Below are 48818 nucleotides of genomic sequence, written 5' to 3'. Positions count from 1 at the left end.
GAGAGAATTTGCCCCCCCCCACTCGTTTCCATCGGCCCAAAGGCGGGGGGCCGCCGGACTCCTCTGGCTTGGCCTCGCCTCCCCCGTGGGGGGTTCCCCCCCCCACTACCGCTTGTTGCTGTCCAGTTTTGTCGGTCACCGTGTCTAGGCTGTCGGTATGTGCGGTAGGTATGCGTCCAGCCGGAGCCCGTCCGATCTCGTCGAGGAGTTCGAGATCCAGGCGGGCAATGTGCGCGAGTCGGTCGAGGAGCTCGGCGAGAACTACAACGTCGCGCCGACCAACGAGGTGATCGCGGTCGTCGAGCGGAAGAACCGCGAGGTGCCCGACGAGACGGTCCGCAAGCTCACCACGGTCAAGTGGGGGCTGGTGCCGTCCTGGGCCAAGGACACCACGATCGCGTCGCGGCTGATCAACGCGCGGATGGAGACGGTCGCCGGGAAGCCGGCGTTCAAGAAGGCCTTCGCGTCCCGGCGCTGCATCCTGCCGGCCGACGGCTACTACGAGTGGTACACGGCCGAGGAGAAGAAGGACGGCAAGCCGGTCAAGCAGCCGTACTTCATCCATCCCGCCGACGGCGGCATCCTCGCGATGGCCGGCCTCTACGAGATCTGGCGCGACAAGACGGTCGCCGACGCCGAGTCCGACGAGGCCTGGCTCTGGACCTGCACCGTCCTCACCACCTCCGCCACCGACGACCTCGGCCGCATTCACGACCGGATGCCCCTCCTCGTCGAGCGCGACCGGTACGACGCCTGGCTCGACCCGTTGTCGTCCGACCCCGACGACCTTCTCGGCCTACTGGTCCCCGCGGCACCCGGCCGCCTCGAGGCCTACGCCGTCTCCACAGCCGTCGGCTCGGTCCGCAACAACGGCCCCCACCTGCTCGACCCCCTGCCGCCCGACGGCACACCCCCAGTCGGCGGCGAAGACGGTACGACGCTGTTCTAACCCAGCCCACCGTCGAACCTCACAACTGTCCCCTCCGGCCCCAGCCACAACTGATGGCCGGACGTCGCCACTGATGGCTGGACGTCGGAAGTGATGGCTGGAGACAGGTACCGGTGGCCGGAGACCTCGCACCACAGGTCCCCGGCCCGGCTTAACTGTCTCCTGCCACATGTGGTGCCCGGGGATAGCTGATCTCCGGGCACCATCCGTCGGCTGCTGCTGTGCCGATCGGCCAGGGTGTGCCGACGGACGGGTAGTAGTCGCTTGCCCGGTCGATCCGGGCGAGCAGGTCACGCCTGCGATCGGTAGTGGCCAGCCCACTACTACCCGTTGGTCGGTACGCCGATAGCGGGAGCTGGCCGACGGGGTTGCCAAGGCGCGGTGGCCCCACTCGCTGTTAGCTCAGCACCTTGAGCACCGTTCAACCGCGATCTGCCTGCGGGAATGGTTGATCCGTGCTCAAGGTGGGCTGCGTGCGCGACCTTGAGCACCGGTTGACCATGTTTCATCGGTCGGAGTGGTTGAACCGTGCTCAAGGTGCGTCCTGGGTCCGACCCGCGTCGGCGGTTGTGCTGCGTTCCTGCGTATGGATGACAGGATGGGGCGGGTGACCGACGAACGAATTGTGGGGACCCCGCACGGGGAAGCGCGGATCGTGGCGCACCGGGCTCGGCGGCCGGTGGCGACGCTGGCGCTCGGTCATGGGGCCGGTGGGGGAATCGAGGCTCCTGATCTGGCCGCGTTGGCGGCGCGACTGCCCAAGCAGGACATCAATGTCTTTCTGATCGAGCAGCCGTGGAAGCGGGCCGGCAAGAAGCTGGCGCCGGCGCCGAAGATCCTCGACGAGGCCTGGATCGCGATCGTCGGGCAGCTGCGGATCCGCACCCCGCTGGTGATCGGTGGGCGAAGTGCGGGCGCGCGGGTGGCTTGTCGGACCGCGAGCAGTCTCGGAGCATCCGGCGTACTGGCGTTAGCTTTTCCGCTGCATGCACCGGGCAAGCCGGAGAAGTCGCGAGTCGATGAGCTGCGGGGGACGGGGTTGCCGACGTTCGTCGTACAGGGGGAGCGGGACACCTTTGGGACGCCCGAGGAGTTCCCGCCGCTGACCGAGATGGCCGTCGTCCCGGATGCGGACCACTCGTTCAAGGTCCCGAAGAAGGCTGAGCTGACGCAGGACGAGTCCTACGAGCTTCTGGTCGAAGCTGTGTTCGAGTGGGTCGTCCGCGAGGTGTCCGGATAGTGGTCAGTCGCTGAGCGCCCGGTAGCGGGAATTACGCCGTACCGGGGCTTGTTGTGATGAGCATGACGGCAACGAGTCTGGCTCCGGCGCGGAACACTGGGATGGGCCCGGTATTCTCGATCACGATGCCGACACCGACGACCACCGAGACACCCGAGCAGCGGACCGCGCGCTTCGAGCGCGAGGCGCTGCCGTTCCTCGATCAGATGTACGCCGCGGCGATGCGGATGACGCGTAATCCGTCCGACGCCGAGGACCTGGTCCAGGACACCTTCGCGAAGGCGTACAGCTCCTTCCACCAGTTCACGCCCGGGACCAACCTGAAGGCGTGGCTGTACCGGATCCTGACCAACACGTTCATCAACGGCTACCGCAAGCGGCAGCGCCAGCCCACGCAGTCACCGACCGAGGAGATCGAGGACTGGCAGCTCACCGCCGCCGAGTCCCACACCCCGGGCGGACTGAAGTCGGCCGAGGCGGTCGCTCTCGAGCACCTGCCCGACTCCGACGTGAAGTCGGCACTGCAGTCGATCCCCGAAGACTTCCGGCTGGCCGTGTACCTGGCCGACGTCGAGGGCTTTGCCTACAAGGAGATCGCCGACATCATGGGTACGCCGGTCGGCACCGTGATGTCACGTCTGCACCGTGGCCGGCGCCAGCTGCGCGAGCTGCTGGCCGACTACGCCCGTGACCGCGGCCTGATCGCCGGTTCGGACGACGACGCGACCGCGAAGAAGGAGGAGTCGTGAGCTGCGGCGAGGACCACGATGTCGACTGCAACGAGATCCTCCAGCGGGTCTACGTCTTCATCGACAACGAGATCGAAGGCGCCAGCACCGAGGAGATCCGCCAGCACCTCGAGGAATGCGCCCCCTGCCTCGACGAGTACGACCTCGAGCGCTGCATCAAGAAGTTGGTCCACCGCTCCTGCGGCTCCGACCACGCCCCCGAGGCCCTGCGGCAGAAGATCCTCCTCCGCCTCACCCAGGTCCAGGTAGAGACGACGATCATCACCACGGACTGACTCTCAGCTCTGCTGGGTCTCGTCGTAGGCGTAGGTATAGGGGCTGCCGCGGCGGATCGTGCCGAGGAGATCCTGCGCAACGGCTACCAGCCGCGGTGAGGTTGTCTGCAGGATCGGCAAGGCGGAGCGTATGTGGCCGGTGGCAGCCGGGAAGTCGCCTGCGGCCGCGCTGACCTTCCCGTGCTCCAGCAGGAACGTGCCCTCGCGCAGCCGGTTGCGGTGCTTGCGGACGAGCCGCAGGCCTTCGTCGATCCCGTCGTGAGCCTCCTGGTAGTGCCCCTGGATTGCATAGACGGCCGCGAGGCACTGCCAGCCCTGCGATTCCAGCTCGTCGTTCCCCATTTGCCTGCCGACCTCGATGCTCCGCAGCAGCGGAGCAATGGCGTCGTCAGTGCGGCCGACCAGGAAGTGTGAGAAACCGGTGTTGAGGTAGCGCTTGCCGATCGACCTGAGGTCGCCGGTCTGCTCGGCGAGGTCGATACCGCGCTGGAAGGATTCGTCGGCCTGCGCGAAGCGGCCGCTGCGATCGTAGAGCCCACCGAGCGCGACGTGGGCGACGCCGACGACGGTCTTGTCGCCAATCTGCTGGCTGACGCGCAGCGACTCGTTGCCCAGTTCGAGCGCCTCGTCGATGCGATTGAGCCGGCCGAGAACGTGTGTGGCCGAGCTGGCGCAGCGCGCCTGCCCGCGAAGGTCGCCGAGTACCCGGAACATGTCGAGGGCCTTGAGGAGATGGGCCAGCCCGACATCGAAGCTCCCGTTCTCGACCTCGGGGATCGCGCTGTCATGCTGCAGCCAGGCCGCCATCAACGGCAGGCCGACCTTCTCGGCCAGCTGGACCGCGTCCCGGTGCATCTCGCGCATCTCCACCCAGCGCGACCGGGACTCCTGGTAGCCGAACAACGAAAGCACCAGTTCGGGGACGAGCGCGGACGTGGCCAGGCTCGACGCCAGCAGCTGCTGCCAGCGGTCGAGCAGGTTGAGCTGCTCCGAGTCGAGCCACTGCAGGGCCTTGAGGACATTGGTGACGGCCGGTGGCGGCACATGCGAAACGGTGGCCAGATCCAGCCGCGGGCTCGAGTGGTGGCTCTTGGCCTGGCAGGCCCAGGCGAAGCCGATGTAGAAGCGGATGACGCGCTCGAGGGCGGCATCGCTCTCGGCCGGTGACAGCGTGGCTTCGGCGATCTCGCGGGCGTAGGCGCGGATGAGGTCGTGGAAGCGGTAGCGCTCGGGGGACACCGACTCGAGCAGGTTCAGGTCGACGAGCCGCTCGAGGATCGCATCCGCCTTGCGGACGGGTACGTCGAGCAGCCTGGCGACGACGAAGGTCTGCAGATCCGGGCCGTCCGGGATGCTCAGCAATGGGAGCGCGTGGACGGCCTCGCGGTCGAGTGGGCGATCGCTGGTCTCGAGGAACTCGAAGGAGCTGGCGATGTTGGCCCGGACACCGGTCTCGTCGGAGCCGAGACTGTCCAGTCGATGGTTCTCGTCCCCGAGGAGATCGACCAGGTGCTGGATCGGCCAGCTCGGCCGGGCAGCCAGCCGGCCACCGATCAACCGGACCGCCAGTGGCAGCCGGCCGGTGAAGGACGCCAGCACCTCCGCAGCCTGCGGCTCGGCTGCCACCCGGCCGGGACCAACGACACCGGCCAGCAGCTCCACTGACTCCGATTCGGACAACGCATCCAGCCGCACCTGACGAGCACCTGGAAGGTTCGCCAGCGAGCCACGACTGGTGATGATCGCGGCCGACCCCGGGCTTCCGGGCAGCAACGGCATGACGTGCTGGATATCGGCGGCATTGTCCAGGAACAGCAGAAAGCGGCGCCCGGACAGTTGGGACCGCAGCAGTGCGGACGCTTCTTCGACGTCGTCCGGAATCAGATGCAACTCCAGACCGAGCGACCGCAACAGATGCCGCAACGCATCGGCGATCGACATCGGCTTCCCCGGGCCGTAGCCGCGAAGATTCACATAAAGATGACCGTCGGGATAACTGGCGACCAACTTGTGCGCGGCATGAACCGCCAAGGTGGTCTTGCCGATTCCGCCCATCCCGGTGACCGCAACCAGGCCGACCGTCGCACCGGCCACGCCCTCGGGCAGCCGCAGTACGTCGAGAATTGCCTCGATCTGGGCAGTTCGCCCGGTGAAGTCCGACACCGCCGGAGGCAACTGCCAAGGAACCGGCAATGTATCCGCCACCACAGGCGCAACCTCGGGCTGCTCGGCCGGCTGACTCTTGCCTCGCGCAACGGCCAGGAACTCGGCAGCCTCGTCCTTGTCGAGGCGAAGCACCTTGATCAGGGCGCGGATGGTGTCGATGCGTGGGCGACGGCGGGTTCCGCGTTCGAGGACGCTGATGGCCTGGTCGCTCAATCCGGCCTTGGCCGCAAGTGCGGCCTGGGTCAGCCCGGCCCGTCCCCGGTACTTGCGTAGCAGATCACTCAAGCTCTCGTCGGTCAGCTGACCCACCTCCCTTCTGCAATCAGCCCACTCCTGGGTGACGGCCAGGGCGGGTGGTCCGGGGCTAACAATAGGAGGCCGCACCGACGGTCCGCTGAAGTTATCCACACACGCGTCGCCGAGCGGCCTGTCCCGGGCCGGCAGGGGTGCCCGGCGTTCCGCACGATTTCGTGCAAAAGAATAGCCCAACGATCGTTTGAAGATCGCATTCGGTGTGCGAACGGAGACGCTCCGAATACGGGACCTGTGAGAAAGCTGGTCTGGCGTGCGTTGTGACCAAATTGCAAAGACCCCGGCTTTCGGCCGGGGTCCTCGCTTTGCGTAGTCGCCTGCGTTCAGGCGTTGGGGCGCTTACCGTGGTTCGCGCCCTTCTTCTTGCGCGCACGACGCTTGCGGCCGGTCTTGCCCATTTCAAAGCCTCCTAGAAACAACTGCAAAGAGTCACAGTCTCTCATACCACGCACAGTTGCTCGTGTCCGGCGGGGGGTCACAGTCTGGCTTACAGTGTTTCGGCGCGGCCGGTTCGAGCAAAATTCAGTCGAGTCAGCGATGTGCTGTCTAGCCCCCCTGTCCCCGTCGCCGACGGGTGACAAGACTGCGTCCGCTGATCGGAGGTGACTTTTTCATGCTTGGTACTCAAGGTTGGGAGTGGTGAAGGTTAGAGTTCAGCGGTGACCAGCCGTTGGCCCCTTCGCCTGACGGTGGCGATCTGTACAGCCGCCGCCACACTGGTTGTCGTTGTTGCGTTGTTCAAGACCCGTATCGATGTGCCGACTGTGACACTGGGTCTGCTCCTGCTGATGAGCGTCGTGCTGCGCTCGAGGGTCGGTCCCGTGCGGGCCGTCCTGGATCACGTGGTCTGCATTGCTCTTCTGTTGTTGTCAGGGCCTGCGGCCACCGTCATCGTGGCGGTCCTGCTGCCCTTGACCCAAGATCGTCGTTTGCCCTTGATGCGGCGGGTTTTCAATGGCGCGCAGGCTGTTCTGTGCGCCACCGCTGCCGGATTCGTGTACGTCACGACGGGGGGCGTCCGTGGTGACGCCGTGTTGGACGCACCAGGGCATGCAACGGTTTCCGGCTTCGCCGCGATCGTTTCCTGGCTGACTGTCAATGCCGCGTTGATGTGCCTGGTGCTGTGGCTCGACGGCAGCGGCCCCACGCCGCTGATGTTCCTCCGGAAGGTCGCCGGTGCGACGGCGCTGCCGATGACCGGCTACGGCCTGCTCGGCATCCTGCTGGCAGTGGTCTGGATCGGTGGCCTCGGCCCGATCGCAGTCCTGCTGGTCCTCGTACCGCTGATCGTTGCCAGGTGGGCCCTGTCGCTGTACGAGGCGGAACGCAATGCCCAGGCGGCGACGATGCGTGCATTCATCCAGGTCATCGAGACCAAAGACCTCTACACCCGCGGTCATTCGGAGCGGGTCAGTGACGGCGTCGGCATGCTCGGCCGGCAGCTCCAGCTCAATGAGGACCGGCAGCTCGCGCTCGAGCACGCCGGTCTGCTGCACGACGTCGGCAAGGTCGGCGTACCGACCAGGATCATCCAGAAGCCCGGACGTCTCGACGATTCCGAGATGGACGCGATCCGGCTGCACCCAGCCCGCGGGGTCGAGCTGATCGGGAACATCCCGTTCCTCGAAGAGGTCAAGTCCGCTGTCCTGCACCACCACGAGAAGTACGACGGCACCGGCTATCCGGCCGGACTGAGCGGAACCAACATCCCGTACTTCGCCCGCATCATCGGCATCGTCGATGCGTTCGACTGCCTCACCTCGACCCGCTCCTACCGTCCGGCGCGAAGCGTCGAGGAGACGCTGCAGATCCTCCTGCAGGATCGCTACACCCACTTCGATCCGCAGCTCGTCGACTCCTTCGTCGAGGTCATCCGCCGCGACGGCTGGAAGGCGGCCGCCGCCGATCAGCCGGCCCCCGACGAGACCGTGCGGGCCGCGATCGACCACGACGACCTCAGCCTCGGCAGCGGCGGCGGCGCCTCCGGGTCCGCGGCCGGACCGGAGGCGTAGGTGGTCACGTCGGAGCGCGTCGAGATGCGTCGCCTGGGCAGTGGCGCCGTGATTGTCGTGGCCGGTGGGGTGCTCGGCGTCACGGCGCTTGCCCTGACGGTTCGACAGGGTGTCACCGAATGGGCCTACGCGTTGACTTTCGCCGTACTGATCGCGATCGGTGAGATGGTGCAGTTCAGGGTCGACCGGAGCCGCAACCGGGCGCCGATCGCGACCAGTGCCGCCCTGGGGTATGTCCTGCTCCGCCCCCCGGAGGTATCTATTCCTCCCAGCCTCGCGCAGGTCGTGGCCGTCGCAGGCGTCGCAACTCTGGTGGGGATCCTGCCCCGGATGCTGGCGGGCCTGCGCTGGGATCTGGTGGTGTCGTCGCGGCGGATGCTGTCGGTGGCCGCAGCCGCTGCGGTCTTCATCGCAGTGACGCCGTCCGATCTGTACTGGGACGGCAGTTGGCTGGCGGCGATCGCTCTGACCGGGACGATGCTGCTGGCGGTTCTCACTGCGGCTGTGATGGACGCCCTGGTCGGTGCCGGGCAGGCCACCGAGAAGTTCAACCAGCCCTTCCCTGCGGCCCTTCGCGATGAGGTGGTAGTCGCGGCCCGGATCGGGATGGCGATGGCGATCAGCGGCATCCTGCTGGCGATCAGTACGTCGTTGCTCGGTCTCTGGGGGCCGCCGCTGGTCGTCGTACCGCTGCTGCTGACGCAGTTCGCGTTCCGGCGGTATGCATCAGCACAACGGACGTACCGGACCACCGTGCGTTCGATGTCCCGCAGCACGGAGATCGCCGGCTTCAGTAGTCCCGGGCAGAACGGGCGGACATCGCAGTTGGCCGTCGCCATGGGCTACGACCTCGGACTGACGCCGGCTCGGATGGAGGCTCTGGAGTACGCCGCTTTGTTGTCCGGGGTTGGGCAGTTGGCGTTGGCGGATCCTAGTCCGGGTGGGGCGAGTCTCCTCCGGACGCGGGAGGAGCGGCAGCGGGCGGCGGAGATCGGGGCGTCCGTGATCGAGCGGTCGGGGGTGCTGGATCATGTGGCGGAGATCGTGCGGCACTCGAATGATCCTTACCGGCATGGGCGCGCCAATAACGCCGAGATTCCGGTCGAGAGCGGGATCGTGAATGTGGCGCTCGCCTACGAGCAGTTGGTGGGGGAGAGCGGCGGGCAGTCGCCGGACAAGGCGATGGAGTCGATCGGGTTGGGGATCGGGGCTGAGTACGACCCGGTGGTGGTCGACTCACTCCGACGGGTGATTGGGCGCGGCTTCCGGTTCTGACAGTTCGTCCCAGGTGGGGGCGTCGCTGGTGGGGACACGGCCCGAGCCGCCCATGCCGACGTACAGGAGGAGCCCTGCGCCGGCGGCGATCAGGACGTCGCCGGGGCTGACGGCCTGGCCGAGGCCGGGCAGGGCGACCGGTACGACGTCGCCCAGCCAGGGCCACGTGGTGGTGGCTGTGACGAGCTCGTGGCGCTGGTCGGTCACTACACCAGTCGGGAGGCCTGCGCGGGCCAGAGCGGCGGCTGAGACGGGCATGGCGCCGTTGAGGGCGACGACGGCGGCATTGGAGAAGAAGCCGAGGGCAAGCAGGCCGACGCCGGGGCGGCGGAGGTTCTCGCGCAGGAAGACGGCGATGCAGACGGCTGAGCCGATCAGGCCGACCGGGTACGCCGTACCGCCGAAGAGGGCGCCGAGGAGCTGGCCGATGGCGGCTGCGGCGAGCCAGTGCAGGCCGGTCAGGGTGTTGTCGGCAAGGCGACCGAGGCGTCCGCCCGTGGCGAGCGCCGCGAGGGCGGCGAGCGCCATGACGAGGAGGACCAGCAACACGCTCGCGATTCTGCCGTTCCGACGGCCCGAATTCGGGCAAGCTGACTGCGCAGCGTGTCGATACGATGGCAAAACGTAACGTCAGCACAAACAAAAACGGCGGTCCCATCACCGTGGGACCGCCGTTCAAGCCAAGGAAGCTAGGACTTGGCTGTCGCCGCGCCGCCTTCGTCGAGCAGGTCGGGCAGGTCCTGTACGCCGGGATCTCCCTTGTCGGCGGTGTAGTCCGACGGGTGCGTGGAGTCCTCGCCGGACGCGATCTTGAGCGCCCGCAGGATCAGCGTCAGCACGATCACGATCACCAGGTTGATGGCGAACGCGACCAGGCCGATGTAGGCCTGCGTATCGGTGAACGGGATGTTCGTGACCGAGCCACCGAAGTGCTTCTTGGTGGCCGGGTTGACCACGTTGTAGGCCTCGATCGTGCCCCAGACCATCGCGACCGCCCAGCCCGCCAGCAGCGCCCACTTGTGGAACCAGCGGGTGAACAGGCCGACCACGATCGCCGGGAACGTCTGCAGGATCCAGATGCCGCCCAGCAACTGCAGGTTGAGCGAGATCGTCTTGTCCATCCCGAGCACGAAGATCAGTGCCCCGAACTTCACCAGCAGCGAGGCCAGCTTGGAGACCTTGGCCTCCTGGGCCGGCAGCGCGTCCTTCTTGATGAACTCCTTGTAGATGTTGCGGGTGAACAGGTTGGCCGCCGCGATCGACATGATCGCCGCGGGCACCAGCGCACCGACCGCGATCGCCGCGAACGCGATCCCGGCGAACCAGGACGGGAACTCCTGGTCGAACAGCCGCGGGATCGCCAGCTGCGGGTTCGGCAGCCCGTCGAGGCCCTTGATGTTCACGTTCGCCTTGATGGCCATGAAGCCCAGCAGGGCGAGCAGACCGAGCAGCAGCGAGTACGCCGGCAGGATCGCCGCGTTCCGCCGGACGATGTTGCGGCTCTTGGTGGACAGGACCGCGGTCACCGAGTGCGGGTACATGAACAGTGCTAGCGCCGAGCCCAGTGCCAGCGTCCAGTACGCCGAATGTCCGGCCGCGCCCGGAATGAACGTACCCACCGGCTTGCCGGTCGCCGGGTTGGGCTTGGCCAGCTTCTCCTGAGCGGCACCGAAGATCGAGTCCCAGCCACCGAGCACGTGCGGCAGGTAGAGGATTGCCACGGCGATCACCAGGTAGATCAGGCCGTCCTTGACGAACGCGATCATCGCCGGGGCCCGCAGGCCCGAGGAGTACGTGTACGCCGCGAGCACGGCGAACGCGATCAGCAGCGGCAGGTCCTTGGCCAGCAGGTTGCTGCCGCCGAGGCCCATCGTCTCGAAGACCGCCTGCATACCCACCAGCTGCAGCGCGATGTACGGCATGGTGGCCAGGATGCCGGTCAGCGCGACGGCCAGCGACAGCCAGCGGCTGCCGTAGCGGCCGCGGACGAAGTCGGCCGGCGTCACGTAGCCGTGCCGGTGCGAGACCGACCAGAGCCGCGCCATGAAGACGAAGATCACCGGGTAGACCACGATCGTGTACGGCACCGCGAAGAAGCCGGTGACGGCTCCGGTGGCATACATGGCGGCCGGTACGGCGATGAACGTGTACGCCGTGTAGAGGTCGCCACCGAGCAGGAACCAGGTGATGAAGGTGCCGAAGCCGCGGCCACCCAGACCCCACTCGTCCAGGTTGTCCATCGCGCCCGAGGAACGCCAGCGGGACGCCATGAAGCCCATCACCGTGACGGCGGCGAAGATCACGACGACGACGATCAACTGCACCCAGTCGACTGAGTGGTTCACTGCTCTGCCCCCTTCGCCGGCTTGTCCGGGTCACCGAGACCCTGGGCAGCCCGCCGCTTGCGCTCCTCGCCGATGACCAGCCTGTACGCGATACCGACCGTGAACACGGACAGCACGACCCACAGCAGCTGGTACCAGTAGAAGAACGGGAAACCCCACAACCGGGGCTCGGCCTTGGCATAGGTCGACACAATGAGTGGTGCGAGAACCGTGACCGCCAGTAGCACTCCGGCAATCCAGTACGCGGGTTTCACCGCGGACAATCGGGACACTGCGAACCTCCTCGGGACAGTGCGGGCGCAACCGAGCACGCTACCGTTTCGTCCGGACAAGCGACTAGAGCTTCGGGGTGGTCCGTGGATAACGAAAAGGCATGGCTCGTACGACGGGTCGTGCTGTCCGTGCTCTTTCTGGTGATCGTTGCCGTCCCGCTGTATCCGGAGCTCTACGGTCTCGACGAGGTCACGCCCTTCGCCCAACTGGTCGCGTTCCGGCCGCAGGGGCTCGTCCTGGTGTTCGTGGTGGCCCTGCTGATGCTGATCCGGAAGGGCTGGCGGATAGCGGCCGGACTGGTCGCCGCACTGACCCTGGTCGGTGCTGGGCTGACCCTGCCCCGGGTGACGAGTGATCCGAGGACCCCGGCTGCCGACACTCGAGTGCTGACGATCATGGTCGCCAACGTCCTGGGCGGTGGTGCGAACGCCGGTGCGGTCGCAGCGCTCATCCGGGAGCGCAAGCCGGACCTGGTGTCGTTGCCAGAGGCACAGGTCGACGTCCGCGAGGAGATCCGTGCACAGCTCGAGGACCTCAAGTACGTCGGTTATACCGAGCAGCCCACCCAAGCCGTGGAGAGCGCCACCAGTGCGCTCGTGGCGCCCACTCTGGGCGCGGTCCAGGTCAGGCAGGACCTGCCGACCAGCTTCGGCAATCTGATGATCACCGGTGGCAATCTGGGCGAGCTGCGGCTGGTCGCGTACCACGGCTACCCGCCACTTCCGGACGACGTACCGCCGTGGAAGCACGACCTGACCCAGCTCAGGCGCTGGTGTGCGCAGGATCCGCCGACCATCGTGGCCGGTGACTTCAACGCGACCCTGGACCACTCCGACTTCCGCTGGGCCCTGGCGTCGAACTGTCACAGCGTCGGGCCGTCCGTGGGTGGCGGTCTCAAGGGCACGTGGCCGTCGGACCAGCCGGCGATCGCCCGGACCCAGATCGACCACGTTCTGGCCACCCGGACGATCGAGCCGCTGCGGTTCGCGACGTACGAGATCGAGGGCACTGATCACCTCGCGGTCGTAGCGACGGTCGCCGTACCTCGCTGAGCAGTGAACTTGTGCACTAGGTAGATTTGGGGGTGCGTACCGGAACTCTGGGGTGGGAGGACGCATGGGGGCAGCCGTGGACGTATTGGTCCTCGGCCCGACCCTGCTCAGAGCAAGCGGCACCCAGTACGGCGTCGCCCGGCCGCGTGAGCGAGCTCTGCTCGTCCGACTCGCACTGGCCCGAGGCCATGGTGTGCCGGACGGAGTGCTGGCCGCGGATGTGTGGGGCGGCGGGCAGGTGCAGAAACCGGGGGACCGGCTCCGGGTGCTGGTGCACCGGCTGCGACGCACGCTCGGGGACCACGCCGGGCTCGTCCACCGCACCGAGAACGGCTACGCCCTCGACACCAGCGGACCGGCCGACCTGGCCGAGGTCGAACGGCTGCTGTCGACGGTCGAGGCTGCTCGCCGAGATCAGGACTACAGCAAGGTGAGCGCCGCAGCGGCCGAGGCGCTCGCTCAGTGGCGTGGTCCGGCGCTGGAGGATCTGCGCGACATCCCCTTCGGCGCCGTCGAGGCGGCCCGGCTGGACCGCCTCTTCGTCGACCTGCAGACGAACCGGGTCGAGGCCGGGCTGGCCCGTGGCCTGGAGATGGTCACCGAGGCCGACGAGCTAGCGCGGCAGCATCCGCTGAACGAACGCCTGATCGGGCTGGCGGTGATCGCGCTGTACCGGGCCGGCCGGCAGGCCGATGCGCTCGCCCGGATCGCGACGCTGCGGACGACTCTGGCCGACCAGCTCGGCATTGACCCGTCGCCCGAAACCATCGATCTCGAGCTGAAGTTGCTGCGCCAGGATCCCTCCCTGCTGCCGGTCGTTCAGTCGCCTCGGATCGCCATAGCGCCGCCGGTCGCCCGCGCCGGAACCGCGATGGTTGGTCGCGACGGCGACCTCACCGCCCTGCTGGATCGTCTGGCCAGACCTGCCGTCGTTACCCTGACCGGTGGCCCCGGAGTGGGAAAGACCCGGTTGGCCAGAGAGATCGACGCAGCCGTCAGCCAGCAGGGCAGGGCGGCGTACTGGCTGGACCTGACCAGCATCACCACGGCTGAGACGCTGCTGCCCAGTCTCGCCGCGGCGGTGGCCGTCGAGGTCGGTCCGGACGGGTTGCTGGCGCGCTGTGTCGAGAAGCTCGCCGGCGGCCTGCTCGTCCTCGACAATGCCGAGCACCTGGTCGAGCCTGTCCGAGAACTGCTGTCTGGAATCGAGGGGGACCAGGTCTCCGTCCTGGTGACCTCCCAGCAGCCGGTCCGCGTCGTCGGCGAGCACGTACACCCAATCGGTCCGCTCGGCCGGGAGGCCGCCGCTCGCCTGTTCCGGGACCGCAGCCGGGTGCCGGCCGACGGCCATGACCAACTGATCGACGAGATCTGTACGGCGGTCGATCGGCTCCCGCTGGCCATCGAGCTCGCGGCCGGCCTGACCCGGACCCTGACCATCGAGCAGCTGGCGCTGCGGATCGACGACCGGTTGCGGCTGCTCGTCGGCGGCATGCGCTCGGCCGGCCGTCGGCACACCAGCCTGCGCTCCGCGATCGACTGGAGCTGCTCGCTCCTCGATCCGATCGGCCGCGAAGTTCTCTACCGGATCTCCGTCTTCGTCGGCGGCTGCACCCTGGAGGCCGCCGAACAGGTTGTCTGCGGCGCTGACGTCCCGCTGGAACCCGCGGACCTGAAGGCGGTTCTGGCCGACCTCTGCGAGCGGAGTCTGCTCACGATCCAGTCCGGTGAACAGGGCGACCGCTTCGCGCTGCTGCAGAGCATCCGGGACTACGCCCTCGAGCAATTGGGTGCCAGCGGGAACGAGGTCCGCGGCCGGCACGCGACGTGGTGCGCCGCACTCGCCGCGCGGACCTTTCGGGACGGCGGACCCGATCACGAGCTGGTGGTCCCCGAGTTGAACAGCGAAGCGGGTAACCTGCGAGCGGCCGTCGAATGGGCCTTGCGGACCCCGGGCGAGGCCGGCCGCGTTCTCGAGATCGCGGCGCCCACTGGGTGGTACTGGACGGGCATTGGCCTGATCGCCGAAAGCCGTGAGTGGCTGCGCCGGGCGCTCGACGCCGACGAGGAGGCGCCGACTGAGACCCGAGCCGTCGCGCTCCGGACCGCGGCCACGCTCACCCGCAACAACGGTGACCCGGCCGGGGCGCGACTGCTCGGTGACGAGGCTCTCCGCATCTACCGCCGCCTCGACGACCCCGAAGGCCTCATCTCGGCCCTGGTCGGACTCTGCTTCACCAACATGGCCCTGGGCGACCTGGACGTCGCAGTGCAGCTGGGACAGGAAGCCATCACGCTCGCCAAGCCGACCGGGAACACCAGGCTGCTCGCCACCGCGCTCAACATCACTGGTGGAGTGTTGCACCGGCTCGGCCGGATCGCTGAGGCTGAGCAGGCGTACGTGGACTCCTGCGAACTGTGGCGCAGCGCCGACGACCTGCGTGGCCTGGCCGGCACCCTCAGCAACCTCGGACAGATCTACCTGCAGACGGGAGATCTGACTGCCTTGCGCGAGCGGTCTCTGGAGGCCTTGCGGATCTACCAGCAGCTCGACCAGCTCGATGCCATGGTCGACTGCATCGATCACCTCGCCGCCAGCGAGCTGGCACTCGGCCACCACCGGCAGGCGCTCAGGCTGGTGACAGTCTCCGAAGCCCAGCGGGCCAGGACAGGCATTCCGTTGCTGCTTCCCGACGAGATCGAGGCCAGGAACGCCGTCGAACAGACTGCGCGCACCGCCCTTGGCCCCGAGGCCGCCGCAGTCGTCGCGGCGGCCCAGGACGAGCCGATCACCGCCCTGGTCGACGAGCTGCTCAGGGCCGGGTAAACAGGTTCACCAGGTTCCCGTCCGGGTCGCGCAGCATCGCCGACCGGTTCCCCCACGGCATCGTGGTCGGCGTCTGAACGAACTCCAGGTCGGCGAGCCGGGCGAACTCGGCATCGGTGTCCGGCACCTCGAACTCCAGGATCGCCGACCGATTCGCGGCCGCCGGTACGACGTCCGCGCCGTACAGCTGGTCGGTCAGCCGGCTGCTGGTGATGGCGAGGGTGCCGGCCGCGGTGCGGATCTCGGCGAAGACCGGGACCGGCCGGGTCGCGGTGAATCCGGTCAGGCGCTCGTAGAAGGCGGTCAGCCGGTCGACGTCGTCCGTCGCGATGCGGACCGAAGCAAAAGTAGTCATACACCGACCGTAGGACTAATACCGGACAGCTTCTGCCCGGTATTCTGACCCAATGTCCACCGCACGGGTCCTGGCACTCCTGGAGCTCCTCCAAGGCGGCGGCACCCGACGGGTCGCCGACCTGGCTGACCGCCTCGGTGTCGACGAGCGCACAGTCCGCCGGTACGCCGAGCACCTGGCCGACCTGGACATCCCCGTCCGGTCGGTTCGCGGCCGGTACGGCGGCTATCACCTCGCACCGGGCTACCGGATGCCCCCGCTGATGCTGACCGATGACGAGGCCGTCGCCGTGGCGATCGGGCTGGTGGTTGGCGGCCGGGCCGGACTGGTGCCGGAGTCGACCGCATCCGACAGTGCGCTGTCCAAGCTCCGGCGGGTGCTCCCCGCCCGGTTGGCCGACCGCCTCGGCGCATTGCTCACCACCTCGTCGTTCACCGCGCCCCGGCGGTCCGCCAAGCCCACCGACACCGCAGTGCTGCTCACCATCGCCGAGGCCGCGCGGGACCAGCGGGAGGTCCGGATCACCTACACCGACCGCCACGAGCACGTCACCTGGCGGACCATCGCGCCGTACGGCGTCGTCGCGCACGCCGGCCGCTGGTACGTCGCCACCGCCGACCGCACCTTCCGGCTGGACCGGATCGCCAAGGCATCGTTGCTAGCAGCAACCACTGACCCACCCGTCGGCGATCCGGCCCGTGCGGTCCTCGAGTCCTTGGCGAAGACCCCGCGGACCTACGCGGTCTCGGTCCGCGTGCGGGGCACGGTCGACGACGTACAGCGCAGGTTGCCACTCGGCCTGGCGCAGGTCACCCAGCTCGAGGAAAACCAGGTCCGGGTCGAGCTCCACGCCGAGCGACTCGACTGGGTACCCGCACTCCTTGCCGGGCTGGACCGGCCGTTCGTGATCGAGCATCCGCCCGAGCTGCGAAGCCAGGTCCACCGGCTGGCAGAACGGCTCGCCAGTTGGGCTACGAAGGATTAGCAGCCGGCCTGTAGATGTAGGGCTGTGAGCCCTGGACTGCTTCGGTGAGCATCAGGAGGAGGTCTGCGCGGGCCTCAATGGGCCGTCCGAACAGCTCATCGTCCCCAGGGATCGGGAAGCCCTTCACACCGATCGCCAGCTGGCTCAGCAGCACATGCAGGACACCGCGGGCGTTGAACACCGGGGGAGTCGGCCACTCGGGCAGGGTCTCGTGCATGAGCGGCTGCTGGGCCGCAGTCGCCGCAATGGGCTTCAGCCAGCGCTCCAGCTCGTCGCTCGTCAACATGTTGCGGTGCAGGATTGTCATCACCGCATGGGCGACCCGGTCGTGCTCCTCATGCACCCAGCGGTACTGCGTGTCCTTGACGATCCGGTCAGCCAGTACGTCGAGCAGCGCCCGGAGCACTCCGACATCGCAGTGCCGTGAGCGGGCCAACGCACCGATCGCGTCGGCGCCGTGGGCAACGGCATGGGCCCAGCCACAGTCCGGCACGTACCCGCGCAGGTCGCGCTCGCGCAGCAGCCAGGTGGCCAGCCGGTCGCCCCAGCGCATCACCACCTCGTCGTGGACCAGGAACTCGGCGTTGTCGCGGTGGATGACCTCAGCCAGCGTCAGCGCGGTGAAGGACCGGCGGAAGACGCTGTCGGTCCCCTCCTCACCCAGTCCGTAGGACAGGCCTGCGCAGAGGCCGTCGCCGAAGCCGGGCAGCAGGTCGTCGTACACGCCCCGCTCGAGCCAGGTCGCCAAAGTGGGATAGGCCAGTGCGTCGCGCACCTGCGGGTTGGTCGACGCCAGACCGCGGACAAGCTCTTCGGTGAGGTCGTTCAGCGCACGATCGTGGGGTACCGCGTAGTCCGCGGCCATCACGTCCTGCCAGTACGTCGACTCCACCAAAAAATCCTTCCGTTCGTCTGAGATCAAACACCTGTCTACACCCAAATGTCGAGCTGCCAGACCGGGGTGGTGGGGCGGGGGAGGTATAAGCACCCCTAGGTAGCATCAGCAGCGTGCCGTCTTTGAGTGACGTGGCCAGAAACCACACAACGTTGGACCAGGCCGACCTGGATCGCCTGCAGCTGCTCGTCTCGGACTGGCAGATGCTGGCGGACCTGTCGTTCGCCGATCTGGTCCTCTGGCTGCCCGACACCGAAGGCCTCGGCTTCTGGGCCGGTGCCCAGATGCGTCCGACCACCGGACCAACGGCGTACCTGGACGACATCGTCGGCAGCTTCATCCCGCGCGGCCGCCGGCACCTGCTGGACCAGGCCTACGACGGTGGCCGCATCTGCCGCGAAGGCGACCCGGAGTGGCGCGACGACGTACCGGTGCGGGTCGAGACGATCCCGGTACGGCGTGGCTCGCGCGTGATCGCGGTGATCGCGCGCAACACCAACCTGCTCGGTGTCCGAACCCCGTCCCGGCTGGAGATCGCCTACCTGCAGAGTGCCACCGATCTGGCCCGCATGATCACCGACGGCATCTTCCCGTACGGCGGGGAGCGGCTGCTGTCCACGTCGCCCCGAGTGGGGGACGGGTGCATCAGGGTCGATCGGCACGCCATGGTGACGTTCGCCAGCCCCAACGCGCTGTCGGCGTACCGGCGAATGGGTCTCGTCACCGATCTGGTCGGCAGCCGGCTCAAAGATGTCACCGCGGAGTTGCTGCATAGCGGACGCAAGGTCGACGACGTGCTGGCGACCGTGCTGACCGGACGCGCGGCGCAGGAGATCGAGATCGAGAACTCCGACGCGACGCTGTTCCTCCGAGCGATCCCGTTGCGGGCCGACGGTCAGCACGTGGGCGCTCTGATCCTGCTCCGGGACGTGACGGAGCTGCGCAGCCGGGAACGGGAGCTGGTCACCAAGGAGGCGACCATCCGGGAGATTCATCATCGCGTCAAGAACAACTTGCAGACCGTCGCCGCGTTACTGCGCATGCAGGGCCGCCGGATCACCGTGCCGGAAGCCCAGGAGGCGTTGGCCGAAGCGGTGCGCCGGGTCGGTTCGATCGCGATCGTGCACGAGACACTCTCCGAATCGTTCGACGAGCATGTGGACTTCGACGACGTGGCCGACCGGGTGGCCGCGATGGTGGCCGACGTGTCGACGGTCGCGACCGCGGTCGAGATCCGCCGTACCGGCAGTTTCGGGGTCCTGGACTCGGATCAGGCCACGCCGTTGGCGATGGTGCTGACCGAACTCATGCAGAACTCCGTGGAACATGCCTTCGGCACCCGCGACGGCGGGGAATCCAGTGGAGTCATCGAGCTGACCGGTGACCGGACAGTCGGCCGGTTGCATGTGACCGTCGTCGACGACGGTCAGGGACTGCCGGCGAACTTCGACTCCGAACTGTCCGGAAACCTTGGCCTGTCGATCGTTCGCACGCTGGTGCTGGGCGAGCTCGACGGCACGCTGGAGTTCGGCCCTCGCCGGGACGGCAAGGCAGGAACCCAAGTGACGCTGGACTTTCCGGTCGCCCACTGACCGCACCGCTGAACAGCAAAGGCCCCGCGGATCCCGCGGGGCCTCGACGAAACGCTCAGCTCAGGCGGTGCGGATGCGCTGGCGGGCGTTACGGCGCTTCAGCGCGCGTCGCTCGTCCTCGCTCAGGCCGCCCCAGACACCGTGGTCCTGGCCGGCTTCCAGTGCCCACGCGAGGCACTGCTCGCGCACGTCGCACCGGCGGCACACCTGCTTGGCCTCCTCGATCTGCATGATCGCGGGCCCGGTGTTGCCGATGGGGAAGAACAGTTCCGGGTCCTCATCGAGGCAAATGGCCCGGTGGCGCCAATCCATGGCGAATCCCATCTCTCTCAGTAGTGGAAGTACGCTGTCGGTTAGGTCTGTGCCCGATCAGCGGGTGCTGTACTCGTCGTACTTCTCGCGACGGAGGGGACCGTCAGGCGAGGGTCTGAAATGTTCGTGGCTAGTTGTGAACGCTTTCACGAACGACTCCATGTTCCCAATCTCAGGCGTGTGAAACAAGGGTTCTGGAGTTGTCGATCAGATCACAACACTTCCTTAACACTACGAACCGGTGCGTGACGGCCCACCTCGTCCGTTAACCGGACAGAGGCGCGAACTCGCAATCACCCGTTCACTGCAAGTAACCGATGGAACAACGCTTTGGTTACGCACAACCTCGAATCCCTGTGGGGCTGGGGTTCCGCTCACCCGGCCGGGGCGCGGGTAGAGGTGGTCGTCATCCCGTGCGCCCGAGTTCCCCGGCCCAACGCGCATTAAGCTGACGGAGTGCCGACCGACTCCCCAGCTGCCGTAGTACCGAGACCATTGAAGTTAGCCGCGGCGGTGGTCGCAGCGGAAGGGCTTGTGTTCGTCGTCCTCGGAATTGTCGAAGCATTTACGATGCACAGCTCCCGCCTGGTCCTCGGGCTCACCGTCACCGCGTTCTTCATCCTGTACGGCGTGGGGCTGGGCGCGGTCGCTCGCGGCCTGTTCCGGGCGTCGACCTGGAGCCGCGGGCCGGCCGTATTCACCCAGTTGATCCAGCTGGCACTGGCCTACAGCTTCTGGGGCAGCGGCACCAGAGGTGTCGGCTTCGCCCTCGCGGTGGCAGCGATCGCCATACTGATCGGGGTCTTTCGTAAAGAATCTACGAAGGCTTTGACGGACAACCCCGAAAAAGACCACCCGGTTCTTTAATGCCCGCAGTGGAATCCTTCAGCGGTTATTCCTTGAGCAGACCGGCGCGGAGTTCGGTCAAAGTGCGGGCGAGCAGCCGGGAGACGTGCATCTGCGAGATGCCGATCTCCTCGGCGATCTGGGACTGCGTCATCCCCCGGAAGAAGCGCAGCGTCAGGATCCGCTTCTCGCGGGTGTCCAGCTGGGCCAGCAGGGGTTTGAGCGACTCGCGGTACTCCACGCTCTCCAGCGCCTCGTCCTCGCCGCCCAGCCCGTCCAGGACCGTGGTCGCGTCGGACTCGTTCTGGTCCGGAGCGTCCAGGGACAAGGTGTTGTAGGCGTTCGCGGACTCGAGGCCCTCGATCACCAGGTCGGTCGGCAGGCTCAACCGCACGGACAGCTCGGCCACGGTCGGTGCCCGGCCGAGCTCCTGGGTCAGCTCGGCGGTCGCCGCGGTCAGCGACAACCGCAGCTCCTGCAGACGCCGGGGTACCCGGATCGCCCAGCCCTTGTCCCGGAAATACCGCTTGATCTCGCCGAGAATCGTCGGGGTCGCGTACGTCGAGAACTCGACCCCGCGGTCGGAGTCGAACCGGTCGATCGCCTTGATCAGGCCGATGGTCGCGACCTGCACCAGGTCGTCGTACGGCTCGCCTCTGTTGCGGAAGCGGCGGGCCAGATGCTCCACGAGCGGCATGTGCAGCGAGACCAGGCCATCGCGAGCAGCGTGGTGTTCCGGCGTACCGCGTCCGGCCGCGTGCATCGCAGCAAAGAAGGTGGCTGTTCGGGTGCGCAGATCGGGGTGGTCGTCAGCTGATGATCTGTCGTCGGTCATACCTCCGCCTCGCTGGCGCTCGGCTCCGGTCTGACAGAAATTTGTGCTCTGCCTTTGGTTCTCTCGCTACGCTCGTTCACAGGTTCTCCGCGACGCTGGCGGAGGCGGTCACGGTGATGGTGAGCCGGCCGTCGATCGTCTCGACGGCCGCGGTCTCGACCAGTGCGGTCAGCACGGTCCAGCCGAACGACGTGGTGTCCGGCGTCCAGCCCTCCGGTACGACGGCGCTCGTGCGGACCGTCAGTTGCGGCGGAGCGACCTCGAAAACGCACTCCAGCACGCCGTCCGTGGCCTGCGGGAGCAGCAGTGAGCACGCCTCGTCGACGGCGATCCGCAGATCGTCGATCGCGTCGACGGTGAAGTCGTTGCGCGCCGCGAGGTTGCCCACCACCGACCGCGGGACGGCGATGTACGCACCGTCGGCCGGGATACTCAGGCGGACCTCAGCGGATTGCCCCGTGCTGCTCACTTCGTCTCCTCCAGTTTGGCCTGACGCCGTACTTCTACCACTCTCACCGCATTTCAAGCACGGCGCCAACCCTTGAAGGGATCCTCAGCAGCGTTCAGACGTCGCGGAGGCTCTCTCCGGAGTGTTCAGCCGTCAGCCGGCTGAGGAACGTCTTGGTGCGCTGGTGTTGCGGGTTGCCGATCACGTCGGCCGGGGAACCGGCCTCGACGACCACGCCGCCGTCCATGAAGACGACCGTGTCGGCGACCTCGCGGGCGAACGACATCTCATGGGTGACGACGATCATCGTCATCCCGTCGGCCGCCAGTTCGCGCATCACCGAGAGCACCTCGCCGACCAGTTCGGGGTCGAGCGCGGAGGTCGGTTCGTCGAACAACATCAGCTTCGGCTGCATGGCCAGGGCTCGCGCGATGGCAACTCGTTGCTGCTGGCCACCGGACAACTGCGCCGGGTACGCCGCACAACGGTCACCCAGCCCGACCCGGTCGAGCAGCGACTGGGCGCGCTCGCGGGCCACCTTCTTCGACTCGCCCTTGACCTGGACCGGCGCCTCGGCCACGTTCTCGATCGCGGTCATGTGCGGGAACAGGTTGAACCGCTGGAAGACCATCCCGATCTCGCGCCGCTGCGCCGCGATCTCCTTGTCCTTCAGGCGATACAGCTTGTCCCCACGCTCGGCGTACCCCATCAGGTCGCCGTCGACCCAGATCCGGCCGCCGTCGATCGTCTCGAGCTGGTTGATACAGCGCAGGAACGTCGTCTTGCCCGACCCCGAAGGCCCGAGCAGACAGACCACCTGGCCGGCGTCGACGTCGAGGTCGATGCCCTTCAGTACCTCGTTGTGGTGGAACGACTTGGTCACGTTGACCGCATGCACCAACGACTCAGTCATCACGCACCCCCTGCCCCGGCCGGACGGGCCGCCCGCGGCGCCGCCGGCGTCGTACCGAATCCGCGGCCGAACCGCCGCTCGAGGAAGTACTGGCCGACCATCAGCACACTGGTCGCGGCCAGGTAGTACAGCGTCGCGGCGACCGCGATCGGGAACGTCTTGTAGTACGTGCTGCCGATCGACTGCAGCTGGTAGAACAGCTCGCCGATCACTGGGACGGCGAGGAGCAGTGACGTATCTTTCAGCATCGCGATCGTCTCGTTGCCGGTCGGCGGCACGATCACCCGCATCGCCTGTGGCAGCACGACCCGGCGCATCGCCTTGCCCTTGCTCATCCCGAGCGCCTCGGCAGCCTCGGCCTGGCCCTTGTCCACCGACATGATCCCGGCGCGGGCGATTTCAGCCATGTACGCTGCCTCGGACAGCCCGAGGCCGATCACACCGGCGACGAGCCCGGTGAACACCTGGTTGGCGTCCAGGGTCAGGAACCGCCAGTCACCCGACATCCCCAGCCAGTCGATGATCTTCCAGTCGAACGGGATGCCGAGGGCGACGCCGTTCGGGAAGAGCACCCCCAGCGTGCCCATCGTGAACAGCAGCAGGTACCGCGGGACGCTGCGGAAGAACCAGGTGAACGCCCAGGAGACCCCGGACAGGATCGGGTTGTCCGACAGCCGCATCACGGCCAGCAGCACCCCGCCGCCGACACCGACGACCATCGACAGCACGGTGACCAGCAGCGTGCCCTTGAGGAAGCCGTTGATCACCGGCTTCTGGTTCATCGCCTCGAAGGCGAACTTCCAGTCGAAGGCCTTGTTGGTGAGCAGCAGGTGCAGCAGCATCGCGACCAGGACCGCGATCACCGCGATCGCGACCCAGCGGCCGGGATGCCGGACCGGTACGGCGTCGATCGCGCCCGGCCGGTTGTCCGTCGTACCGGCCGGGGTGCTGTCCGAGGTGGTGTCCGCACTCATCAGGGGTTGACCGCGAAGTCGCTGATCGCTCCCGACTCGTTGTTCCACTTGGCCAGCGCGGCCTTGTAGGAACCGTCGGCGGCCGACGCCTTCAGCGCCTCGGCGATCGCCTTCGCGAAGTCGGCCTGGGCCTTCGGGATCACGTAGCCGTACGGAGCGGCGTCGTAGATCTCACCGAGCTGCTCGAGGGCGCCGTTGGTCTGCTTGACCGCGTACAGCGAGACGGGGGAGTCGGCGAGCATGGCGTCGGCCTTGCCGGCTACCAGGTCCGCGGTCGCCTGGTCCTGCTTGTCGCGGACGACCAGCTTGATCTCTGGCTTGCCGTCGGTCTTGCACTTGGCCTGCCGCTTCGGCAGGTCGTCCTCGAGTTGCGTGGTGCCCTTCTGGACGGCGACCGTCTTGCCGCAGGCGTCGTCGGCGTTGACACCCTTGGGGTTGCCCTTCGCGGTCACCCACAGGGTGCCGGCGCTGAAGTAGCTGACCATGTTGACCTGCTGCTTGCGCTTGTCGTTGATCGTGAACGACGAGATGCCCATGTCGTACTTGCCGCCCTGGACACCGGTGATGATGGTGTCGAAGCCGGCCGGCTGCCAGTCCACGGTGACGCCGAACTTCGCGGCGACGGCGTTGAACAGGTCGACGTCCATCCCGACCACGGTCTTGCCGCCCTCGAGCGACTCGTTCGGCGGGTAGCTCGCGTCGACACCGACGACGATCTTCTTGGCCGCGGCGATCTTCGGCGGGAGCGCGGCGGCCAAGGCCGGGTCGACGGACGCCGGTCCGCTCGTGGGAGCGCTCGGGCTGGAGCCGGAACCGTTGTTCTCGAGCGAGTTCGAGCCGCAGCCGGCCGCAGCCAGAACCAAGACACCCGACAGTACGAGCGTCCTCCGCAGGACAGACATCTAGTCCTCCAAGACCGGGCGCCGACCGGATTCCGGCGCCGTGTGGTCCGCATCTTGACACAGGGCGCTACCCCGCACGCAGCGTTATCCCCCGAATGGAGACCTATTCGTAGTGGATCCCCTGCATCCCGTCCACACCCCACTACCCACCGTCACCACCGAACCCCTCATTTCGGTGGCTAGCCACCGAAATGAGGGGTTCTGCACCCTGAACCACGGTGCAGAACCCCCAAGGGCGGTGCCTAGGCAGCCAAATGCGTCAGTTGTCCTGGACGTGGGTGGGGTCGAGGACGCGCTTCAGGAAGAGTTTGGTGCGCTCCTCCTGGGGGTTGCCGATGACATCGGCGGGGGCGCCCTGCTCGACGATCACGCCGCCGTCCATGAAGACGACGCGGTCGGCGACCTCGCGGGCGAAGGCCATCTCGTGGGTGACGACGAGCATCGTCATCCCTTCGAGGGCGAGTTTGCGCATCACGGTCAGTACGTCGCCGACGAGCTCGGGGTCGAGCGCGGAGGTCGGCTCGTCGAAGAGCATCAGGGCCGGGTCCATCGAGAGTGCCCGGGCGATGGCGACGCGCTGCTGCTGGCCGCCGGAGAGCTGGGCCGGGTACGCGGTGACCTTGTCGTTCAGGCCCACCCGGTCGAGGTTGCCGCGGGCGATCCGGTCGGCGTCGGCCTGCGTGCGCTTCAGGACCGTGGTCTGGGCGACCGTGCAGTTGGTCAGCACGTTCAGGTGCGGGAACAGGTTGAACTGCTGGAACACCATGCCGATCCCCGCACGAGCGGCGTCCAGGTGGCAGTCCGGGTCGGTGATGTCCTCACCGCGAACGATCACCTGGCCTTCCTCGGGCACCTCGAGCAGGTTGACGCAGCGCAGCAGGGTCGACTTGCCCGAGCCGGACGGTCCGATCACGCAGACGACCTCGCCCTGCTCGACGGTGAAGTCGATACCGCGCAGGACGTGGTTGCTGCCGAAGGACTTGTGCAGGTTGTGGATTTCTACCAGGGCCATGTCAGCGGCTCTTCTCTGAGCGGGCCTCGAGCCGGCGGACCAGGATGCCGAGCGGGAGGGTGATGATCAGGTAGCAGAAGCCGCAGACCACGATCGGGGTCAGGTTCGAGTACGTGTTGGCCAGGTCGCGACCGAATCCGGTCAGCTCGTAGCCGTCGGCCGCGACCCCGATGATGAAGACCAGCGAGGAGTCCTTGACCAGCAGGATCAGGTCGTTGGTCAGCGGCGCCAGCACGATCCGGAAGGCCTGCGGCAGGACGACCTTGCGCAGCGCGAGACCGGGTGACATGCCCAGTGAGCGGGCCGCCTCGATCTGGCCCTTCGGTACGGCCTGGATCCCGGCCCGGATCACCTCGGCCATGTACGCCGAGGCGACGATCCCGAGCGCGAGCCAGACAACGCCGTACGGGTCGAGAGGGATCGTCATGCCCTCGAACGCCAGCGGCAGCAGGCTGAACGCGATGAAGACCACGATCGCCGGCAGACCGCGGAAGAACTCGATGTAGGCGGTCGCGATCCAGCGGTACGGACCGACGCTGCTGAGCCGCATCAGCGCCAGCACCGTGCCACCGGCCAGGCCGATCACGAACGCGCCGGCCGTGTACTCGACCGTCTTGACGAGAGCCTGCAGGACGCCGTCCTGGAAGGTCGACTTGATGAACTCCGGCTTGAAGAACACCGAGCCGATCTGGCCCCAGTCGGCGCTGAACAGCGCGATCAGGAGCAGGACGACGAGAACGGCGTATTGGACCAGGCGCGAGCGCTGGGCCCGCTTGCGCGGGCTCAGCCCCTTACGGACGACGGTATCGGTGGGGGTACTCACTTCTTCGGCTCAACCCCGAACCACTTCTTGTAGAGCTCGTTGTACTTGCCGTCGGTCTTCGCCTTGGCCAGCAGTTCGTTGAACTTGGCGACGACCTTCGGCCCGCTGCCGTCCTTCAGCGCGGCGAAGCCGTACTGCTCACCGGTGTCGAACTCGGTCACGACGGCCAGGTCCGGGTTGTCCTTGACGAAGTCGTAGATCGCGCCGTTGTCGTTGATCGCGGCGGCCACCCGGCCGGACTTGACGTTGTTCATCTGCAGGGCCAGGTCGTTGAACGGGATCACGGTGTAACCGTTCTCCTTGGCGTACTTGTCGGCGTAGTCCTTGCCGGTGGTGTCGCCCTGGGCGCCGAGCTTCTTGCCGCGCAGGTCGGCCAGGCTCCTGATGCCGGAGTCCTTCTTGGCCAGCAGCACCTGGGTCGCGTCCATGTACGGGTCGGTGATGCTGAGCGCGGCCTTGCGCGGCTCGTTGATCGTCATCGCGCCCATGCCGACATCGCACTTCTTCGCCTTGAACGCGGCGCCCGAGGTGACCTGGGCCCACTCGATGCTGATCACGTCGACCTTCAGTCCGAGGTCGTCGGCCAGCAACGTCAGCAGGTCGGTGTCGAAGCCGACGACCTTGGTACCGTCCTTGAACTCGAACGGCTTGTACGGCAGGTGCGTGCAGATCGTCAGCGTGCCGGACTTCACCAGCTCGATCCCGGCGGCCTTCGCCTTGTCGTCGGAACCCCCGCTGCCCGAGCCGTTGCCGCAGGCGGCCAGCGAGAGCGCGAGGACGGCGGCGGCCGTGGCAGCCAGGGGCCGGCGGTGTTTGCGGACGATGTTCATCGCGATGACTCCTCGGCAGGGGTGTGAATTCTCGAATCCTGGCACAGCGGGGAGTTCCCGGCCGGGAGTTCGCCGTGATCGTTATAGGTGTGGGGCCGCTCACAGCAGACCAGTGAGCGCTGTGGTTTACTCGATCAGCACGGGTGACCCCCTGGAAACAGCGCCGTTTCGACGCATCAACGTCGGGCGCGCCCAGTCTTGTTCGCACACTCCCTGAGGGGTTTTGTCATGGTCGCCCAACCTGTTTCTGCTGTTGTCACCGATCCCGCCGCGTTCGATCCTTATGGCGGTGATCCGGTCTTCGAGCTGCACCGCGGCGGCAAGATCGAGGTGACGTCCTCGGTGCACGTGACCGACGCCGCCGAGCTGTCCAAGGCCTACACGCCCGGCGTCGCCCGAGTCTGTACGGCGATCGCCGAGGACCCGTCGTTGGCCCGCCGCTACACGTGGCGCTCGAACGTGGTCGCAGTCGTCACGGATGGAACCGCCGTACTGGGTCTTGGCGACATCGGGCCGACCGCGTCCCTGCCGGTGATGGAGGGCAAGGCGCTGCTGTTCAAGGAGTTCGGTGGCGTCGACTCGGTGCCGATCGCGCTGGACTGCACAGACGTGGACGAGTTCGTCGAGACGGTCGTGCGGATGGCGCCGTCGTTCGGCGGGATCAACCTCGAGGACATCTCCGCACCGCGCTGCTTCGAGATCGAGCGCCGGCTGAAGGAGCGCCTCGACATCCCGGTCTTCCACGACGACCAGCACGGTACGGCGGTCGTCGTACTGGCTGCTCTTCGGAATGCGCTCCGGGTCACGGGCAAGGACATCTCCGCCATCCGGGTGGTCATCTCGGGAGCCGGTGCGGCCGGAGTGGCGTGTGCACGCATCCTGCTGCAGGCCGGTGTGGGTGACCTCGCGGTCGTTGATTCGAAGGGCGTGCTGCATGAGGACCGGGCGGACCTGAACCCGGTGAAGCTGTCGCTGGCCCGCGACACGAACACCGGCGGCCTGTCGGGTCGGCTCGTGGACGCGTTGGACGGTGCAGACGTCTTCATCGGTGTCTCGGGTGGGACGGTGCCGGAGGAAGCGATCGCGCGGATGGCGCCGGATGCGATGATCTTCGCCCTCGCCAACCCGAACCCCGAGGTGCACCCCGACATCGCACACCGGCACGCCGCAGTCGTCGCGACCGGTCGCTCGGACTTCCCGAACCAGATCAACAACGTGCTGGCGTTCCCCGGCATCTTCCGCGGCGCCTTCGACTCGAACGCTTCCCGCATCACCGAAGGCATGAAGCTGGCCGCCGCCGAGGCCCTGGCCGGCCTGATCTCCGAGGCCGACCTCCGCCCCGACTACATCATCCCCTCGCCCTTCGACGAGCGAGTCGCCCCCGCCGTAGCCGCCGCAGTCGCCACCGCCGCCCACACCGACCACGTAGCCCGCCCCTAACCCCACCTCTCTCCCGACCCCGATTTCCCTGGCTCGCCAGGCAAATCGGGGGTTCTCCACCGTGATTCAGAGTGCGGAACCCCCGATTTGAGTGCCTAGCCAGGCAAATGGAGGACGGGAGGGGAGTGTGGGGGTGGGCTCGAGAAACTAGGGTGGTTTGCATGCTTGCTGCTTATGCTGCGCGGTTCGATGCCGAGGATCCGGTGGGGGCGCTCGAGGTGGGGGAGCGGCCGGAGCCGGAGGCGCGGGACGGGTGGGTGACGATCGATGTGAAGGCGTCGGCGTTGAACCACCACGACCTGTGGTCCTTGAAGGGCGTGGGGCTGCCGGAGGCGAACCTGCCGATGATCCTCGGGTGTGACGCGGCGGGGGTCGATCCGGACGGCAATGAGGTCGTGGTGCATGCGGTGATCTCGGATCCGGGGTGGCACGGAGACGAGACGCTGGACCCGAAGCGCTCGTTGCTTAGTGAGCGGTACGACGGGACGCTGGCCGCGAAGGTATCCGTGCCGGCGCGGAACGTCGTACCGAAGCCTGCTGGGTTGAGCTTCGAGCAGGCTGCATGTCTGCCGACCGCCTGGCTGACGGCGTACCGGATGTTGTTCACCCAGTCGGACCTGAAGCCGGGGGACACGGTGCTGGTCCAGGGTGCGGGTGGTGGGGTCGCGACCTCGCTGATCACGCTGGCGCGGGCGGCCGGGATCCGGGTGTGGGCGACCAGCCGGGACGAGGCGAAGCGGGCGAAGGCGCTGGAGATCGGCGCGCACGACGTGTTCGAGTCCGGCGCGCGGCTGCCGGAGCGGGTGGACGCGGTGATGGAGACAGTCGGGCAGGCCACCTGGTCGCACTCGATGAAGTCGCTGAAGCAAGGCGGCACGCTGGTGATCTCGGGCGCGACGAGTGGGCAGGCGCCGAAGTCGGCTGAGCTGAACCGGATCTTCTTCCTGCAGCTCAGGGTGCAGGGATCGACGATGGGCACGCGGACAGAGCTGAGTCAGCTGGTCCAGTTCATGGCGAACGCCGGGATCGAGCCGCACATCGACACCGTGCTGCCGCTGGCCGAGGCGCGGGACGGGTTCGCGAAGCTCAATTCGGGTGACGTATTCGGGAAGATCGTCTTCACTGTCTGACATGACTCCGGAGATCCGCCAGGCGACCGTCGACGATGCCGAAGCCGCCGCCTGGTGTCACCTGCTGTGCTGGCAGGAGGCGTACGCCGGTCTCGCGCCGGCCGACCTCCTGGCCCAGCGGACCGCGAATGTGGAGCGGCGGATCGAGCGCTGGACCCAGGCGCTCGCGGAAGGGCATACCCGCTGGCTCGCGATCAATCCAGATCCTGCGGTGGATGTGCGGGAGCGGGTGGCCGGGTTCGCGATCAGCAGTCCGGGGCGGGACGAGGACTCACCGGCGCCGTTGGAGCTGCAGGCGATCTACACCCGGCAGGCCTGGTGGGGGACCGGGCTCGGCCGGCGGCTGCTGGAGGTTGCCGTCGGCAAGGATCCGGCGTACCTCTGGGTGTTCGAGAACAACGAGCGGGCGCTGGGGTTCTACGGACGGCACGGCTTCGTGGCGGACGGTGAGCGGCTGCACGACGAGTTCTTCGATCTGTGGGAGATCCGTCTCGTCCGGACATGACGTTTCATGCCGGAAACATTCGCGTCGCACCGAGGCAACGCACGTGACGCACGCTGTTCCTACCGCCGGGAAACCCCTTGCGGATTCGATCCGCCCGATCGATGAGGAGCAGGAGTGCCCATGAGGCCGCTTTTGACGGTGATCGTCGACCCCGCCGACAACTGGATGAGCCGCGCCGCGTGCGTCGGCCAGGCCCCGTCGTACGACGAGAGCGCCAGCCAGTGGGAGCAGCGCAAGGCGCAGGCGATCTGCCTGACCTCCTGCCCGGTGCTCGAGGAGTGCCGCGAATGGGCCCGCCGGACCAAGTTCACCGGCACCGCCGCCGGCGAGAAGTTCCTCTCCGGACGTCGCCGCGGCCGCCCCGGCCCGCAGGAGCGCCGTACCCGCATCGTCACCGTCGAAGAGCAGCAGGCCAGCTGACCCTCACCCTCGCCCGCACCCCCGTCTCGCGGGTGCGGGCTCGTCCCATTTCGGGTGCGAGCTCGTTCCATTTGATGGGCTGACCCACCGGAGTGCGGGTGGACCCACCGCATGCGGCTGGCCCACCCACAACGGGATGGGCCGGCCCACGAAATGGGGGTGGTCAGGCGTCGACGAGTTCGCGGTCGTCGCGGGCGGTGGCCTCGGGCTTGCGGAAGGGGGCTCGGAGGGTGACGGCGAGGTGGTGGCGGTTGCGGATCACGGCGATGATCGCGAGCACGAGGTAGAGGGCGCTCAGGATGTAGCGGCCGGTCTGACCCGGTACGGCGAACTGGATCGCGAACAGGCCGAGTAGCGTCCAGGCGGCCCAGCGGGGGAAGCGCAGGTTCAGCAGGATCGCGATCCCGAGCAGCGTCTGGGTGGCGGTGAGCAGGAACTCCTCGATCTGCCGGCCGTCGAGGTGCAGGGCCGATGGACCGCCGCCGATGCCGTAGGCGATCGGGAGGCTGCCGATCAGCAGGGTCCACTGGTTCACCTTGGCCGAGATCAGCAGGCCGAGTGCTGCCGCGCCCTTGCCGCGCCAGGCGAACAGGATCGCGACGATGAACTCCGGCGCCTCGGACGCCAACGGCGCCAGCCACTGGACGAGCAGGAACTGGTCGATCCCCAGCGCCTGACCACCCTGCACGAGCGAGTCGGCGAACGGTTCGGCGGACGCCAGGATCACCACGGCAGCGACCACGAACATCCCGATCACCGCGATCCGGCGCTGCACGGTCGGCAGCCCGCCGATCCGCGCGGCCGGGCCGATCAGGTCCGGCTCCTCGTCGTGCCCGGAGACGGCGGCGCGGTACAGGTAGAAGGCGAAGAACGCGAGCAGCGCGATCCCGAGCGCCAGGTGAATCTCGCCGGTGACCGGGATCACGAACGCGACCACACCGGCGATCGCCAGGAAACCGAGCTCGCGACGGTACCCCGACTCGAGAACGAGCTCCTTCACGGTTCGCCCGCTGCGCCGCGAGGCGACGTACAGGCTGATCAGTACGACGCTCGACCAGCCGAGGCCGAGCAGCAACCGGTTCGAGCCGGTCATGTTGGCGGCGGCGTACTGCACGTAGTCGGGGTTGCTCCCGGCGGTGTGCGCGAAGTAGAGGTCCACCGCGTACTCCGGGAGGACGGCGATCACCGCGAGCAGCGCGATCGCCAGGCCGCCGGAGATGTCCACCTCCGCGGCCTCGGCCGCCCAGGCGAGCACGAACGACGCGGCCACGACCGCGAGCCCGAAGACCAGCATCGAGACGAGGGCCGGCGGGTGGATGCCGGCCAGCCGCAGCGTGACGGCGGGAACCGCCACCAGCAGCAGCATCAGCACTGGGCGAAGCGCTCTGAACATGGTTCCAGCCTGCCACCGTTTTGATACTTTCGCAATTGCGAAAGTGTGAGACCGTCCTCACCACGGCCCGGCGGGCTACTGCACGGCCCGTTCACCGGTCACAATGACTGCGCGATGACGACGTATCCCGAACCCACGAAGGCCCAGCTGGAATCCGCCGCCGGTACCTTCGCAATGCTGTCCGCCCCGGTGCGGCTGCATCTGGTTGCCCTGGCGGCCCAAGGCGAGTACGACGTCGGCACCCTGGCCGACCGCGTCGGCGTCAGTATCGCCACCGCCAGCCAGCACCTCGGCAAACTCCGCCTGGCCGGCATCATCACCGCCCGCCGCGAAGGCCGCCGGCACATCTACACCGTCGACGACCCGCACGTCCTCAACCTCGTCGACCAGATCTTCGAACACATCGCCCCCGACGGCTCGCTGGCCCCCGACCCACCCCGCCGTACCAGGCCCCCGCACACCGACTAGAGGACATGGCGCAGGTAGCGCGCGGGCTCTTGGAGGTAGGACTTCCAGTTCTGGACGAGCTGGAGGTCTTCCCAGTCGGTACGGCGGATGCCCCACTCGCCGACCTCCAGGATCGTGGCGTTGGGGAGGGCTGCGATCACGGGGGAGTGGGTCGCGCAGAGGACCTGGGCTCCACCAACAGCGAGTTCGGAGAGGACACCGACCAGGGCAAGGCTGCTGGCGAAGGAGAGAGCCGACTCCGGCTCGTCGAGGCAGTAGAGGCCGGGGCTGTTGAAGCGGCTGCGGAGGATCTCGAGGAAGCCCTCGCCGTGGCTGAGCTCGTGGAAGTTCGGATCGCCGGAAGCGCCGGGGTTCTGCTCGAGGTAGGTGTAGAAGCCGTGCATGGTTTCGGCGCGCAGAAAGAAGCCCCAACGGGGTGCGCCTGCGCCGCGAGTGAGTTGCAGCTGACCGGACAGCGGTGACTCGGTTGCCCGCGTTGTGAGGCGGGCGTTGGTTGAGCCGCCCTCAGGAGACATGCCGAACGCAATCGCGATCGCCTCGACCAGAGTGGACTTGCCGGCGCCGTTCTCACCGACCAGGAACGTGACGCCGGGATCGAGGTCCAGGCCGTCGGTCAGCACCTGCCGTACGGCGGGAATCGTGTGCGGCCAGGAGCCGGACAGCGAAATGCCCTCCGCCGCAGCGACCCGGCGTACCGGGTGGGTGGCGAAGGGCATTCGATCAGGCTAGCTCAGTCGTCTTCGTCGTCCAGGCGGGCGAGCCAGGTGGCGAAGCGTTCCATCGGGGTCTCGAACTCGGGGTTCAGGTCGACGAACTCACGCAGCCGTTCGGCCACCCAGGCCAGCGAGACGTCTTCCTCGCCTCGCCGGCCCTCGAGCTCTTCGATCCCTCGGTCAGTGAAGTACACGTCAGCTGAAGGCCTGCTTCAGCAGCGTCTGCTGCTCCGCCGTGTGCGCACCCATCGAGCCGACCGAGGTCGCCGACATGGCCGGCCGGGAGACCCGGTAGAACGGCTTGCCGCCGAGGTGCTCGGTCAGGTTCAGCGCCATGAACGGCCACGGGCCCTGGTTCGCGGGCTCGTCCTGGACCCAGCGGATCTCGGTGGCGTTCGGGTACTTGGCCAGCTCGGCGACGATCTCCTCGGCGGGCAGCGGGTAGAGCTGCTCGATCCGGACGAGCGCCGTACTGATCTTGTCCGGCTCGATCTTCTTGCGCTCGGCGAGCAGGTCGTAGGAGATCCGGCCCGACGAGAGGATGACCCGCTCGACGGTGTTCGCGGTCGCCTCGGCCTCGGCGTCGCCGAGGATCGGCCGGAAGGTGCCGTGGGTGAGCTCCTCCGGCTGCGACACCGCCTCCTTGCGCCGCAGCAGCTGCTTCGGCGTGAAGACGATCATCGGGTTGTGCTCCTCGCCGAGCGTGTGCCGGCGCAGGAGGTGGAAGTACGACGCCGGCGTGGACGGCTGGGCCACGGTCATCGCGTTCTCGGCGCACAGCGCCAGGAACCGCTCGATCCGGGCGGACGAGTGGTCCGGGCCCTGGCCCTCGTAGCCGTGCGGCAGCAGCAGCACGACACCCGACTTCTGGCCCCACTTCGCCTCACCGGCCGAGATGTACTCGTCGATGATCGACTGGGCACCGTTCACGAAGTCACCGAACTGCGCTTCCCAGAGGGTGAGTGCTTCCGGCCGCGCCACCGAGTAGCCGTACTCGAAGCCGAGCGCGGCGTACTCACTGAGCAGCGAGTCGTAGACGTGGAAGTTCGCCTGGTTCTCGTCCAGGTTCTGCAGCGGGACGTAGTCCTGCCCGTTGACCCGGTCGATGACCGCGGCGAACCGCTGGACGAACGTGCCGCGACGGCTGTCCTGACCGGCGAGCCGGACAGGACGACCGGCGAGCAGCAGCGAACCCAGTGCGGTCATCTCCGCCGAGGCCCAGTCGATCGGGCCCTGCGTGATGGCCGCGGCCCGGCGCTGCAGCTGCGGCAGCACCTTCGGGTGCACGGTGAAGCCCTCCGGCAGCGTGGTGTGCGCGTCGGCGATCTTCTTCAGCACCTCGGGCGTGGTCGCGGTCGCGTCCGGGCCCTCCGGCTTGTCCGGGTAGACCGGGACGGTCACGTACGGCGCCGGGGTGTCCGGCTGGCTCTTCGCCTCGCGGACCTCGGTGAAGACCCGCTCGAGCCGCTGCTGGAAGTCCCGCATCGCCTGCTCGGCCTCTTCGACCGTGATGTCGCCACGGCCGATCAGGGCCTCGGTGTAGAGCTTGCGGACCGAACGCTTCTGCTCGATCAGGTCGTACATCAGCGGCTGGGTGAACGACGGGTCGTCGCCCTCGTTGTGACCGCGGCGGCGGTAGCAGACCAGGTCGATGACGACGTCCTTGTTGAACGCCTGGCGGTACTCGAAGGCCAGGTCGGCGACCCGGACACAGGCCTCGGGGTCGTCGCCGTTCACGTGGAAGATCGGGGCCTGGACCATCCGTGCGACGTCGGTGCAGTACATCGACGAGCGCGACGAGGCCGGCGAGGTGGTGAAGCCGACCTGGTTGTTGACGATCACGTGCACGGTGCCACCGGTGCGGTAGCCGCGCAGCTGGGACAGGTTCAGCGTCTCCGCCACCACGCCCTGACCGGCGAAGGCCGCGTCACCGTGGACCAGGACCGGCAGCACCGGGAACGCGGCGCCGCGGTCGAGGATGTCCTGCTTGGCCCGGACGATGCCCTCGAGCACCGGGTCGACGGTCTCCAGGTGCGACGGGTTGGCCGCCACCGACACCTTGATCTTGTCGCCGAACTCGGAGACGAACTCGCCCTCGGCGCCCAGGTGGTACTTCACGTCACCGGAGCCCTGCACGGTCCGCGGGTCGATGTTGCCGTCGAACTCACGGAAGATCTGCCCGTAGGACTTGCCGACGATGTTGGCCAGCACGTTCAGCCGGCCGCGGTGCGCCATCCCGATGACGACCTCGTCCAGACCGGCGCCGGCCGCCTCTTCGCAGAGCTCGTCGAGCAGCGGGATGGTGGTCTCGCCACCCTCGAGCGAGAAGCGCTTCTGGCCGACGTACTTGGTCTGCAGGAAGGTCTCGAAGGCCTCGGCCTCGTTCAGCTTGGCCAGGATCCGGAGCTGCTCCTCGCGCGGCGGCTTGGTGTGCGGCCGCTCGATCCGCTCCTGCAGCCACTTGCGCTGCTCGGGGTCCTGGATGTGCATGTACTCGATACCGGTGGTCCGGCAGTAGGAGTCGCGCAGGATGCCGAGGATCTCGCGCAGCTTCATGAACCGCCGGTCGCCGCCGAACGAGCCGGTGGCGAACTCGCGGTCCAGGTCCCACAGCGTCAGGCCGTGGGTGGCCACGTCGAGGTCGGGGTGGCTGCGCTGCTTGTACTCCAGCGGGTCGGTGTCGGCCATGATGTGACCGCGCACCCGGAAGGCGTGGATCAGCTCCAGGATCCGGGCCTGCTTGCTGATGTCCTCCTCGTGGCTGTGCGGGAGGTCGGCGGCCCAGCGGATCGGCTCGTAGGGGATCCGCAGGCTCTGGAAGATCTCGTCGTAGAAACCCTCCTGGCCGAGCAGCAGCTGGTGGATCCGGCGCAGGAACTCACCCGACTGGGCGCCCTGGATGATCCGGTGGTCGTAGGTCGAGGTCAGCGTCATGACCTTGGAGACGGCGAGCTTGGCCATCGTCTCCTCGGCCGCACCCTGGTACTCGGTCGGGTACTCCATCGCGCCGACGCCGATGATGCAGCCCTGGCCGGTCATCAGCCGCGGCACCGAGTGCTGGGTGCCGATGGTGCCCGGGTTGGTCAGGCTGATCGTGGTGCCCTGGAAGTCCGGCAGCGCGAGCTTGTTGTCGCGGGCCCGGCGGACGACGTCCTCGTAGGCCATCCAGAAGTCCGCGAACGTCATGTCCTCGGTCGCCTTGATGGAGGGCACCAGCAGTTGCCGGGTGCCGTCCGGCTTGGCCATGTCGATGGCCAGACCCAGGTTGATGTGGGCCGGCTGGACGTAGGTCGGCTTGCCGTCGGTCTCGTCGTACGACGCGTTCATCTCGGGCAGCGTCTTGAGCGCCTTCACCAGCGCCCACCCGATCAGGTGGGTGAAGGAGATCTTGCCGCCGCGAGCGCGCTTGAGGTGGTTGTTGATGACGATGCGGTTGTCGATCAGCAGCTTGACCGGCACCTGGCGGACGCTGGTCGCGGTGGGGACCGTGAGGCTGGTCTCCATGTTCTGCGCGGTCCGCGCGGGCGCGCCGCGGAGGATCTTCCGCTCGGCGTCCGTGCTGGTGGCGGGCGCGGGCTTGGCCTGCGCCTTCGGCGGCTGGTTCACCGTTCCTCCGGTGGGGGCGGCAGACGCGGCCTGGGCCGGCGCGGGCTGCGTGGCGGGCTTGGCGACCGGCGCGGACGCCTGGGCGGCGGCCGCTGCGGGCTGGTTCGAGGCGGGCACGGACGGCGCACTGCCGCGGCTCGGGGCCTCGGGCGTCTTGTTGTCCGACACGGCATCGGGCCTGGGGGCGTCGGCCGGGGCAGTCGTCACCGGCTTCGCGTCAGCCTCAGGCGTGTACGTCTTGAAGAAGTCGAGCCACGCCGGATCCACCGAGTTCGGGTCCTGCAGGTACTTCTCGTACAGCTCGTCGACCAGCCATTCGTTCGCACCGAAGGCTGCAAGGGGATTTGAGTCTGATGGCTCGGTGGCCACTGGGCAGTTCGCCTCTTCCGATCTCGGGTCAGATACCGCGGGTTATGACTGGCGCAGTTATGGGTTGGTTCCCGAGGCAAGGCTAATAGCACGGCGGTGACTTCCACAGCCCGGGATCACCGGACCAGTGTGCCAAGTGGTCGGGACCCGGCGATGCGCTCACCCGAAGTCTGAAACACCGTGCTGGCAGGTGTTTCAGCGGGGTCGTCACTCCGGTTGGTCTGGACGGCCGGGGCGAACCTGTGATCAACTGCCGGACTCGTTGTACAGGTGGGATTCCGGCCGCCCGGACGGTCACTTCGGGTGACGTTGCTGAGCGTGAATGGCCACTGTATGCAACCGGCCTGGTGCCGTGGGTGAAGTGTGAACAATTGTGAAGATGTGGTGAAGCTCACCCTCTGGATCAGTCCAATCGCTACCTATTGGCCTTCCGCCGGACCAGCTTCAGTCCCGACCAGATCGCGTCGATCGCGCACACCTTCACGTCCACGATCCCCAGCGGCAGCGCGAGTTCGCGGATCCCGTTCTCGTCCAGATCGGTCGGTACGCCGGACGATCGCTTCGGCCACGCGATCCAGATCATCCCCGCGGTCTCGGTCCGCGCCAGTAGGACCGGCAGCCGGTTCGCCAGCCGGGCCCGATCCGGGCAGAACATCAGGACCACCGGGTACGGCGTCCGCCCGGTTCGCCGGACTACCGTCGTACCGGCCGGGAGTCCTTCGATCGCGAACCCGTCCGGAGCGTTGTCGACCAGGACTGTGTGCTCGGGCTTGATTCCCAGCTTCGCGGCCAGCGGCTTGCCGGAGTACCCAGGAGTGCTCATAGCGGCATACTGACGCAATGGCGCTGACGGATGAGGCGATCGTCAAGATCAAAGGGATGATCACCTCGGGGGAGCTGGGGCCGGGGGACCGGTTGCCGAAAGAGGCGGATCTGGCCGCGCGGCTGGGGTTGTCGAGGAACTCGCTGCGGGAGGCGGTCAAGGCGCTGACGCTGGTGAACGTGCTCGACGTCCGGCACGGCGACGGTACGTATGTGACCAGTCTGGACTCGGCGCATCTGCTGGATGCCCTGAACTTCATGGTCGACCTGCATCGCGACGACTCGGTGCTGCAGTTCTTCGAGGTACGGCGATTGCTGGAGCCCGGCGTGGCTGCTCTCGCGGCAGCGCGGATCGGGGCCGAGCAGTTGTCGGCTCTGCGGCAACTGTGTGCCGACCTACCGCCGAATGCGGGAGTCGAGGATCTGGTCGCGAACGACCTGCGTTTTCACCGCGGCATCGCCGAAGCGACCGGGAACCAGGTCGTCTGCTCGCTGCTCGACGGGATCTCCGGCGCGACCCAGCGGGCCCGGATCTGGCGCGGCGTCACCCAGGCCGGCGCCGTCGAACGCACCCTCGCCGAGCACAGCGCGATCCTCGACGCGATCGAGCTCGGCGACGCCGAGGCCGCCCGCGCCTGGATGACCGCCCACATCGCCGGCGTCGAAACCTGGCTCCGCCAAGCCCCCTAACTCGTTGCCTGAGGCACCTTGTGCACGGCTCGGTCACGGGGCGCGCCGAAATGCGGTTGATCGGTGCTCAAGGTGGGTCGTAAGCTCTGTGGTGTCACATTCCCGACGACAGGGGTGCAGGTTGCGCAACTGAGGTCTTTCTTCTGCTGTTGATGACCGCTGCCCGGATCCCGGGATGGTGCGGTCTCCTTCGAAGACCTCTGGGAGTGCACCTGATGAGTAGTTATTCCTTGTCCTGTACGGACCTCTTCTTCGCCTGGCCCGACGGCGACGTGCTGTTCGACGGGCTCAGCTTCGTCGCGGGCCCGGTTCGCTCCGGCCTGGTCGGGCGCAACGGCACCGGCAAGTCCACGCTGCTCCGGCTGATCGCCGGCCGGCTCACCCCGCAACGCGGGACGATCCGGGTGAGTGGCGAGCTCGGCTACCTGCCGCAGGACCTCACGCTGGACACCTCGCTGCGCGTCGATCAGGCGCTCGGCATCGACGCGATCAGGCAGGCGATCACCGCGATCGAGTCCGGCGATGCCTCGGAGGAGAACTTCGCGATCGTCGGCGACGAGTGGGATGCCGACGAACGCGCCGAGGCGTTGCTCGGCAAGCTCGGCCTCGGTTCGATCGGTCTCGATCGGTCCGTCGGTGAACTGTCCGGCGGCGAGACGATCTTGCTCGGCCTGGCCGCCGAACTGCTGCGGCGACCCGACGTACTGCTGCTGGATGAGCCGACCAACAACCTCGACCTGCGGGCGCGACAGCACCTGTACGACGCTGTCGACCAGTTCCGTGGTGCGTTGCTGATCGTCAGCCACGACCGTGAGCTGCTCGACCGGGTCGACCAGATCGGCGACCTCCGCAAGGGCGACATCACCTGGTACGGCGGCAACCTGTCGGCGTACGAGGAGGCAGTCGCGGTTGAGCAGGAGGCGGCCGAGCGGATGGTGCGGGCGGCCGAATCGGATCTGCGCAAGCAGAAGAAGGATCTGATCGAGGCGCGGATGAAGACCGACCAGCGGATGGCGCGGGGTCAGCGGGCGTTCGAGAAGGGCGGCATCCCGAAGATCGTGGCCGGCAACCTGAAGCGTGGCGCGCAGGTGTCGGCGGCGAAGCACATCGGGATGCACTCCGATCGGCTGGAGTCGGCGCAGGACGCGTTGGCTGACGCGGAGGCGAAGGTCCACGACGACGACGCCATCCGGGTCGACCTGCCGAAGACCGCCGTACCGGCTGGTCGGGTCGTGCTGCGGCTCTCGGAGCATGAGTTGCGGACTGGTGCGCTGGTGGATCTGGAGATTCGGGGTCCGGAGCGGATCGCGTTGACCGGGCCGAATGGTGCAGGCAAGACGACGCTGCTCGACTCGATCACGAGTGGGTCGTTGCCGGCGGTTCCGTTCCGGTACCTGCCGCAGCGGCTCGACCTGCTCCGCGACGACCTGTCGATCGTGGACAACGTCGGGCTGCTGGCGCCCGCGATCGAGAACCAGGAACGGCGGTCGCGGCTGGCCCGGTTCCTGTTCCGCGGGCGGGCTGCGGATCAGCTGGTCAGCACGCTGTCCGGTGGTGAACGCTTCCGCGCAACGCTGGCGGCCCTGCTGCTGGCCGAGCCGCCACCGCAGTTGCTGATGCTCGACGAGCCAACCAACAACCTGGACCTCGCCAGCGTCGCGCAACTCAAGGACGCGCTCGCGTCGTACCAGGGCGCCCTCGTCGTCGCGAGCCACGACCTACCGTTCCTGCGCGACATCGGCATCACCCGCTGGCTGGAACTCACCCCCGAGTCCCTCGAAACCATCGACCCCCTCTAGCCCGCGCCTCCCGGGGCTCCCACCCCTCCGGGCGTCCCACGGGTGCGTCCCAACCCCTGGGCGTCCCACGGGTGCGTCCCAACCCCTGGGCGTCCCACGGGTGCGTCCCAACCCCGGCGTCCTTTCGCCCGTCTCGGCTGCTGCCGCACAACCCTCCAACTCGGTGGATATCCCTCGAGTTGGAGGGTTGCCCCTGGAGGCGTGGGGTGGGGAAGGCAGGGTGGATTTGGATACCCCTTGGGGGTATGTTGTGGGTATGGATGAGCACGCGGGGCACGTGGAGCATGCCGGGCATTCGGGGGTTATGGATCACTCGGGGCACGGTGGGGGCTCGGGGGCGATGGGTCACTCCGGGCATGGGGATCATGCGGCGCAGTTCAAGGACCGGTTCTGGATCAGCTTGGCGCTGGCGGTGCCGGTCGTGTTCTTCAGCGCGATGTTCGCCGACCTGCTCGGGTACACGCGGCCGGACTTCCCGGGCGCGAGCTGGATCGCGCCTGTCCTCGGTACGGCGATCTTCGTGTACGGCGGTCGCCCGTTCCTGACCGGTGGTTGGGGCGAACTCACCTCCCGGCGACCGGGGATGATGCTGCTGATCTCGATGGCGATCACGGTCGCGTTCGTGGCGTCGTGGGTGACGACGCTCGGCATCGGCGGGTTCGACCTGGACTTCTGGTGGGAGCTCGCGCTCCTGATCGTGATCATGCTGCTCGGGCACTGGCTGGAGATGCGCGCACTCGGCGCCGCGTCCGGCGCGCTTGATGCGCTGGCCGCGTTACTGCCGGACGAGGCGGACAAGGTGACCGCCGACGGCGTGATCCAGGTGCCACTGCACGAGCTGCAGGCGGGCGACGTCGTACTGGTTCGGTCCGGTGGGCGGGTGCCCGCAGACGGGACGGTGGTCGAGGGGCAGGCTGAGGTCGACGAGTCGATGATCACCGGGGAGTCGCGGCCGGTATCGCGCGCAGTCGGTGACTCGGTGGTCGCCGGCACCGTTGCCACCGACAACGCACTCCGCGTCGAGATCACGGCGGTCGGCGACGATACGGCGCTGGCCGGGATCCAGCGGCTGGTGGCGGAGGCGCAAGCATCGTCATCCCGTGCGCAGGCGCTGGCCGATCGGGCCGCGGCCTTCCTCTTCTACTTCGCGTCGATCGCCGGGTTGATCACCTTCGTCGTGTGGTCATTGCTCGGTGAGCTCGATCAGGCCGTCACGCGGACAGTCACTGTGTTGGTGATCGCTTGCCCGCACGCGCTCGGGTTGGCGATTCCGCTGGTGATCGCGATCTCGACCGAGCGGGCCGCGAAGGCCGGCGTACTGGTGAAGAACCGGCTGGCGCTGGAGCGGATGCGGACCGTCGACGTCGTCCTGTTCGACAAGACCGGCACCCTGACCAAGGGCGAGCCCGCCGTGATCGGCACCGCCCCGGTCGACGGCGTGACGCAGGACGAACTGCTTGAGCTGGCCGCTGCCGTTGAGGCGGACAGCGAGCACCCGTTGGCGCGAGCGATCGTCCGGGTCGGCGGCGCCAAGTTGACGGCAACCGAGTTCACCTCGCTCACCGGACGCGGCGTACAGGCTGTTGTCGAGGGCAACAAGGTGGCCGTCGGTGGACCGGCGTTGCTTCGCGAGTACGGCGTTGCTGAGCCGGCTGAGCTGGAGTCACACGTAGCGGAGTGGAAGGCGCAGGGTGCGGCCGTCCTGCATGTACTGCGCGATCAGCAGGTTGTGGGCGCGATCGCCCTCGCGGATGCGGTGCGCGAGGAGTCGCGGCAGGCCGTGGACGCCTTGCACCGGCGCGGTGTGCGCGTCGCGATGATCACCGGGGACGCGCATCAGGTGGCCGAGGCCGTGGCGAGTGAGTTGGGGATCGACGAGGTCTTCGCCGAGGTACTGCCCGGTGACAAGGACGCCAAGGTCAGCGAACTGCAAGCCCGCGGGCTCAAGGTCGCCATGGTCGGTGACGGCGTGAACGACGCCCCCGCCCTGGCCCGAGCCGAGGTCGGCATCGCGATCGGCGCAGGCACGGACGTGGCGATCGAGTCCGCCGGCGTCGTACTGGCCGCGGACGACCCGCGCGCCGTCCTCTCCGTGATCGACCTGTCCCGCGCCAGTTACCGCAAGATGTGGCAGAACCTCGTGTGGGCCACCGGCTACAACGTCATCACAGTCCCCCTCGCCGCCGGCGTACTGGCCTTCGCAGGCATCCTCGTCTCGCCCGCGGTAGGCGCCCTCCTGATGTCGATCTCCACCATCGTCGTAGCCCTCAACGCCCAACTCCTCCGCCGCCTAGACCTCCGCCCCGACCGCCTAACCCACCAACAGTGACCCGCCCCGCCCCGCCCCGCCCCGCCTCCACGCCCGCCCCGCCCCGCCTCCACGCCCGCGTCGCCCCGACCGCCTAACCCCACCCTCCGACTCCGCCCCGCGCCTCCGCGCAGACGCCTAATCCTCCGCCCTCCGCCTCCGGCAATTTGAACGGATAACCCCTGAAGTTGACCCTTCTCCCCTGAAAATTCGAGGGGAGAAGGGTGCATTTCAGGGGATATCCCTTCAAATGCGCCAAGGGAGATGGTGGGGGCTGGGGATCGGGAGGCGTTGTCGGGTACGGCGGGGTGGTTGCTCGCCATTCCGTCTGCGGCCGGGGGTGTGGTTTTGCGGTTGCTCGCCGCTGCGGCCGATTTACAGTGACGGGTGGCCGGCGCCGGTGCCTGGCGGAGGGGGATGGTGCGGTCAGCGACCGCGGTGCCCGTTGTTTGAGCTTCCGGGTTGTGGCTGGGGTCCAAGATCTGCGCCGAGTAGACGGTTCTGGTCGGCATTTGGACAGAACGTTCCACCGAGCGAACGGGGCGACCGGCAGCAGGCATGTTCCGCGTTATGGGTGAGTTTTTCGGGTCCATGCGCCGAAAAAGTCACGGATAACGAGCAGCCGGACCGGAACGCGGGATCTGTCGCGTTAATTGGTGAGTTTTGGGGACTCGGTGACGAAAATCGACCAATTAGTGGGCCGGGCGGGTCGGAGTGCGGGCCGGATCGCGTTAGTTGGCGAGTTTTAGGGACCCGGTGACGAAAATCCACCAATTAGCGAGGGCTGCCAGGCGCGGCAGCACCCGAAGCAGCCCCCGGCCTCAGCCATCTGATGGGTTAACCCATGAGGTGGTGGGTTTTGGACTCTCATGCGGGTGCAGAACCCACAAGCCGATGGGTGAACCCACCAGATGCCGAGGGGGCGAGGGGCCTGGGTGGGAACGTTCGCCACGGTGGGTCACTTTCCAGGCTTCGTTGCTACTGGCCGCAACCACAGCCCGGAAGCTCAGGCAACCTCAACTGTGGTCGCCGACGGATCCATCCCCCTCAGCCACGCGCCGGGGCCCGCCACCCGCCACTGTAAATCGGCCGCAGCGGCGAGCAACCACAAACCCACGTCCCCGGCCGCAGACGGAATGGCGAGCAACCACCCCCCGCCGTACCAGCCCGGCCGCAGACGGAGCGGCGAGCAACCACCCCCGCCGTACCAGCCCGGCCGCGGACGGAGCGGCGAGTAACCATCCCGCCGTACCGGCCCGGCCGTATCCGGAGCGGCGAGTAACCACGCCGACGTACGACCACCAACGGGGGGCATGAACAGGAAGCGGTGGGCGTGAACAGGTCATAGCTTGTTCAAGCCCACCGCATGGGGTGCAAGCCCCCGATAGGCGCGCGTTCACGCGTTGGCGTTGGACAACGCGGCGCGCCCGGGAAGCGGAGTGAACTGCAGTTGAGGTGGTGGACCCGCATCAGCGCGGCGCGGTGAGCAGTTCGGGCCGGCCGATTTGGAGGACCAGTGATGCGGTGTCGAAGTAGACGCGCTCGAGCGTGATCCGGTCGCCGGTGAAGAAGAACACCGCGATCACCGGTACCCGGAACGCCTTGCCGGTCGGGGGCAGTCCGTAGAACTCGCCGAGGTTGGTCCCGAGGAGGTCGAACTCGACGATCACCGAGTCGGCGGCCGCATGGAAGCGGACGTTGTCGTGCCGCTGGTCCGGGAACGCGGTCCGGGTCAGCGCGTAGTACGCCATCACCTCTTCGGCGCCGTCGAACCGCTGCCCGGTCGGCACGATCTCGTACAGCGGGTGCCCGTCGAACGTCGCCAGCGTCAGGTCGAACTCCTGCGTGACCTCGGTGTCCATGTGCTCCTGGATCACCGCGATCCGCCGGGCGGCCAGGTCAGTGTCCACACTCAGTTCCATGCTGCGAAACCCTAGGGGAACTTCCGGTCAGGCGCGCTCGGACGGCGCGTAGCTGTGGTGTGTCCTACGGTTCGGTGGTCGGTGCGTCGGCACGGAGCAGACCGGCCGACTTCAGGTCGGACCACAGTGCGGCGGGGATCTCAGCGCCGTACAGGTCGTGGTTGACCTGCACCTCGTGCGGGCTGCGGCAACCGACCGCGATCCCGGCGACGGCCGGGTGGAAGCGTGGGAAGGCAAGCGCGGCGGCCGGCAGAGTGACGCCGTGCGACTCACACACATCGGCCAGTTGGTTCGCCTTGAAGATCAACGCCTCAGCGGCAGGTGCGTAGTTGAAGGTGGTGTCGCTGGCTGGGCGCGGCTGCGAGAGCAGGCCGGAGTTGAAGACGCCGACAGCAATGACCTGTACGTCGTTTGCCAGGCAGGCCGGCAGTACGTCGTCGAGGCCGTCCGGGTCGATCAGTGAGTAGCGACCGGCCAGCATGATCACGTCGATGTCGATCTCGGTGACGAACCGGGTCAGCATCGCTGTCTGGTTCATGCCGGAGCCGATCGCGCCGATGACGCCCTGGTCGCGCAGCTCGATCAGCGTGGGGAACGCGGTCGCGACGGCCTCGTCGTAGTGGTCGTCCGGGTCGTGCACGAAGACGATGTCGAGGCGGTCGGTGCCGATCCGGCGTAGCGAGTCCTCGATGCTGCGCAGCACCCCGTCGCGGCTGTAGTCGAACCGCCGCCGCCGCTTCGAAACGACGGCGAAGCCCTGGTCGTCCGGCGCCTCCGTGTCGGAGTCGTAGATGATCCGGCCGACCTTCGAGGACAGCACGTACTCATCCCGCGGCTTGCCGGCCAGGCCCCGACCGAGCCGCTCCTCGGCCAGTCCGAGGCCGTAGTGCGGTGCCGTGTCGAAGAAGCGCCAGCCCGCATCCCAGGCCGCGTTCACGGTGGCGAACGCGTCCTCCTCAGTCACCTCGGTCTGCAGCCCGGCCAGTGGGGCTCCGCCGAGCCCGATCCCTAAGTCCCCGAAGATTTTCACGAGCGAACCGCAGGCAGGCGCAGGTTCTGCATCCCACCGTCGACGGCGATCGCCGTACCGGTGGTTGATCCGGCCAAGGGGCTGGCCAGGTACGCGATCGCGAGGGCGACCTCATCGGCCGACACCAGACGGCCCATCGGTTGCCGGGCCTCGAGCGCGGCGCGCTCGGCCTCCGGGTCGGCGGCGGCGTCGAGCAGGCGGCCGACCCACGGGGTGTCCGCGGTGCCCGGGTTCACGCAGTTCACCCGGATGCCTTCGCGAACGTGGTCAGCGGCCATCGCCATCGTGAGGGCCAGCACGGCACCCTTGCTGGCGGAGTACAGGGCGCGGTTCGGCAGGCCGGCGGTGGCGGCGATCGAGCAGGTGTTGACGATCGCGGCCGCCTGGGACTTGCGCAGGTACGGCAGCGCGGCGCGGGTGACGCGGGCGATGCCGACCACGTTGACGTCGAGCACGCGGTGCCACTCGTCGTCGTCGTTCGCCGTGACGTTGCCCTGGGCGCCGATCCCGGCGTTGTTCACCACGATGTCGATCCCGCCGAGCTGCAGCGCGGCGGCCGCGACCGCGGACCGGACCGAGCCGTCGTCGGTGACGTCGGCGGCGATGCCGGTCAGCGGCTCGGGGACATCGGGCTTGAGGTCGAACACGACCACCCGCGCGCCGCGAGCGGCCAGCAGGGTGGCGGCGGCGAGCCCGAGGCCCGATGCACCGCCGGTCACCACGGCCCGCAGACCGTCGAAGTCCGTCACTGGTTCTCCTTCGTCAGATCGATCCAGATCTTGCCACCCGGGTACCGGAAGTCGGTCAGCGTCTCGGCGTCCATCTCGGCGCCGAAACCCGGCTTCACCGGTGCCACGTAGTACCCGTCCCGGATCACGACCGGGTCCAGGAAGTGCTCGTGCAGGTGGTCGACGAACTCGATCACGCGGTCCTCGACCGACCCGCTGACCGCCACGTAGTCGAACATCGACAGGTGCTGGACCAGCTCACACAGTCCTACCCCACCGGCATGCGGACACACCGGTACGCCGAACTTCGCGGCCAGCAGCAGGATCGCGACGTTCTCGTTCACCCCGGCGACCCGGGCGCTGTCGAGCTGCAGCACCGACAGCGAGCCGGCCTGCAGCATCTGCTTGAACACCACCCGGTTCTGCACGTGCTCACCGGTGGCGACGCGGGTCGGGGCGATCGCCTTCGCGATGGTCGCGTGGCCGAGGATGTCGTCCGGGCTGGTCGGCTCCTCGACCCACCAGACGTCGTACGGCGCCAGGGCCTCGATCCACCGGATGGCGTCGCCGACGTCCCAGCGCTGGTTGGCGTCGATCGCGATCCGGATGTCCGGGCCGACGGCCTCGCGGGCCAGCCGCATCCGGCGGATGTCGTCGTCGAGGTCCGCGCCGACCTTCAGCTTGATCTGGGTGAACCCCTCGGCGACCGCCTCGTGACACAGCCGGACCAGCTTCGCGTCGTCGTACCCGAGCCAGCCGGGCGTCGTCGTGTACGCCGGGTATCCGCGCTCACGCAGTAGTGCCTCGCGCTCGGCCCGACCGGTCTGGCCCTTGCGCAGGATCTCCAGCGCCTCGTCGGGGGTGAGCGCGTCGGTCAGGTAGCGGAAGTCGACCAGGGCGACGATCTGCTCCGGGGTCAGGTCGGAGAGTAGCTTCCAGACCGGGACGCCGGCACGCTTGGCGGCCAGATCCCAGACTGCGTTGACGACCGCGCCGATCGCCATGTGCATGACGCCCTTCTCCGGGCCCAGCCAGCGCAGCTGCGAGTCGTGCACGAGTGACTTCCAGAAGGCGCCGAGGTCGTCGAGCGTCGCCTCCACGTCGAGCCCGACGACGTGGTCCCGCAGCGCATGGATCGCGGCGGTCTGGACGTCGTTCCCGCGGCCGATCGTGAACGCGAACCCGTGCCCTTCGAGCCCGTCCCCGGCGTCGGTGCGCAGGATCAGGTACGCCGCGGAGTAGTCCGGGTCGGTGTTCATCGCGTCGGAGCCGTCCAGGTCCAGCGAGGTGGGGAAGCGGACGTCGTACGTCTCTAACTCGGTGAAACGTGCCATGGAGTGACCCGATCTGGTGCGGAGGGCGGTCTGTCGCAACGAATCCTATAGGATATGTGGCAGCTTCGGCAGGGGGTGCGGACCTCCACCACCGACTAACTGGGCCGCCCAGCGGTGCGCCCACGCTCAGCGCCTCCTCGTGGTCTCGCTCGGCGGGAGGTTGGACGGTGCTGGAAGTCCGGTGACTACAGTCGGGTTGTGACGGACTTGCGGTTGGGGCAGCGGACCTTTGGGCCCGGGGAGTTCGCCGTGATGGCGATCGTGAACCGGACTCCGGACTCGTTCTTCGACCGGGGCGCGACCTTCGCCACCGACGCGGCGTACGCGGCGATCGACCAGGCGGTCGCGGACGGTGCCGATCTGGTCGACATCGGTGGTGTGAAGGCCGGGTACGGCGAACCGGTCAGCGAGGACGAGGAGCTCCGGCGGACGGTCGATTTCGTGGCCGGGATCCGCGCTCGGCACCCGTCGCTGGTGATCAGCGTCGACACCTACCGCAGCGGGGTCGCGCGGCGCGTGGTCGAGGCCGGCGCTGACCTGCTCAACGACACCTGGTCGGGCTCCGATCCAGATCTCATGTACGCCGCCGCCGAGTTCGGCGCCGGACTCGTCTGCAGCCATGTCGGCGGACTCTCGCCGCGCACCGACCCCCATCGGATGGCGTACGACGACGTGGTGGCCGACGTGATCCGTACTACGACCGGCCTGGCCGAGCGCGCGGTCGCGGCCGGGGTGCGGCGGGACGGAATCCTGATCGACCCGACCCACGACTTCGGAAAGAACACCCTGCAGTCGCTCGAGCTGACCCGCCGCCTGGACGAGCTGGCCGCGACCGGGTGGCCGGTGCTGGTGGCCGTGTCCAACAAGGACTTCATCGGCGAGACGCTGGAACTGCCGCCAGGCCAGCGGGGGAACGGGACACTGGCCGCGTTGAGCATCTCGGC

45 protein-coding genes (1 of these 45 running past the window's edge) are annotated in these 48818 nt (G+C 67.7%); 20 read left to right on the top strand and 25 right to left on the bottom strand.

Going from position 1 to position 48818, the window contains the following annotated elements; translation table 11 throughout:
* Positions 1-157 precede the first annotated feature (157 nt).
* The 4 genes from ACFVWG_RS32170 (at position 158) to rsrA (ending at position 3213) form a co-directional block, all read left to right on the top strand.
* On the top strand, positions 158-949 hold the full coding sequence (locus tag ACFVWG_RS32170; RefSeq protein ID WP_391547213.1) for an SOS response-associated peptidase: 792 nt from the start codon (positions 158-160) through the stop codon (positions 947-949).
* A gap of 598 nt (positions 950-1547) precedes the next feature.
* Positions 1548-2189 carry an alpha/beta family hydrolase gene (locus ACFVWG_RS32165; protein ID WP_391547282.1) on the top strand — a complete coding sequence of 214 codons (642 nt, stop codon included), beginning with the start codon at positions 1548-1550 and terminating at the stop codon, positions 2187-2189.
* A 125-nt stretch (positions 2190-2314) separates the two neighbouring features.
* Complete coding sequence (locus ACFVWG_RS32160) at positions 2315-2938, top strand: sigma-70 family RNA polymerase sigma factor (RefSeq protein ID WP_391547212.1); 624 nt, start codon at positions 2315-2317, stop codon at positions 2936-2938.
* A complete protein-coding gene (gene rsrA / locus ACFVWG_RS32155; RefSeq protein WP_391547211.1) occupies positions 2935-3213 on the top strand; it encodes a mycothiol system anti-sigma-R factor in 279 nt (92 codons plus the stop codon). Before ACFVWG_RS32160 ends, rsrA begins: the two co-directional genes overlap by 4 nt.
* Positions 3214-3216: 3 nt before the next feature.
* Here the strand turns inward: rsrA and ACFVWG_RS32150 are convergent, their stop codons facing one another.
* Both ACFVWG_RS32150 and ACFVWG_RS32145 read right to left on the bottom strand, forming a co-directional pair.
* Positions 3217-5688, bottom strand: a complete 2472-nt coding sequence (locus ACFVWG_RS32150) for an ATP-binding protein (RefSeq protein ID WP_391547210.1) — start codon at positions 5686-5688, stop codon at positions 3217-3219.
* Between the two features lie 326 nt (positions 5689-6014).
* On the bottom strand, positions 6015-6089 hold the full coding sequence (locus tag ACFVWG_RS32145) for a 50S ribosomal protein bL37 (RefSeq protein ID WP_369759046.1): 75 nt from the start codon (positions 6087-6089) through the stop codon (positions 6015-6017).
* Positions 6090-6350: 261 nt separating this feature from the next.
* Between ACFVWG_RS32145 and ACFVWG_RS32140 the strand changes: the two genes are divergently transcribed.
* Together ACFVWG_RS32140 and ACFVWG_RS32135 are read left to right on the top strand one after the other, a co-directional pair.
* The gene (locus ACFVWG_RS32140; RefSeq protein ID WP_391547209.1) at positions 6351-7703 is read left to right on the top strand and encodes an HD-GYP domain-containing protein; all 1353 of its coding nucleotides are present in this window, start codon (positions 6351-6353) and stop codon (positions 7701-7703) included.
* On the top strand, positions 7704-8978 hold the full coding sequence (locus ACFVWG_RS32135; RefSeq protein ID WP_391547208.1) for an HD-GYP domain-containing protein: 1275 nt from the start codon (positions 7704-7706) through the stop codon (positions 8976-8978).
* Here the strand turns inward: ACFVWG_RS32135 and ACFVWG_RS32130 are convergent.
* The 3 genes from ACFVWG_RS32130 to ACFVWG_RS32120 form a co-directional block, all read right to left on the bottom strand.
* Positions 8940-9527, bottom strand: a complete 588-nt coding sequence (locus tag ACFVWG_RS32130) for a DUF5317 domain-containing protein (RefSeq protein ID WP_391547207.1) — start codon at positions 9525-9527, stop codon at positions 8940-8942. The genes ACFVWG_RS32135 and ACFVWG_RS32130 overlap by 39 nt on opposite strands.
* Positions 9528-9667: 140 nt before the next feature.
* A complete protein-coding gene (gene mctP / locus ACFVWG_RS32125; RefSeq protein ID WP_391547281.1) occupies positions 9668-11257 on the bottom strand; it encodes a monocarboxylate uptake permease MctP in 1590 nt (529 codons plus the stop codon).
* 62 nt (positions 11258-11319) lie between these two features.
* Complete coding sequence (locus tag ACFVWG_RS32120; RefSeq protein ID WP_391547206.1) at positions 11320-11595, bottom strand: DUF3311 domain-containing protein; 276 nt, start codon at positions 11593-11595, stop codon at positions 11320-11322.
* A gap of 84 nt (positions 11596-11679) precedes the next feature.
* On the opposite strand from ACFVWG_RS32120, the gene ACFVWG_RS32115 reads away from it, so the two are divergent.
* Both ACFVWG_RS32115 and ACFVWG_RS32110 read left to right on the top strand, forming a co-directional pair.
* Positions 11680-12648 (top strand): endonuclease/exonuclease/phosphatase family protein, encoded by a 969-nt coding sequence (locus ACFVWG_RS32115; RefSeq protein ID WP_391547205.1) that lies wholly within the window; start codon positions 11680-11682, stop codon positions 12646-12648.
* Positions 12649-12712: 64 nt separating this feature from the next.
* Complete coding sequence (locus ACFVWG_RS32110; RefSeq protein WP_391547204.1) at positions 12713-15475, top strand: BTAD domain-containing putative transcriptional regulator; 2763 nt, start codon at positions 12713-12715, stop codon at positions 15473-15475.
* Here the strand turns inward: ACFVWG_RS32110 and ACFVWG_RS32105 are convergent.
* Positions 15462-15830 (bottom strand): VOC family protein, encoded by a 369-nt coding sequence (locus ACFVWG_RS32105; protein ID WP_391547203.1) that lies wholly within the window; start codon positions 15828-15830, stop codon positions 15462-15464. The genes ACFVWG_RS32110 and ACFVWG_RS32105 overlap by 14 nt on opposite strands.
* A 52-nt stretch (positions 15831-15882) precedes the next feature.
* Here ACFVWG_RS32105 and ACFVWG_RS32100 point away from each other — a divergent pair, with 52 nt between their 5' ends.
* The gene (locus ACFVWG_RS32100; RefSeq protein WP_391547202.1) at positions 15883-16815 is read left to right on the top strand and encodes a helix-turn-helix transcriptional regulator; all 933 of its coding nucleotides are present in this window, start codon (positions 15883-15885) and stop codon (positions 16813-16815) included.
* On the opposite strand, the gene ACFVWG_RS32095 is transcribed toward ACFVWG_RS32100, so the two are convergent.
* Positions 16802-17707, bottom strand: a complete 906-nt coding sequence (locus ACFVWG_RS32095; RefSeq protein WP_391547201.1) for a DUF2785 domain-containing protein — start codon at positions 17705-17707, stop codon at positions 16802-16804. The two genes, ACFVWG_RS32100 and ACFVWG_RS32095, sit on opposite strands and share 14 nt — an antisense overlap.
* A 116-nt stretch (positions 17708-17823) precedes the next feature.
* Here ACFVWG_RS32095 and ACFVWG_RS32090 point away from each other — a divergent pair, with 116 nt between their 5' ends.
* Entirely contained in the window at positions 17824-19302 is a 1479-nt protein-coding gene (locus ACFVWG_RS32090) for a sensor histidine kinase (protein ID WP_391547200.1), read from the top strand.
* A 60-nt stretch (positions 19303-19362) separates the two neighbouring features.
* Here the strand turns inward: ACFVWG_RS32090 and ACFVWG_RS32085 are convergent, their stop codons facing one another.
* Positions 19363-19614, bottom strand: a complete 252-nt coding sequence (locus ACFVWG_RS32085; RefSeq protein WP_132169366.1) for a WhiB family transcriptional regulator — start codon at positions 19612-19614, stop codon at positions 19363-19365.
* Positions 19615-20148: 534 nt separating this feature from the next.
* Here ACFVWG_RS32085 and ACFVWG_RS32080 point away from each other — a divergent pair.
* Complete coding sequence (locus ACFVWG_RS32080) at positions 20149-20481, top strand: hypothetical protein (protein WP_391547199.1); 333 nt, start codon at positions 20149-20151, stop codon at positions 20479-20481.
* A gap of 25 nt (positions 20482-20506) precedes the next feature.
* On the opposite strand, the gene ACFVWG_RS32075 is transcribed toward ACFVWG_RS32080, so the two are convergent.
* From ACFVWG_RS32075 to ACFVWG_RS32040, 8 genes are all read right to left on the bottom strand, one after another.
* The gene (locus tag ACFVWG_RS32075; RefSeq protein WP_391547198.1) at positions 20507-21295 is read right to left on the bottom strand and encodes an RNA polymerase sigma factor SigF; all 789 of its coding nucleotides are present in this window, start codon (positions 21293-21295) and stop codon (positions 20507-20509) included.
* 76 nt (positions 21296-21371) lie between these two features.
* Positions 21372-21764, bottom strand: coding sequence for an ATP-binding protein (locus ACFVWG_RS32070; RefSeq protein ID WP_391547197.1), 393 nt, complete (start codon positions 21762-21764; stop codon positions 21372-21374).
* A 94-nt stretch (positions 21765-21858) separates the two neighbouring features.
* The gene (locus ACFVWG_RS32065) at positions 21859-22656 is read right to left on the bottom strand and encodes an amino acid ABC transporter ATP-binding protein (RefSeq protein WP_391547196.1); all 798 of its coding nucleotides are present in this window, start codon (positions 22654-22656) and stop codon (positions 21859-21861) included.
* Positions 22656-23630 (bottom strand): amino acid ABC transporter permease, encoded by a 975-nt coding sequence (locus tag ACFVWG_RS32060; protein WP_391547195.1) that lies wholly within the window; start codon positions 23628-23630, stop codon positions 22656-22658. Before ACFVWG_RS32060 ends, ACFVWG_RS32065 begins: the two co-directional genes overlap by 1 nt.
* Positions 23630-24532, bottom strand: a complete 903-nt coding sequence (locus ACFVWG_RS32055) for an ABC transporter substrate-binding protein (protein ID WP_391547194.1) — start codon at positions 24530-24532, stop codon at positions 23630-23632. The genes ACFVWG_RS32060 and ACFVWG_RS32055 overlap by 1 nt, the downstream gene beginning before the upstream one ends.
* A gap of 259 nt (positions 24533-24791) precedes the next feature.
* The gene (locus ACFVWG_RS32050) at positions 24792-25544 is read right to left on the bottom strand and encodes an amino acid ABC transporter ATP-binding protein (RefSeq protein WP_391547193.1); all 753 of its coding nucleotides are present in this window, start codon (positions 25542-25544) and stop codon (positions 24792-24794) included.
* A gap of 1 nt (position 25545) precedes the next feature.
* Positions 25546-26367 carry an amino acid ABC transporter permease gene (locus ACFVWG_RS32045; protein ID WP_391547192.1) on the bottom strand — a complete coding sequence of 274 codons (822 nt, stop codon included), beginning with the start codon at positions 26365-26367 and terminating at the stop codon, positions 25546-25548.
* A complete protein-coding gene (locus tag ACFVWG_RS32040) occupies positions 26364-27197 on the bottom strand; it encodes a transporter substrate-binding domain-containing protein (protein WP_391547191.1) in 834 nt (277 codons plus the stop codon). The genes ACFVWG_RS32045 and ACFVWG_RS32040 overlap by 4 nt, the downstream gene beginning before the upstream one ends.
* 228 nt (positions 27198-27425) lie before the next feature.
* Between ACFVWG_RS32040 and ACFVWG_RS32035 the strand changes: the two genes are divergently transcribed.
* The 4 genes from ACFVWG_RS32035 (at position 27426) to ACFVWG_RS32020 (ending at position 30692) form a co-directional block, all read left to right on the top strand.
* Complete coding sequence (locus ACFVWG_RS32035) at positions 27426-28637, top strand: NADP-dependent malic enzyme (RefSeq protein ID WP_391547190.1); 1212 nt, start codon at positions 27426-27428, stop codon at positions 28635-28637.
* A 161-nt stretch (positions 28638-28798) separates the two neighbouring features.
* Positions 28799-29767 carry a zinc-binding dehydrogenase gene (locus ACFVWG_RS32030; protein ID WP_391547189.1) on the top strand — a complete coding sequence of 323 codons (969 nt, stop codon included), beginning with the start codon at positions 28799-28801 and terminating at the stop codon, positions 29765-29767.
* Between the two features lies 1 nt (position 29768).
* Entirely contained in the window at positions 29769-30272 is a 504-nt protein-coding gene (locus ACFVWG_RS32025; RefSeq protein ID WP_391547188.1) for a GNAT family N-acetyltransferase, read from the top strand.
* Positions 30273-30392: 120 nt separating this feature from the next.
* A complete protein-coding gene (locus tag ACFVWG_RS32020; protein WP_391547187.1) occupies positions 30393-30692 on the top strand; it encodes a WhiB family transcriptional regulator in 300 nt (99 codons plus the stop codon).
* A gap of 163 nt (positions 30693-30855) precedes the next feature.
* Here ACFVWG_RS32020 and ACFVWG_RS32015 read toward each other — a convergent pair whose 3' ends face one another.
* Entirely contained in the window at positions 30856-32085 is a 1230-nt protein-coding gene (locus tag ACFVWG_RS32015) for a sodium:proton exchanger (protein WP_391547186.1), read from the bottom strand.
* Positions 32086-32199: 114 nt separating this feature from the next.
* On the opposite strand from ACFVWG_RS32015, the gene ACFVWG_RS32010 reads away from it, so the two are divergent.
* Complete coding sequence (locus ACFVWG_RS32010; protein WP_391547185.1) at positions 32200-32553, top strand: ArsR/SmtB family transcription factor; 354 nt, start codon at positions 32200-32202, stop codon at positions 32551-32553.
* Here the strand turns inward: ACFVWG_RS32010 and ACFVWG_RS32005 are convergent.
* The 4 genes from ACFVWG_RS32005 to ACFVWG_RS31990 all read right to left on the bottom strand — a co-directional run bounded on the left by ACFVWG_RS32005 (position 32550) and on the right by ACFVWG_RS31990 (position 38064).
* The gene (locus tag ACFVWG_RS32005; RefSeq protein ID WP_391547184.1) at positions 32550-33269 is read right to left on the bottom strand and encodes an AAA family ATPase; all 720 of its coding nucleotides are present in this window, start codon (positions 33267-33269) and stop codon (positions 32550-32552) included. The genes ACFVWG_RS32010 and ACFVWG_RS32005 overlap by 4 nt on opposite strands.
* Positions 33270-33283: 14 nt before the next feature.
* The gene (locus ACFVWG_RS32000) at positions 33284-33460 is read right to left on the bottom strand and encodes a DUF6104 family protein (protein ID WP_171676625.1); all 177 of its coding nucleotides are present in this window, start codon (positions 33458-33460) and stop codon (positions 33284-33286) included.
* A gap of 1 nt (position 33461) precedes the next feature.
* Positions 33462-37241, bottom strand: a complete 3780-nt coding sequence (locus ACFVWG_RS31995) for a multifunctional oxoglutarate decarboxylase/oxoglutarate dehydrogenase thiamine pyrophosphate-binding subunit/dihydrolipoyllysine-residue succinyltransferase subunit (protein ID WP_391547183.1) — start codon at positions 37239-37241, stop codon at positions 33462-33464.
* A gap of 415 nt (positions 37242-37656) precedes the next feature.
* Positions 37657-38064, bottom strand: a complete 408-nt coding sequence (locus tag ACFVWG_RS31990; protein WP_391547182.1) for a DUF3052 domain-containing protein — start codon at positions 38062-38064, stop codon at positions 37657-37659.
* 17 nt (positions 38065-38081) lie between these two features.
* Between ACFVWG_RS31990 and ACFVWG_RS31985 the strand changes: the two genes are divergently transcribed.
* From ACFVWG_RS31985 to ACFVWG_RS31975, 3 genes are all read left to right on the top strand, one after another.
* A complete protein-coding gene (locus ACFVWG_RS31985; protein ID WP_391547181.1) occupies positions 38082-38753 on the top strand; it encodes a FadR/GntR family transcriptional regulator in 672 nt (223 codons plus the stop codon).
* A gap of 215 nt (positions 38754-38968) precedes the next feature.
* On the top strand, positions 38969-40552 hold the full coding sequence (locus tag ACFVWG_RS31980) for an ABC-F family ATP-binding cassette domain-containing protein (protein WP_391547180.1): 1584 nt from the start codon (positions 38969-38971) through the stop codon (positions 40550-40552).
* A 256-nt stretch (positions 40553-40808) separates the two neighbouring features.
* Positions 40809-42881: a copper-translocating P-type ATPase gene (locus ACFVWG_RS31975; RefSeq protein WP_391547179.1), complete on the top strand. Its 2073-nt coding sequence runs from the start codon at positions 40809-40811 to the stop codon at positions 42879-42881.
* Positions 42882-44329: 1448 nt separating this feature from the next.
* Here ACFVWG_RS31975 and ACFVWG_RS31970 read toward each other — a convergent pair.
* From ACFVWG_RS31970 to ACFVWG_RS31955, 4 genes are all read right to left on the bottom strand, one after another.
* Positions 44330-44782, bottom strand: a complete 453-nt coding sequence (locus ACFVWG_RS31970; protein ID WP_391547178.1) for an ester cyclase — start codon at positions 44780-44782, stop codon at positions 44330-44332.
* A 64-nt stretch (positions 44783-44846) separates the two neighbouring features.
* Positions 44847-45812, bottom strand: coding sequence for an aldo/keto reductase (locus tag ACFVWG_RS31965; protein WP_391547177.1), 966 nt, complete (start codon positions 45810-45812; stop codon positions 44847-44849).
* The gene (locus tag ACFVWG_RS31960) at positions 45809-46561 is read right to left on the bottom strand and encodes an SDR family NAD(P)-dependent oxidoreductase (protein WP_391547176.1); all 753 of its coding nucleotides are present in this window, start codon (positions 46559-46561) and stop codon (positions 45809-45811) included. Before ACFVWG_RS31960 ends, ACFVWG_RS31965 begins: the two co-directional genes overlap by 4 nt.
* The gene (locus tag ACFVWG_RS31955; RefSeq protein ID WP_391547175.1) at positions 46558-47874 is read right to left on the bottom strand and encodes an L-fuconate dehydratase; all 1317 of its coding nucleotides are present in this window, start codon (positions 47872-47874) and stop codon (positions 46558-46560) included. The genes ACFVWG_RS31960 and ACFVWG_RS31955 overlap by 4 nt, the downstream gene beginning before the upstream one ends.
* 252 nt (positions 47875-48126) lie before the next feature.
* Here ACFVWG_RS31955 and folP point away from each other — a divergent pair, with 252 nt between their 5' ends.
* Positions 48127-48818: the 5' portion of a dihydropteroate synthase gene (folP, locus tag ACFVWG_RS31950; protein WP_391547280.1), read on the top strand. Its footprint extends 121 nt past the window's final position; only the first 692 of its 813 coding nucleotides appear in the window; it begins with the start codon at positions 48127-48129; the stop codon falls past the right edge of the window.

It is taken from the genome of Kribbella sp. NPDC058245, from assembly GCF_042882005.1.
Taxonomy (GTDB): Bacteria; Actinomycetota; Actinomycetes; order Propionibacteriales; family Kribbellaceae; genus Kribbella.
This window is presented reverse-complemented; position numbering and strand designations above follow the sequence as displayed.

Excerpts from the sequence above, each read along its gene's own strand:
- ACFVWG_RS32100 (WP_391547202.1), top strand. The coding sequence starts at position 15,883 with ATGTCCACCGCACGGGTCCTGGCACTCCTGGAGCTCCTCCAAGGCGGC.
- ACFVWG_RS32015 (WP_391547186.1), bottom strand. The coding sequence starts at position 32,085 with ATGTTCAGAGCGCTTCGCCCAGTGCTGATGCTGCTGCTGGTGGCGGTT.
- ACFVWG_RS32105 (WP_391547203.1), bottom strand. The coding sequence starts at position 15,830 with ATGACTACTTTTGCTTCGGTCCGCATCGCGACGGACGACGTCGACCGG.
- ACFVWG_RS32020 (WP_391547187.1), top strand. The coding sequence starts at position 30,393 with ATGAGGCCGCTTTTGACGGTGATCGTCGACCCCGCCGACAACTGGATG.
- ACFVWG_RS32170 (WP_391547213.1), top strand. The coding sequence starts at position 158 with ATGTGCGGTAGGTATGCGTCCAGCCGGAGCCCGTCCGATCTCGTCGAG.
- ACFVWG_RS32110 (WP_391547204.1), top strand. The coding sequence starts at position 12,713 with ATGGGGGCAGCCGTGGACGTATTGGTCCTCGGCCCGACCCTGCTCAGA.
- ACFVWG_RS32055 (WP_391547194.1), bottom strand. The coding sequence starts at position 24,532 with ATGTCTGTCCTGCGGAGGACGCTCGTACTGTCGGGTGTCTTGGTTCTG.
- ACFVWG_RS31970 (WP_391547178.1), bottom strand. The coding sequence starts at position 44,782 with ATGGAACTGAGTGTGGACACTGACCTGGCCGCCCGGCGGATCGCGGTG.
- ACFVWG_RS31955 (WP_391547175.1), bottom strand. The coding sequence starts at position 47,874 with ATGGCACGTTTCACCGAGTTAGAGACGTACGACGTCCGCTTCCCCACC.
- ACFVWG_RS31980 (WP_391547180.1), top strand. The coding sequence starts at position 38,969 with ATGAGTAGTTATTCCTTGTCCTGTACGGACCTCTTCTTCGCCTGGCCC.
- ACFVWG_RS32065 (WP_391547196.1), bottom strand. The coding sequence starts at position 22,656 with ATGACTGAGTCGTTGGTGCATGCGGTCAACGTGACCAAGTCGTTCCAC.
- ACFVWG_RS32165 (WP_391547282.1), top strand. The coding sequence starts at position 1,548 with ATGGGGCGGGTGACCGACGAACGAATTGTGGGGACCCCGCACGGGGAA.
- ACFVWG_RS32005 (WP_391547184.1), bottom strand. The coding sequence starts at position 33,269 with ATGCCCTTCGCCACCCACCCGGTACGCCGGGTCGCTGCGGCGGAGGGC.
- ACFVWG_RS32160 (WP_391547212.1), top strand. The coding sequence starts at position 2,315 with ATGCCGACACCGACGACCACCGAGACACCCGAGCAGCGGACCGCGCGC.
- ACFVWG_RS31985 (WP_391547181.1), top strand. The coding sequence starts at position 38,082 with ATGGCGCTGACGGATGAGGCGATCGTCAAGATCAAAGGGATGATCACC.
- ACFVWG_RS32030 (WP_391547189.1), top strand. The coding sequence starts at position 28,799 with ATGCTTGCTGCTTATGCTGCGCGGTTCGATGCCGAGGATCCGGTGGGG.
- ACFVWG_RS32050 (WP_391547193.1), bottom strand. The coding sequence starts at position 25,544 with ATGGCCCTGGTAGAAATCCACAACCTGCACAAGTCCTTCGGCAGCAAC.
- ACFVWG_RS32085 (WP_132169366.1), bottom strand. The coding sequence starts at position 19,614 with ATGGATTGGCGCCACCGGGCCATTTGCCTCGATGAGGACCCGGAACTG.
- ACFVWG_RS32035 (WP_391547190.1), top strand. The coding sequence starts at position 27,426 with ATGGTCGCCCAACCTGTTTCTGCTGTTGTCACCGATCCCGCCGCGTTC.
- mctP (WP_391547281.1), bottom strand. The coding sequence starts at position 11,257 with ATGGGCTTCATGGCGTCCCGCTGGCGTTCCTCGGGCGCGATGGACAAC.
- ACFVWG_RS31990 (WP_391547182.1), bottom strand. The coding sequence starts at position 38,064 with ATGAGCACTCCTGGGTACTCCGGCAAGCCGCTGGCCGCGAAGCTGGGA.
- ACFVWG_RS32010 (WP_391547185.1), top strand. The coding sequence starts at position 32,200 with ATGACGACGTATCCCGAACCCACGAAGGCCCAGCTGGAATCCGCCGCC.
- ACFVWG_RS32040 (WP_391547191.1), bottom strand. The coding sequence starts at position 27,197 with ATGAACATCGTCCGCAAACACCGCCGGCCCCTGGCTGCCACGGCCGCC.
- ACFVWG_RS32075 (WP_391547198.1), bottom strand. The coding sequence starts at position 21,295 with ATGACCGACGACAGATCATCAGCTGACGACCACCCCGATCTGCGCACC.
- ACFVWG_RS32060 (WP_391547195.1), bottom strand. The coding sequence starts at position 23,630 with ATGAGTGCGGACACCACCTCGGACAGCACCCCGGCCGGTACGACGGAC.
- ACFVWG_RS31975 (WP_391547179.1), top strand. The coding sequence starts at position 40,809 with ATGGATGAGCACGCGGGGCACGTGGAGCATGCCGGGCATTCGGGGGTT.
- ACFVWG_RS32025 (WP_391547188.1), top strand. The coding sequence starts at position 29,769 with ATGACTCCGGAGATCCGCCAGGCGACCGTCGACGATGCCGAAGCCGCC.